Source organism: Brevundimonas sp. (assembly GCF_003248455.1).
GTDB lineage: Bacteria > Pseudomonadota > Alphaproteobacteria > Caulobacterales > Caulobacteraceae > Brevundimonas.
Genome location: NZ_QFNM01000017.1, coordinates 1 through 55,252, shown reverse-complemented (window position 1 = coordinate 55,252; position 55,252 = coordinate 1). Strand labels below are relative to the sequence as shown.

Here is a 55,252-nt window from a genome sequence, read left to right as displayed (position 1 = left end):
CGGACCAGGGCGCGGGCGATGGCCAGACGCTGGCGCTGGCCGCCCGACAGGCTCTTGCCGCGTTCGCCAAGCGGGGTGTCGAAGCCTTCCGGCAGGGCGTCGATGAAGCCCAGGGCCTGAGCCTTCTCGGCCACGGCGCGGGCCTCTTCCAGGGTGGCGTCCTCGCGGCCGAAACGGATATTCTCCAGCGCCGAGCCGGAAAACAGGGGCGTCTCCTGCGAGACCCAGGCGAAACGCGCGCGCACGGCGACGGGATCGGCCTGGCGCACGTCGACCCCATCGACCGAGACCATGCCGCTCTGCGGGTCGTAGAACCGCAGCAACAGACGAAAGACGGTGGACTTGCCCGCGCCCGACGGGCCGACTAGGGCCACGGTCTCGCCCGGCCGGACGGTCAGGCTGAACCCCTTCAGGGCCGGCAGATCGGGACGCCCCGGATAGGCGAAGCCGACGGCGGACATCGACAGCTCTCCACGCGGCGGCTGGGGCAGGATCGACGGATGGGCGGGCGGCGCGATGCCGGGGACGGCGCGCATCAATTCCTCGATCCGCTCCATGGCGCCGGCGGCCTTCTGCACGTCGCCCCAGCTTTCGCCCAGCGCGCCCACGGCCCCGGCGGCGAAGACCGACAGCAGGACGAATTGCAGCAGGGCGCCAGGCGTCATGACGCCGGCGACCACGTCCTGCGCGCCCAGCCACAGCACCAGGGTCACGCCGCCGAACATGACGACGATGATCAGGGCCGTCATCCAGGCGCGGGCCTGCATCCGGGTGAGCGAGGCGGAAAAGGCGTCCTCGACCGCCGCGCCGAAGCGGGCGATGGCGCTTTGCTCGCGGCCGAAGGCCTGGACCGTCTCGATGGCGTCGACGCTTTCGCCCGCGAAGCCGACGGCGTTGGCAAAGCGATCCTGGGACGCCACGGTCAGTTTGCGGACCCGACGGCCGAAGATGAAGATCGGCCCCAAGAGGAAGGGCACGATCAAAAGCACGAATCCGGTCAGCTTGGGACTGACGAAGAACAACAGGATCACCCCGCCGATCAAGGTCAGGAAGTTCCTGAGCGCATAGGAGATCGAGGTGGTCATCAGCGTCTCGACCAGGGCGATGTCGGTGGTCAGCCGCGACAGCACCTCGCCCGTGCGCATATGGGCGTAGAAGGACGGGTCCAGCGTCAGGATGCGGCCGAACAGGCCCTTGCGGACATCGGCGATGACGCGCTCGCCCGTGCGGGTGACGAAATAGTAGCGGGCGGCCGTGGCCAGCCCCAGGAAAAGGGCGTTGGCGCCCAGCAGGACGAACCACAGGTTCAGGTGCGCGCCGCCCGCCTCGAACCCGTGGTCGATGGCGCCGCGCGCCAGGCCGGTCAGCCCCAGGGAGGCGGCGGTGGACAAGAGCAGCCAGAAGACCGCCATCAGGGCATGGCCCTTGTGCCGCATGGCGAAGGGGATCAAACGGGCCAGCGGACGGATGTCGCGGCGCTTGGCGCGCTTGGCCCCCGCCTCGGCCATCTGGTCGGCCAGCAGGGCGCCGGCGCTCGGCCGTCCCTCGACGGAGGCCAGACCGGAAGCGCGGTTGGCGGAGGGGGCGGAGGCGGTCTGATCGGTCATGGCGCCCGCCTCTTGCCCCGGAACGCCCCTCAGTGTAAACGCCGCGCTCTTTCCCGCTGGATCTTTCGGCGGGATTCTCAATTTCACGCGCACCGACGGTCGGCATCGTCATCGCGCCAGAGACCGGACGACGACCATGAAAGCGGATACCCATCCCGACTATCACTTCATCACCGTGGTGATGACCGACGGCACCTCCTACCAGACCCGTTCGACCTACGGTAAGGAAGGCGACACGCTGAACCTGGACATCGATCCGACGACGCACCCGGCCTGGACCGGCGGCAACGCCCAGCTGATGGACCGCGGCGGCCGCGTTTCGCGCTTCAACAACAAGTTCGCCGGCTTCATCAAGAAGTAGGACCTTGTCGGCTGCGACATGTTGCAGCAAACAGGTCTCGAAGAGCGTCGGTCGCAAGACCGGCGCTTTTTGTTTGCCCGGAACACCGATAATGTAGGGACGTTCGGGTACCAGGGGCGTCGGCCAAGCTGGCCGAAGCGATCGAAGAAGCGGACAGGATATGAATAGACGGCAACTGGGTCTGGGCGTCGCGACGGCGGCCATGGCCCTCGGCTCCGCGGCGCGCGCGCAACAGGTGTTCGTGCAGCGCGGCCCGGAAGCGACCGCCTTCTACAACAGCTTCAACGATCAGATTTCGCGCCTGCCCGAAACCCAGCAGGCCGACGTCCGCGCCTTTTACGAGTTGAACAACTGGCGGCCGGTGTGGAACGCCGAGCGGGTTCGCGCCCTGAACGCCGCCGCCGCGCGCGCGGACCGGCATGGCCTGGCGACGGCGGATTATTTCGACTTCGTGGGTCTGGCGGCCGACCCGGCCAGCGCCGACCTGCGCACGACGGCGGCGGCCCTGGCCTACGCCCGCGTCCTGGCCGAGGGCAAGGTGCGGCCCGAAACGGTCGAGGACCTGTGGGAGATGCAGAAGAACCGCGTGGACCTGCCGCGCGGCCTGACCGACGCCCTGAACCGAAACGTCCTGCCCAACTGGTTCGACGGCCTGGCGCCGACCGACATCGGCTATCAGAACCTGTCGGCGGGCTATGTGCGCTATCGCCGCCTGGCGGCCCAGGGCGGCTGGCCCCGGTTCGCGCAAGGCGCGACCATCGAACCGGGAAACAGCGACCGCCGCATCCCCGCCCTGATCGACCGTCTGACGGCCGAAGGCGACCTGTCGGCCGCCGACGGCGCGCGCCTGAAGGCGCAGGGCCTGACCTATGGCGCCGAACTGCAACGCGCGGTGCAAAGCTTCCAGAATCGGCACGGCCTGGGCGCCGACGGCCGGATCGGCGCGGGAACGCAGCGTTCGCTGTCCGCCTCGGCCGAGGATCGGGCGCGCCAGATCGCCCTGAACCTGGAGCGCCGCCGCTGGCTAAAGCGTGACCTGGCCCCCGAGCGGATCGAGGTCAACACCGCCGCGGCCATCATGGTCTATTGGAAGGACGGCAAGCCCGTTCACTCCAATCGCGTCGTGGTCGGCTCGGCCGAGAACCAGACCCCCAGCCTGGAAAAGCCCTTCGCCTCGGTCGTCGCCAATCCGCCCTGGTATGTGCCGGCCGGCATCGCGCGCCGCGAAATCCTGCCCAAGGGCCCGGGGTATCTGGCCGCCAACGACATGTATGTGAAGGACGGCATGGTCATCCAGCGCGCCGGCCCCCGCTCGGCCCTGGGCTATGTGAAGTTCGAACTGCGCGACAGCTACGCCATCTTCCTGCACGACACGCCGTCGAAGGCCGCGTTCAACCTTTCGATGCGCCAGCGCAGCCACGGCTGCGTGCGGGTGCAGAACGCGGTGGAGTTCGCGCGCCTGCTGCTGTCGCCCGATCCGGCCAAACTGGCCCAATTCGACACGGCTCAGGACACGCGCGAGACGACCCGCGTCACCACCGGCCGTGAAATCTCGGTGCGTCTGCTGTACTGGACCGCCTTCGTGGACGGTCAGGGCCGCGTGGCGTTCCGCGAAGACGGCTATGGCCGCGACGACAAGCTGGCCCAGGCCCTGGGCATCGGCGTCAACCTGCCCAAGCCCATCGACGACGGCCGGTCCGACGCCAACGACGTCGGACCGTAGTCCGGGGATCAGCCTCGGAAGGCGGCTTCCAGCAATCCCAACTGGCTGAGCACGGGATTCGCCGGAGCCTGGTCCCGGTCGTCCAGATACATGCGGCGATCCAGATAAAGGGTGCGTTCGAACAGCTTTTCGGAGCGCACCAGATATTCCACCAGGGCGATCGGCAGTTCGGCGTGGCTGGGCTCGCTCTCTATGCGCCGGTCGTTCAGGCGGTAACGCGGCTCGCACGCCGTTTCGGGCGTCATGTCGTCCTCGCGCACGGCCCGCTGGACCAGCAGCCACGAGGCGATCTGCATCAGCCGCGTGGTCAGCTTCATGCTCTCGGCCGCATAGGCCAGGGCGGCGGCGCGCGACAGCATCTTGGATTCGCGCCGTCCCTCGCCGTCCAGATAGGCGGCGGTCTCCTCCACAAGCTCCATCCCTTCGCGGAAGGTGCGGTCGAACAGTTCCGAACGGGCGAAGTCGCGCACGGTGCGGCTGCGGTCGGCGGAGGTGGGGACGGAGGCGAGGGTCATTTCAGCTTCGATCATCGGGTCTGCGGCGCCGTCCTGCAATCGGCCCCGACGGAGCCGTTCGCCACGACGATGCAACGCTCATGCCATGGCGGGACCGCTTGGGCGATCACGATCCGAAGTTGAACAGGGCGTCGGCGGCGTTTTTCTTGGAGCGTTTCGTGTCGATGGCCGCGCGGGCGCGGGCGATCTCGTCCTCCAGCGCCTGGATGCGCTCCTGCAGGTCCTCCACGGAATAGACGTCCAGGTCTTCGCGCGACAGCGCGCGCAGGGGTTCGCCGCGCTGGGGTCGGGGTTCGGGATCGTCGAACATCGTCTGCGCCCTTCGTTCCGGTGTTGGCCAAGGCGGGCCGGGGCGCCTATCTGAACGCCCTGACACGGACGAAAGCAAGGCGGCGGATACGATGCGGGTCATTGAGATCGAAGGCGGTTCCGGGCCGGCCGAAGCGCTGAGGGGCGCCGAACGCCCCGATCCCGTCGCGGGAGCGGGCCAGGTGGTCATCCGGGTGCGCGCGGCGGGGGTGAACCGGCCGGACCTGCTGCAACGCCTGGGCGCCTATCCGCCCCCGCCCGGCGCCTCGGACATCCTGGGCCTGGAGGTCGCCGGAGAGATCGCCCAGGTCGGCGCGGGCGTGACGCGCTGGCGGGTCGGCGACCGGGTCTGCGCTCTTCTGGGCGGGGGCGGCTACGCCGAACAGGCGTTGGTGGACGCCCGCCATGTCGTGCCGATCCCGGAGGGGCTGGATTTCGTCCAGGCGGCGGCCCTGCCGGAGACCGTCTTCACCGTCTTCGCCAATGTGTTCGAAGGCGGGGCGCTGAAGGCGGGCGAGACCCTTCTGATCCACGGCGCGACCAGCGGCATCGGCGTCATGGCCATCCAGATGGCCAAGGCGGCCGGCGCGACCGTGATCGCCACATCGCGCGGCGCGGACAAGGCCAGGGCGGCCGCCGGGCTGGGCGCGGACGTCAGCCTGGACGCCAAGGCGGACGACCTGGAGGCGCGGATCAAGGCGGCGGGCGGCGCCGACGTGGTTCTGGACATGGTCGGAAAGGACTACGCCGCCCTGAATCTGCACAGCCTGAAGGCCGGCGGGCGCTGGGTGGTGATCGCCTCCCTGACCGGCGCCAAGGTCGAGATGAACCTGCAGCGGATCATGCTGAAGCGGCTGACGCTGACCGGATCGACGCTGCGAAGCCGGTCCGCCGACGAGAAGGCGCGGCTGACCGCGGCTGTGGAGGCGACGGCCTGGCCCTGGATCGTGTCGGGCGCGGTCAGGCCGCCGATCCACGCCGTCTATCCGCTGGCGCAAGCCGCCGACGCGCACGCCGCGCTGGAGGCCGGCGCGCACGTCGGCAAGATCATGCTCGAGGTCTAACGGTTCGGCCGTCGGCCGCCGGACACCGGACGCACGGAGGAAATGCTATCGTTGAAGCCGCCGCTGAGATTGCGGACATTCCCCTCGACCACGCGGCAGCGGCCGCGGAACTCGGCGTCGGTGCAGACCTCCCAGCGCCCCTGCACGCGCATGGAGCTGATGCGGTCGTTGAACGGCGTGCGTCCCAGGTTGCGATCCTCGCTGGTGAACTCGCGCGAGGCGCCCCGGAAGTTGGCGTTTTCATAGACGGTGATGGAGGAGCGGCCCCAGCCGCCGCCACCGTTACCCGGTCCCCAGCCGCCGTCGCCGCCGCCCGGCCGTCCCGGCCGACCGCCCTCGTAATCGCCTCTGAAGCGCCCGCAGACCAGAAGTCCGTTGTTGTTGACGATCTCTTCGTTGCCGCAGCGGACCAGTTCGATCGAGGTGCCGCGCATCTGGCCGCGCTCGTCGCGACAGTCGGCATACAGCCGGCCCTGGTTGACGTAGGCCTCGGTGCAGGTCTGGGCGTAGCTGCCGCGCGGGGCGACGCGCAACTGTTGCGGCTCCACAGGGGGCGACATGGCGGCGGCCAAGGCGGCCGCGAACAATAGGGACATTATGGTTCTCCTCTCCGAAAGCTCAAAGCCTTCACTACCGCGAAGGTTGCACCCGGCGGATGAACCGTTGCTGTATTCGATTGTCGGGCGGCGTTTTCTTTTCGCGCGAATAGGCCTATATCGACGTCATAAGCGCCCGGTCGAAAGGCCGGGCGCCGTCGTATCCAACGCCAGCCGAAGCCTCATTCGGCGGCTCCTACAACACCGGGACGAACGCCCCATGAGCGACATTCTGATGCCCAAGGCCACTGCGGTCTGGCTGGTCGACAACACCTCCCTCAGCTTCGAGCAGATCGCGGACTTCTGCGGCCTGCACCCGCTGGAAGTCCGCGGCATCGCCGACGGCGACGTGGCGCGCGACATCCGCGGCGTCGATCCCGTCACGGGCGGCCAGTTGACGCGCGAAGAACTGGACAAGGCGCAAGCCGATGAAAACTATCGCATGAAGGCGATCGTCAGCCGCCACGCCGAACTGCTGAAATCGGCCAAGCCCGCGCCGAAATACACCCCGGTGTCGCGTCGCCAGGACCGCCCGGACGCGATCGCCTGGTTCGTGCGCAATCACCCCGAGGTGACGGACGCCCAGATCGCCAAGATGCTGGGCACGACCAAATCCACCATCGAGAGCGTGCGCAACCGCACGCACTGGAACAGCGCCAACATCAAGCCGGTCGATCCCGTGACCCTGGGGCTGGTCGGGCAGCTGGCCCTGGACGAAGTGGTCAAGAAGGCCGCCGAGAAGAAGGCCAAGGACGATCTGAAGAAGGGCGGCGGCACCCTCCAGCCCGTCGAGGAGGTCGAGGCCGAGCCGGAGTTCGTCCCGGAAGCCCGGCAACGCCCCAGCGCCGAACCGACGGCGGAATCGGTGTTCGGTTCGAAAGGCTGATCCGAAACCCCTTCCGTCACGGCGCGAAAACGCGCCGCGCGCCTCCCCGGGAATGGGGAGGCGGACGGAACAAAAACGGCCCCGGAGAGCGCTCTCCGGGGCCGTCGTCGTTTCGGAGGAATGATGCGTCCCTAGTGGACGCGGGCCTCCAGACTGATGATCTCTTCCTTGAGCCGAAGCTTCTTCTGCTTCAGCTCCCTGACCTGCAGCGTGTCCACGGACGGACGGGTCAGCTCCTTCTGGATGGTCTCATCCAGGGTGCGATGACGATTACCCAGTTCGCGAATACGAGCCTCGATGGTCATGGCTTGCGCCTCCTCAGGTTAGGGACCAGTAGAGTGAGCGCCCGGTTTGACAGGCTGTAGAATCACATTCCGGTGACAGCCCGCCTGGCCGGACCCGATGGAGGCTGACCGCAAATATGGTCGATGATGTGAACGGAGCCATACGGAACCCGCCCGCGCGGATGGTGGTCGGAATCTCGGGGGCTTCCGGCGCGCTCTATGGCGCACGGGTGCTGGACGCCCTGAACGACCTGGGCGTCGAGAGCCACCTGGTCGTGACCAAGGCGGCCCTGCTCACATTGTCGCAGGAGACCGACCTGTCGCCCGACGACCTGACGGCCAAGGCCTCGGCGGTCCACAAGCTGAGCGATGTCGGCGCGACCATCGCCTCAGGCTCGTTTCGCACCCTGGGCATGATCGTCGCGCCCTGTTCGATCAGGACGATGAGCGAGATCGCGACGGGCGCGACCTCCACCCTGCTGACGCGCGCCGCCGACGTAACGCTGAAGGAACGGCGGCCGCTGGTGCTGATGGTGCGCGAAACGCCCTTCCATCTGGGCCACCTGCGCACCATGACGGCCCTGGCCGAGATGGGGGCGGTCATCGCCCCGCCCCTGCCCGCCCTGTACGCCCGCCCCGCGTCGATCCTGGACATGGTCGACCAGTCGGTGGGCCGCGCGCTGGACCTGTTCGGCCTGGACTGGGGCGCGGTGCGGCGTTGGGAAGGCCTGAGCTGATGGGGTTGTGGGACTGGGCGGTCGCCGCCTATTGGGCGCCCGGCGTTTCGCAGGCGTGTCTGGCGCTGCAGGACGATCACGACCAGAATGCGCCGCTGCTGCTTTGGTCGGCCTGGGTCGCCGCGACGGGACGGCGGCCCGATGCGGAGACGCTGGAGGCGGTCTGCGACACCGCGCGCGCCTGGGACGGGGTGGTCGTGGCGCCGCTGCGCGCCATGCGCCGCACGTTGAAGGCGCCCGTGCCCGACATCGACGACGGCCCGCGCGAGACCATCCGAAACCGCGTCAAGGCGCTGGAGCTGGAGGCCGAACGCCATCTGCTGGAGGCGCTGGAGGCGCTGGCGCCGGAGCCGACGGGCGCGCCACGTCCCGCCATCGACGCCCTGGCCGCCACCGCAAGGGTCTGGGCCCCGGTCACGCCGCGCCCGGCGCTGATCCGCCTGGCCGACGCCCTTCCGGCCTGAGACCGGCGTGGCTATAAGCGCCCTGGGGACCAGACGATGAACGACGACCTGCCCGACATCAGCGAAGAGGAAGCGGCGCTGCACGCCCGCGTCAGAATGCTGCGCCAGGAGCACGCCGACCTGGACGCCTCCATCGAGGCCCTGAGCCAGGCCGCCGTGCCGGACCAGTTGATGATCGCCCGGCTGAAGCGCAAGAAGCTGGCCATCAAGGACGAGATCGTGAAGATCGAGGACGTCATCCTGCCCGACATCATCGCCTGAGCGGAGGCCGGCGAGTTCCGCCCTGCGACCATCCGCCGCCCGAACCAGGCCGCAAAGTCGCCCAAGCGTCCGGCCATAAGCCCGCCTCCACGGAGCGACGTGCGGCGTAGGACGCCGCCGCGTTCCCTCATTCCAGAGCGTAGAACGCTGGAGCCGCCGCCGAATGCGACGCCTGCCGACCCACGCGCCGATGGCGCGCTGCAAGACCCTTTTGATCCATTCCAGCCAGACGGCCGCCTTCGCCGCCGTGGCCGTCTTCGCGGCCGCCGCCGCGCCCAATGTCGCGCCTGCGCCCGACCCCGCGCCGACGCCGGTCGCCGCGCCCGTGGCCCCGCCGATCAAGGCCCAGGTGGAAAAGGCCGGGCCGGTGACGCGCCAGATCGTCTTTTCCGCCCCGGTGCGCGGCTATGCGATCAACTCGGCCTTCGGCCTGCGCAAACTGGCCATCGAGGCCAAGGCCCGCGCGCACAAGGGCGTGGACATCGCCGCGCCGAAAGGAACCAGCGTCTTCACCGCCGCCGAGGGCCAGGTGGCGCGAACCGGCCATGACGCCGGCGGCTATGGAAACTTCATCGAGGTGCGCCATCCGAATGGGATGACCACCCTCTATGGCCATCTCAGCCGCATCGACGTGGCCAGCGGCGACAGCCTGACGCCGGGCCAGCGCATCGGCCTGGTCGGCTCCACCGGCTATTCCACCGGCCCGCACCTGCATTTCGAGGTTCGCCGAAACGGCGCCCAGCTCAATCCGACCAAGGTGGTGGACCGCCATTTCGAGATCGCGATCAAGCCGAAGACCTGATCGTCGCCTGCGGTGGAATCGCATTGACGACTGGCGTCGGGGCGGCGACGGCCATAGGCTGACGGCTGGGAACAAGGGGGCGACATGGCGGCGTTGACGCTGGACGGTGTGGGTAAGCGATACGGCGACTTCGAGGCCGTGCGCGATCTGAGCTTTGAGGTTCGAAAGGGGTCGATCTGCGGCTTCCTCGGGCCGAACGGGGCGGGCAAGACCTCGACCCTGCGAATGATCCTGGGGCTGCAGCCGGCGACGGCGGGGCGAATCGACATCCTGGGCGCGCCGGACGGACGGCTGGTGCGCGACCGGATCGGCTTCCTGCCCGAAGAGCGGGGCCTCTACAAGAAGATGACGCCGGTCGAGGCCATCGCCTTCTTCGGCGCGCTGAAGGGCCTGCCCGCCGCCGAGGGCCGCAGGCGGGCCAGGATCATGCTGGAGCAGCAGGGCCTGGGCGCGGCGCAAAAGAAGAAGATGAAGGAGCTGTCCAAGGGCATGGCGCAGAAGGTGCAGCTGATCGCCTCGATCGTGCATCAGCCCGAGTTCGTGATCCTGGACGAGCCCTTCTCCGGCCTGGACCCGGTGAACCAGCAGGGGCTGGAGGCGATGATCCGCGATCTGGCGGCCGGCGGGGCGACCGTGCTGTTCTCGACCCATGTGATGCAGCACGCCGAGCGGCTGTGCGACAAGGTCGTGCTGCTGGCGCGCGGGCGAAAGGCGTTCGAGGGCACGGTCGATCAGGCCAAGGCCACGTCGCCGCGCTTCCTGGAGCTGGACGGCGCGATCGGCGCCGCCGACGCCGCCGCCCTGCCCGGCGTCGCGGATGTGGAGACCCTGTCGGACCAGGACGGCCTGCGCCGCCTGAAGATCGCCCTGTCGCCCGGCGCGGCGGGCCAGGAGACGCTGAAGGCGGCCTTCCTGAACGGTCTGGACGTGCGCGGTTTCGCCCTGAAGGAACCGACGCTGCACGACGCCTTCATCGGCCTGACCGGCGACCACCCCGATCAACCCCTGGCCCGTGCGGAGGCGGTCCAATGAAGCGCACCCTGCTGATCGCGCGCCGCGAATATGTCGCCTACGCCAAGACCGTGGGCTTTTGGCTGTCGTTGCTGGCCTTTCCGCTGTTCGCGGTGCTGGGCGGCGGCATTCCGCTGCTGATCCGCTCGGCCGAGCCGATCAAACAGGTGGCGCTGATCGAACAGGGGCCGCAGGCGACGGGCCTGGCCGCCGCCGTCCGCGCCTCGCTGCAGGCCGACCGGGATCGCCAGAACGACCGGATTCGCCAGGCCGCCGAAAAGGGCCAGTCCGGCGCCGGACGCGCGGTCGCCTCGATAAGCGGCCCCAAGATCGAGCTCGTCGCCGCGCCGCCGGCCATCGCGAACGCCGCCGGCGCGGCGCGCGACGCCGCGATCAAGACCGCGCTGGACAAGCAGACGCCCAAGGATCGTCGCCTGGACGCCGTGGTGTTCCTGGACCGGATAGACGGCAAGCCCGCCGCCCAGGTCTGGACCGGCCGGGCGAACGACAACGAGGTCTCAGGCTTCGTGCGGAACGCCCTGCGCGATGCGCGACGGACCGAGCTGCTGGCCGCCGCCGGCGTGCCGCCCGCGGTGGCGGACGAGGTCCAGACCTTCCGGCCCGAGGTCAAGGCCTTCTCGCCGAACGCCGCCAGCGGGGGCGAGGTGTCGATGCGCGACCGCATCCCGTCCTTCGTGGGCCTGGGCGCCGGCTTCCTGCTGTGGTCGCTGGTCATCACCGGCGCCTCCATCCTGTTGAACAGCGTGATGGAGGAGAAGTCGAACAAGATCCTGGAGGTGCTGCTCTCGTCGGCCTCGGCGACCGAAATCCTGACCGGCAAGGTGCTGGGGGTGGCCCTGTTGACCCTGACCGTCATGGCGGTGTGGGGCGGGATCGGGGCGTCGACGCTTCTATCCGCATCGCCCCAGGCGGCGGCCAGCATCGGCCAGGCGCTGATGCACGACGGCCTGATCTTCTATTTCGTCGCCTATATGGTCGGCGGCTATCTGATGTATGCGGTGCTGTTCGCGGCCATCGGGGCCTTCTGCGAGACGCCGCGCGACGCCCAGACCCTGATGGGACCGATCATGATGATCCTGGTCGTGCCGATCCTGGTCATGCAGATGGCCCTGACCAGCCCCGATGCGCCGGTGGTGAAGGCGCTGTCGTGGATTCCCTTCTTCACCCCCTTCCTGATGAGCGCGCGGGTGCCCAGCGACCCCCCGTTGATCGAGGTGGTGCTGACCCTGATCGGCATGTTCGCGACCGCCGCCTTCATGGTCTGGATCGCCGGCCGGGCCTTCCGCGCAGGGGCATTGTCGGACGTGAAGCTGAGCTGGAAGACCTTCGGTCGGGCGATCACCGGGCGGGCGTAACCAGCGCGGCGTCTCCTCCCTGTCGCGTAGCGATGGGGAGGTGGCGCGGCGCTTCTTCAGCGCCGTGACGGAGGGGTTCTGTCCCGCCTCACCAGCGCCTGTGGGACTTCAAAAGCCCCCTCCACCACGCTACGCGCGGTCCCCTCCCCGCTCCGCAGGGTGGAGACAAGAAAAAGGCCGCTTCCCGGAGGAAGCGGCCTTTGATCTTGCGGCTTTCGCCCGGGTCTTAACGACCGCCGGGAACGCGCGGCTTCGGCGCGGGCAGCAGGCCCTCGCGTTGAGCGCGCTTGCGGGCCAGCTTGCGGGCGCGACGGACGGCTTCGGCCTTTTGACGGGCGCGCTTTTCCGACGGCTTTTCGTAGTGCACGTGGCGCTTCATTTCACGGAAGCTGCCTTCGCGCTGCATCTTCTTCTTCAGGGCCTTCAGCGCCTGATCGACGTTGTTGTCGCGGACGAAAATCTGAACCAGGTTGAACTCTCCTTTGGCCGCCCGCCGCGTCCTGTGAGGGAGACGGGCGAACAAAATAAAATCGTCTTCCGAAGGCCGAGCCGTCGGATGAAGGCGCGCTGATACACGAGCCGCCCCTTCCTGTCCAGATCGTCGCGACCATTCTTCATGGCTCGAAACGCACGACCGAGCGGCGTATGATCGTCCTCATGACCGAAACGATGGATTGGGCCGAGCGGACCGAACAAGGGGTGCTGGACGCCGCCATCGGCCGTGCGCCCGCCCTGGGCTGGAACGCGCGTCTGGTGCGCGAGGCGTGCGAAGCGTGCGGCCTGTCGGCGGGCGACGAGGAATTGCTGCTGCCGAACGGGGCGCGCGATCTGGCCGCCCTGCTGTCGCGCCGCCACGATTCGCGCGCGCTGGAGGCTCTGTCCGCCATCGAGGCCAAGTCGCTGAAGATTCGCGAGCGAATCGCCCGCGCCGTGTCCGAACGGATGGAGGCGGGCGCCGCCGATCTGGAGGCCACGCGTCGCTGCGCCGCCTTCCTGGCCCTGCCGGTCAACGCCGACCTGGGGCTGAAGCTGGCCTGGGAGAGCGCCGACCATCTGTGGCGCTGGGCCGGGGACGAGGCGACCGACTGGAACCACTATTCGAAGCGGACGATCCTGTCGGGCATTCTGATTCCGGCCCTGACGATGCGCTGGTTCGACGGGCGCGAGGCGGCGGAAGGCTTCGTCGCGCGGCGGATCGACAACGTCATGGCCTTCGAGAAGTGGAAGGCCGGCAAGGACTTCGACGCGCCGTTCAAGAAGGTCAGCGAGGCGCTGAGCCGGCTGCGATACGGGGCGAAAGCTTAAAACGCTCTTCTTTCGTCATCCTCCGGCAAACCGCTTGCGGCGCAAACCGGGGGACCAGCGCCGCCGAAGGCGATATTGTCCGCCGCACGACTGAAAGACCGAGACGGAAAGACCGAGATGGCGACAGGTTCGCGCTCGCGCGCGCCGCTGGGTCCCCCGATCTCGCTCCGCTCGTCGGAGGATGACGAACGTGAGAACGCTAGACGGCCCCCAGCACCTTGTTCACATGCGCCATCTTGCGGCCGGGGCGGGCCTCGGCCTTGCCGTAGAGGTGCAGGCGTTCGTCGGCCTTGGCCGAGAGGGCGCGCCACTGTTCGACCTCGTCGCCCAGCAGATTGGTCATTTCGATGCGGGCGTGGGCGGTGGTGGGGCCGAGCGGCCAGCCGGCGACGGCGCGGATGTGCTGTTCGAACTGGTCGCAGACGCAGCCGTCCTGGGTCCAGTGGCCGGTGTTGTGGACGCGCGGGGCGATCTCGTTGACCAGCAAGACATCGTTTCCGAGGTCGAACAGCTCGACGCCCAGGACGCCGACGTAGTCCAGCCCGTCCAGGATCGCCTCGGCGATGGCGCGGGCGCGAACTGGCGTCTTCTCGTCCACGGCGGCGGGGGCCAGGGTGGTGCGCAGGACGCCGCCCTCGTGCCGGTTCTCGCCCAGGGGATAGACCGCCATATGGCCGTCCCAGTCGCGGGCGGCGATGACCGACAGTTCGCGCACGAAGGTCGCCCTGGCCTCCAGGATGGCCGGACGGCCGCCCAGGCTTTCCAGGGCGGCGGGCGCATCCTCGACGGCGTGAATCCAGACCTGGCCCTTGCCGTCATAGCCTTCGCGACGGGTCTTCAGCAGGGCGGGCAGGCCCAGTTCGGCCAAACCGACGATCAGGTCGTCCAGCGTATCGACGACCGCGAAGGCGACCGTCGGCGCGCCGACGGCGTTCAGGAAGGTCTTTTCGTCCACCCGGTCCTGGGAGACGCGCAGCGCCGTCGGCCCTGGCGCGACCAGGGCGCCCGCCTCGGCCAGACGTTCGATGGATTCGGCGGGGACGTTCTCGAACTCGAAGGTGACGATGTCGGCGGCGCGGCCCAGGGCCGTCAGGGCGTGGGGATCGTCATAGGCGGCGACGATCTGATGCGCCGAGACGCGGCCGGCCGGGCTGTCGGCCTCGGGGTCCAGGATGACGACATCGAACCCCAGGCGCGACGCCGCCTGGCTCAGCATCCGGCCCAGTTGGCCGCCGCCGATGACGCCGAGGGTGGAACCGGGGGGAAGCGGCAGATCGGGCACTCAGTCCTCGACGGTTTCGGCGACGGCGTCGGTCTGGGCGGCGCGGAAGGCGGCCAGCCGTTCGGCCAGGGCTTCGTCAGACAGGGCGAGTATCTGGGCGGCCAGGATGCCGGCGTTGGCGGCGCCCGCCTCGCCGATGGCCAGGGCGGCTACGGGCACGCCGGCCGGCATCTGGACGATGGACAACAGGCTGTCCATGCCCTTCAGCGCCTTGGACTGGACCGGCACGCCCAGCACAGGCAGTTCGGTCATGGAGGCGGCCATGCCCGGCAGATGGGCGGCGCCCCCGGCCCCGGCGATGACGACCTTGAACCCTGCGGCCTTGGCGCCGGTGGCGAAGGCGACCAGTCGTTCGGGCGTGCGGTGGGCGCTGACGACCTTGGCCTGCCAGGCGACGCCCAGCTGATCCAGCTTGTCGGCGGCCAGTTTCATCGTCGGCCAGTCCGAACGGCTGCCCATGATGATCGCCACCGGGGTTTCGGAAGTCGCCATGTCTGCAAGGCCCCTCGCGGAAAGGCGCCCGTTACAGCACCGACGGGACGGCCGCAACCGCAAGCCGGCGGTTTCCGACGCGCGGCGGCTTCAATGTCGCGGAATCACGCTCTACCATCGGCCGACCCTGCGCGACCTCTTATGAGTCGCGCGATCGGAGCCCATCCTGCGCCGTGACCGACGTGGCCGAACACGACCTGACCGCCGAGATCGCGCGCCTGCGTCTCGAGCTGGAAGCCTGGAAGTCGCGCGCCGCCGCCGCCGAGGCCGCCGCCGACCACGATGTGCTTACCCCCGCCCTGAACCGGCGGGGCTTCATGGCGGCGCTGCAGCGGACCATGGCCTATTGCCAGCGGCACGGGGTGCCGGCCGTGCTGCTGTATCTGGACATGGACGGGTTCAAGGGCGTCAACGACCGGCTGGGCCATGCGGCCGGCGACGCCGCCCTGGTCGCGGTCGCGCGGCTGTTCCTGGCCAATCTGCGCGAATCGGACGCCGTCGGCCGGATGGGCGGAGACGAATTCGCCCTGCTGATGCTGCACGCCGGACTGGACGAGGGCCGGGCCAAGGCGCGCCAGCTGGCCGAGGCCCTGCGCACCGAAGGCTTCGTCTGGGATGGGCGCAAGACCGAACTTGGCGGATCGTTCGGCGTGCGGGCCTGGGACGGTCACACCGACGCCGAAGCCTGGCTGGCCGAGGCCGACGCCGCCATGTGGGTACGCAAGAAGGGGCGCTGACAGCGCCCCTCCCCGCCCCGCCGTCTACAGCGGCAGTTTCAGCTGGACGCCGCCCATGTGGCTGTCGGCGTGGTCGCCGAAGCGGCCGCGATAGCCGACCGTCACCTTGACCGGCCCCACCGCCCCCTCGAACCCGGCCGAGGCCAGGAACTGACCGCCGAAGGGATCGTCGATTTCGCGCGACAGGACCTGGGCCGGATTGTTGTAGATCCCCACCCGCACCGGGTCCGAACTGTCGTCCAGCGCATCGCGATAGCCGCCCTCGGCGAACAGGCCGAACCGTCCCATCTCGGCCTCGGCGCGCAGCGAGACCTCGCCGGTCAGGGCCTTCACCGTACGGTCGCCATATTGATACTGGGCCGCGACGCCCTGTTCGTAATAGCCGTCAACGTCGCTGGAGACATAGGCCAGGGCCGCGCGGGGCGACAGGGCGACGCCGCCCATGTCGAACCACCTCCCGCCCTGAAGTCGGGCGCCGCTGCTGAGCGCCCGCGTCTCGGCCGTGTGGACGATGGGGGCCAGGCTGGTGGTGCGCTCGATGTCGTCGATGTTGTCGCGCGCCACCCCGACCGCCGCATTGACGAACACATCGCCCGAACGCCAGCCGCCATACAGGTCCAGGCCGAAGCTTTCGACGTTGAAGCGCAGAGCCTGGCTGTCGACATCGGTCTTGCGCGCCGATCCGGCCAGACCGAAACGCCAGTCGGCCGAGGGGCCAGCCTCAAGCGCGATACGGGCGCCCCAGCCGTCGCTGGTCGCGCTTTTGACCGGTCCGCGCGCGTCGGTGTCGACGCTGTCGATCAGGGCCGAAGTGGTGACGGCGACGCCCGCTTCCCACGGCTGGCGGCCCGACAAGGCGTCGCTGGCGCTGTCCAGAGCATCCTCGCGGTGGCGATAGGCCGTCTCGCCCTGCAGGGTCGATTGGGCGCCGATGTCGCCATAGTAGAGATAGTCGGTCGCCAACTGGGCGATGATCCGATGCCCCGCCGCCGTCGGGTGGACGCCGTCGAAGTAGAAATAGCTGTCGGGGTTCGAACAGACGGTCACGCCGTTGAAGCAGGTCTGGGCGATGTTGGCGATGCCGAAGGCGCCGGGGTCGGCGGCAAGGGTGTCGCCGACCTTGAACAGGTCCATCATGACGATGTTGCCGCCCGGACGGGCGGCGGCCGTGGCGGTCAGATTGGCCTGAAGCGCGGCGTTGAAGGTGGTCACGGCGTAGTCGGCCAGGGGCGCCGCCGTCGTGCCCCGGAACTGCGGCGTCAGGCTGAGCTTGGGCAGGTTCGTGACAAGGATGGTCCCCGCGCCGGCGCCGGCGATGCTGTTCACCAGGCTGTCGATATTGGCCGCCGCCGCCGTCGCGACAGGCGTGATGGCCGCGACCGGGCTGGCCGAGGCGCCGGCGATCGGCAGTCCCTGGAAGATGTCGTTGGCGCCGCCCAGCACGCTGACCAGATCGGTCGAGCTGAAACGCCCGCCCGCAGCGGTGTAGCGCGACAGCTGGTTCAGCATGCCGAACGGCACGCCGGCCGAGGCGTCGGTGCGCGATCCGCCGAAGGCGTAGTTGATGCTGCCCGTCACCGAGCCGTTGAAGTTGGCGGCGTTGAAGCCGAGCAGTTCGACGAAGGTCGGGCCGTTCGAGAACCGGCGGGCGTAGGGCGGCGACGGCGGCTGGGTCCCGCCCGAGATCAGATAGAGATTGCCGTTGTCGCTGAGACTGTCGCCGAAGACGACCAGGCGATTGTAGGTCTGAGCCGAGGCCGAGCCCGCGAAGGCGCAGGCCGCGACCGCCAAGGCGGCGACGGCGCCGCCGGTGATATAGCGTGACATGTGAATCCTCCCCGGCCGTCATGGATCGCGGCCGTTGCCAGGCAGGATGCGCCCGTCAGCGCAGATGGCAAGATGTCGTTACGTCAGTCCTCGGAAGATTTTCCTGCGCATCCTAATGCAGGGTGCGGAACTTCAGCGTGCCGGGCACGGTCTTGAGCGCGCGCAGGGCCTCGGGGTCGTAGTCGCGATCGACGTCGGTGATGACATAGCCGGTCCGCTCGTCCGTCTTCAGATGCTGGCCCAGGATGTTCAGGCCCGCCGCCGCAAGGGCCCGGTTCAGCTCAGCCAGCACGCCCGGCTGGTTGCGGTGGATGTGCAGGATTCGGTGCGCGCCCGAGACTTCGGCCAGTTGCACGTTCGGCAGGTTGACGCTGAAGGTGGTGTCGCCCCGGTTCAGATAGCCCAGCAGCCGTTCGGCGGCGAACTCGGCGATGGCCTCCTGCGCCTCTTCGGTCGAGCCGCCGACGTGGGGGGTCAGGATCATGTTCTTCAATCCCTGGAGCGGGCTTTGGAACGGGTCCGAATTCGTGCGCGGCTCCTCGGGGAAGACGTCCACGGCGGCGCCCGCGATCCGGCCCGATCCCATGGCCTGGGACAGGGCGCCGACATCGACGACGTGACCGCGCGACAGGTTCAGGAACAGGGCCCCTTCCTTCATCTGGGCGAACTGCGCCGCGCCGAAGATGGCGCTGTTTTCCTTGCGGCCGTCGACGTGCAGCGTGACCACGTCGCTTTCGGCCAGGAGGGCGTCCAGCGATCGCATCCGCCGGGCGTTGCCCAGCGCCAGCCGTTCGGACAGGTCGTAGAACAGAACCCGCATCCCCAGGTTTTCGGCCAGAACCGACAGCTGGCTGCCGATGGCGCCGTAACCGACGATCCCCAGGGTCTTGCCGCGCAGTTCCTTGGATCCGGTCGCGGACTTGTTCCACTTTCCGACATGCATGGCGGCCGACTTGTCGACCACGTCGCGCATCAGGACGATCATCAGGCCGATGGCCAGCTCCACCACCGAACGGGTGTTGGAGTATGGCGCGTTGAACACCGCGACGCCGTGGTCGGAGGCCGCGTCCAGGTCGATCTGGTTCACGCCGATGCAGAAGGCGGCGACGGCCATCAGCTTGTCGGCCTCCTCCAGCACCCGGCGCGACACCGTGGTCTTGGAGCGGATGCCCAGCACATGCACGCCCTTGACGGCGGCGATCAGGTCGTCCTCGTCCAGGGCGCCCTTGACCGTATCGACCGAATAGCCCGCCTCTTCCAGCCGTTCGACGGCGGCGGGGTGGATGTTCTCCAGCAGCAGCATCTTCATGCGGCTGCGCGGAAAGGACCAGCGGCCGACCAGGCCCTCGGCGTGAAGAACCTCGTCCAGAGAGGCGGCCTCCATGTCGGCGGCTTCGACCACCCGCGCACGGCGGACGACCTCGGTGAAGGCGTAGAAGGCGTCGGCGGCCCCCGCGATCTTGACCTCGGCGTCGTTCCAGCCGTCGCCGATCATGACCACGCGGCCCGACAGGTTCAGGGCGTGGATGGCGGCCGGCTTGCCGTTCGCGTGCGACAGGGGATTGGCCTCGTCCACGCCCGTCACGCGCCCGTCGGCGTCATAGATCAGGTCGTTGCACAGGATGCGGTCGGGCGGGACGCCCAGCGCCTGGGCGACCGGGGCGATCACCTCGCGAAAGCCCCCGGAGATGACGATGATCTTGCCGGGGTTCTGACGGAAGAAGTCGAGGTTGCGCCGAACCGACGCCGTCAGCCGATCCGGCGCAGACGCGGCCAGGATCTGGACGTGATCGCGGTTCAGGGGCAGCAGCGCCAGGCGTTGGCGCAAGGCCTGGCCGAAATCCAGTTCGCCGCCCATGGCCCTGTCGGTCAGAGAGGCGATCTGGGACCGTATCGCCTCGGCGTCCGGCGCGCCGGCCAGGGCGATGTCAGCCAAGAGTTCGAGGGTCTCGAAATCGACCAGGGTCGAATCGAAGTCGAAGATCAGGGTGGGGCGGGCGCTCATGCACGGCGTCTTAGCGGCCTTCGCGGCCGCAGCATAGCCAAGCCTGCTGAAGGCGGCGCAAAGCTGCGCTTAAACCGTGCCGCCCGATGCGGTTTCCCGCACCGGGCGGCAAGACCCTGTCAGAAACGCACGATCCGGCGCACGCGGCTGTCCGGGCGACGACTTTCCAGCACGGCGGCGCCGACGGCCGCGGCGATGGTCGCGACCGCCAGCAGCGCCCCGCCCTCGCGCACATGGTCGCGGGCGTAGACGCCGGCGTCGTCGGCGTAGCGGCGAGCGGTCTTTCCGTGCTTCTTCAACGCCTTCTTCGATCCCTTGCGGGCTGACCGGAACCAATCGTCGGCCCGGTCGCGCGCGTCGTAGGCGGCGTCGGCCGCGCGGTGACGGGCGGCTCGCGACAGATCGCCGGCGTGTTCGCCGACCTCTTCGGCGCGATGTCGGAAAGCGTCGACGGCGTCGTGGAAACGATCGCGCAGTTCGGCGGCATCGACCCATCCGCGCGGGTCCATACGGGTCTTGATGCGCTGATAACGGGTCGGGCCGGTGCGCTGGGTCAGATAGAGAATCGCCGCCGCGCCGAGCGCCAGGGCGGCCAGGCTGCCGGCCGTGACGCCGGGATGTTTGCGAATTTCTTGAATCGGATCGATGTCGCGGATCATCGGCGGACCTTTTCGTCGGAATGGCTGTCAGGCGAAGCGACGGCTCCGCTTGTCGGAAAAGAGCGAACGGGGCCGCAAAGGGTTCCGTCGCAGGCGGCCCACGGCGCGCGACGCCGCACGGGATTAGCCCTTATCAACAGCGCGTCGGGCGCCTACATAGCCCCGATCCCGAAATGATGTCGCCAAAGGACCCGCCGTGACCGATCACGCGCCCCACACTCCCATTTCCGACGATCTGGCGGCCGCCTTCCAGATCGAGGGCTGGCCCGTGCGCGGTCGTCTGGTCCGCCTGGGCGCCGCCATCGACAAGATCCTGGCCGCTCACGCCTACCCTGAGCCCGTCGCCGCCCTGCTGGGCGAGGCCTGCGCCCTGGCGGCCCTGATCGGCTCCAGCCTGAAGTTCGACGGCCGGCTGCTGGTCCAGGCGCAAGGCGACGGACCCGTGCGCTATGTGGTCGCCGACTATGGCACAGACGGCTCGCTGCGCGGTTACTGCCGCTATGACGAGGCGGAGGTCGCGGCGGCGTCCACCGGCTTCGCCCGCCCCGGCGCCAAATCGCTGCTGGGCGAAGGCGTCTTCGTCATGACCCTGGATCGCGGCCCCGATTTCGAACGCACCCAGGGCATCACCCCCATCGAGGGCGAGAGCCTGTCGTTGGCGGCCGAACACTATTTCCAGCAGTCCGAACAGGTGCCGACAAAGGTGCGTCTGGCGGTCGGGGCGGTGGCGACCGAGGCCGGTTCGCAGTGGCGCGCCGGCGGGGCGATGATCCAGATCATCGCCGGCGACGAGACGCGCGGCTCGACCGAGGAGGTGTGGGACCGCACCCGCGCCCTGTTCGGCACCCTGGCCGACGACGAACTGATCGACCCGACGACATCGCCGGAAACCCTGCTGTTCCGCCTGTTCCACGAGGATGGGGTGCGGCTGGAGGGCGCGCGCGAACTGACCGCCGTGTGCCGCTGCTCGCGCGACCGGATCGCCTCGGTCCTGGCCTCGTTCGATCCGAGCGAGCGCTCAGAAATGCTGGAGCCGGACGGCAAGATTCGCGTCACCTGCGAATACTGCGCCACCGTCTATGCCCTGGAGCCGGACGAAGTGGTCGCGGCGCAAATCTGAATCGAGAGGGCGGCCTGATGGCCCGTCCTTTTTTCTCTCAGCCTTCCAGGTCCAGCGAATAGCCGGCCGAGCGGACAGTGCGGATCGGGTTGGCGCTGTCGTCGCCGATGGACAGGGCCTTGCGCAGGCGGCCGACATGGACGTCCACGGTGCGGGCCTCGACATAGACGTCCGACCCCCAGACCGCGTCCAGCAGCTGCTCGCGGCTGAACACCCGTCCGGGATGCTGCATGAAATGGTCCAGCAGGCGGAATTCGGTCGGCCCCAGGTGAACCTCCTTGCCGTCGCGCTTCACCCGGTGCGAGACGCGGTCGATGATGATGTCGCCGTGGTTCAGCCGGTCGTCGGCCAGACCGGGCCGGATGCGGCGCAGCACCGCGCGGATGCGGGCGATCAGTTCGACCATCGAGAAGGGCTTGGTCAGATAGTCGTCGGCGCCGGTGTCCAGACCGCGCACGCGGTCGCTTTCCTCGCCACGCGCGGTCAGCATGATGATCGGCAGGTTGCGCGTCTCGGCCTTGCCCCGGATGCGCCGGCAGACCTCGATGCCCGACAGCTTGGGCAGCATCCAATCCAGCAGCACCAGATCGGGCAGCCGCTCGTCGATCTGCAGCATCCCCTCCTCGCCGTCGGCGGCGACGGTGACGTCGTAGCCTTCCTTTTCCAGATTGTATTGAAGCAGGGTCGCCAGCGCGTCCTCGTCTTCCATCACAAGGATATAGGGCTGCACGTCGGGTCTCCGGGCTCGGGTCAGTGCGTGGAAAGGTTGGGCGTCGGATCGGAGTCCTCGGCCGTCGGCTGGGCGCGCGGGCGCTCGCCCAGGATTTCCTCGCCGGTGATCTCGTAATGGACGGTCTCGGCGATATTGGTCGCGTGATCCCCGATCCGCTCCAGGTTCTTGGCCATGAACAGCAGGTGGGTGCAGGCGCCGATCGTGCGCGGATCGCCCATCATGTAGGTCAGAAGCTCGCGGAACAGGGCGTTGTAGTGCTCGTCCACCTCGTCGTCGGTCTGCCAGACGGCGACGGCGCGATCCAGTTCGGAGGCCGTATAGGCGTCCAGCACGTCGCGCAGGCGGGTGGAGACCAGCCGCCCCATTCGTTCGATGGAGCGGGTCAGGGGCTGCATCGGCGCGCCCTCGGCCAGGATCAGGGCGCGCTTGGCGATGTTCTTGGCCAGATCGCCGGTGCGCTCCAGGTCGGTGGCGATCTTCATGGCGCCCAGGGTGCGACGTAGGTCGCTGGCGACCGGCTGGCGCAGGGCGATCAGGCGGATGGCCTTCTTCTCGATGTCGCGATGAAGCGCATCCAACTTCAGGTCGCGCTCGACCACCGCGCGGGCGAGGGCGATGTCGCGCCGGGCGACGGAATCGATGGCGTCCGCGACCTGGGCCTCGGCCAGGCCGCCCATGCGGGCGACCTCGGCCGTGATCTGGTTCAGTTCGTCGCCATAGGCTTTGACGGTGTGCTGGTTCATCGGATTAGCCGAAGCGTCCCGTGATGTAGTCGAGGGTGCGCCGTTCGCGCGGGTTCTGGAAGATGTCTTCCGTGTCGCCCGTCTCGACCAGACGGCCCATATGGAAGAAGGCGGTGCGTTGCGACACCCGCGCGGCCTGGGCCATCGAGTGGGTGACGATGACGATGCAGAACCGCTCGCGCAGTTCGTCGATCAGCTCCTCGATCCGCGCCGTGGCGATGGGGTCCAGGGCCGAGCAGGGCTCGTCCATCAGGATGACCTCGGGGTTCACCGCGATGGCGCGGGCGATGACCAGACGCTGCTGCTGACCGCCCGACAGGCCCATGGCCGACGATTGCAGACGGTCCGCGACCTCCTCCCACAGGCCCGCGCGCTTCAGGGCGCTTTCGACCACGCCGTCCATCTCGGACTTGGACGAGACCAGGCCGTGGATTTTCGGGCCGTAGGCGACGTTTTCGTAGATCGACTTGGGGAAGGGGTTCGGACGCTGGAACACCATGCCGACGCGGGCGCGCAGCAGCACCGGGTCGATGGAGCGGTCGTTGATGTCCTCGTCGTCCATCGCGATGCGGCCGGTGACGCGCGCTCCGGCGATGGTGTCGTTCATGCGGTTCATGGTCCGCAGGAAGGTCGACTTGCCGCAGCCAGACGGGCCGATCAGGGCCGTGACCGTCTTGTCCGGGATGTCCAGCGAGACGTCGTAAAGCGCCTGCTTGCCTTCGTAGAAGACCGAGACGTCGCGTGCGGCGATCTTGATCGGTCCGGTCGGCGGGGTGTCGACGACGGTCGGCGCGGCGACGGGGGTCGCGTCTTCCACGCGCGGTTCGGCGGGCGCGGCGTCGGACGCGGGCGCGACCTCGGGCAGGACCTGGCCGCCCATGCGCGGCGTCTGGGTGGGATCGGCCGGCCCGGCGCCCGTCTGGTCCTCGGCGGAGCGGAAAATACGGAATTTCATTCTCTTACCACCGACGCTCGAAGCGCCGCCTCAGGATGATGGCCGCCGCGTTCATGATGATCATGAAGACCAGCAGGACGATGATCGCCGCGGCGGTGCGTTCGTGGAAGGCCCGCTCCGAGGCGTTCTCCCAGATGTAGATCAGCGACGGCAGCGCCCCGACCGGCTGGTCGATGGCGTGCGGCACGCCCGGCACGAAGCTGACCATGCCGATCAGCAGAAGGGGCGCGGTCTCGCCCAGGGCGTGGGCCATGGAGATGATGGCGCCGGTCATGACGCCGGGCATGGCCAGCGGCAGGACATGGCTGAACACCGTCTGGGTCTTCGAGGCGCCCATGGCCAGCGCCGCCTCGCGGATCGACGGCGGCACCGCCTTCAGCGCCGAACGGGTGGCGATGACCAGGGTCGGCAGGGCCATCAAGGCCAGGACCAGGCCGCCGACGATTGGGCTGGCGCGCGGCAGATGCATCCAGTTGATGAACAGGGCCAAACCCAGCAAGCCGTAGACGATCGACGGCACGGCCGCGAGGTTGTTGATGTTGACCTCGATGATGTCCGTCAGCTTGTTCTTGGGCGCGAACTCTTCCAGCCAGATGGCCGCGCCGACGCCCAGAGGAATGGCGATCAGGGCCGTGACCATCAGCATCAGGGCCGAACCGACGACGGCGCCCAGCACTCCGGCCATCTCGGGCTGGGTGGAATCGCCATTGGTGAACAAAGCGGTGTTGAAGTGGGCGCCGACGACTCCGTCGGCCTTCATCTTGTCCAGCCAGGCGATCTGCTGGTCGGTCAGGCGGCGCTGGTCTTCCGGCGTGTCGCTGGAGATTTCGCCCTTCAGATACAGGTCGGCGTCGTCCGAAAGCGGCGCGGCCAGGGGCACGGTCTCGCCGATGACCTCGCCCCGCTTGGCGACCAGGTCGGCGGCGACGAACTTCAGCTCCGACGAGAACAGCCGCTTCATCTGGGCGGCGTTGGTTCCGAGGGCGTCGTCGACGACGCCCATGCGCTGCAACTGCTGCTCGGCGGCCATCTGCTCGAAGTTGGAGCCTTGCGGATAGGCGCGGTCGATGCGGGCGGGGTCCATATAGACCGGCACCGTCACCGTGTGGGTGTAGAAGGCCGTGTGCCCCTGTTCGACGATGCGGACCAACAGGACCGCCAGGAACAGCATGGCGGCGGCGATGGCCAGGCGGCCATACCATTTGAAGCGCGTTTCCTTGGCGTGACGACGCTTCAGGCCCGCGCGCAGCCGCTCCAGCCGCCCGTTGGCGGATGCGCCGTCGATCCGATCGGGGGTCGCGTCAGTCATATTGTTCCCGATAGGTCTGGACGATCCGATGGGCGACGATGTTCAGCGCCAGCGTCACCAGGAACAGGGTCAGGCCCAGGCCGAAGGCCGACAGGGTCTTGGCGCTGTTGAACTCCTGATCGCCGGTCAGAAGGGTCACGATCTGAACCGTGACGGTCGTCACCGTGTCCAGCGGATTGAAGGTCAGGTTGGCGGCCAGGCCCGCGGCCATGGTCACGATCATGGTTTCGCCGATGGCGCGCGACACGGCCAGCAGCAGGGCGCCGGCGATGCCCGGCAGGGCGGCGGGCAGCAGCACGCGCTTGACCGTCTCGGACTTGGTGGCGCCCATGGCGAAGGAGCCGTCGCGCAAGCTCTGCGGCACGGCGTTCAGGATGTCGTCGGACAGGGACGACACGAAGGGGATCAGCATGATGCCCATGACGGCGCCGGCGGTCAGCGCCATCTGGTTCTGAACCAGGGCCAGATACTGACCCAGTCCGTCCAGAGGACCGCCGATCAGGAACAGGCCGATCTCGTTGAAGAACACCCGCAGGATCGGCCCGACCGTCAGGGCGGCGAAGAAGCCGTAGACCACCGTCGGCACCCCGGCCAGAATCTCCAGCAGCGGCTTGATGACGGCCCGCGTCGTGCGGCTGGCGTATTCCGACAGATAGACCGCCGACAGCAGGCCGATGGGCGCCGCCACGCACATGGCGATGACCATGATCAGCAGGGTGCCGGCGAACAGGGGCACGGCCCCGAAGGCGCCGGACGACCCCACCTGGTCGGCGCGGATCGCGATCTGGGGACTCCACTGTGTTCCGAACAGGAAGTCGAGGATCGGCACCTTCTGGAAGAAGCGGAAACTGTCGAAGGCCAGGGAGGCGATGATGCCCAGGGTGGTCAGGATGGCGATGGCCGAACAGACGAACAGGGCGCCGTAGATCCAGCCCTCGACCCGGTTGCGGGCGCGCGTCCCGGGCTTGATCTGGGTCAGGGCGAACAGACCGCCCAGGATGGCGGCCAGGATGGCGGCCGAGCCTCCGCCCCACGCCAGCAGGCGTTCGATGCGGACCATGCGGCGCGCCTCGACCGGCAATTGTTCGGCCAGGGGCCGCTCCCAGATCTGCAAGGCCGGCTCGCCACGCCCGACCCGGTGGGCGTCGGCGAAGAAGGCGTCGCGGCGGAAGGGCTCCAGCGCGGCGACAGCCTCCGGCGCGCCCGAAGCCGTCAGTTGGCGTTGCAGCGGGGCGGAGAAGACCGAGGCCAGGATCAACACCAGAAGGGCGGGCGCCGCGACCCAGATCAGGGCGTAGGCGCCGTGCTGGCCGGGGCGGGAATGGGGCTTGGCGCCGACCGACCGGCGGCGCGCCAGCTCGCGACCGCCGAAGAAGGCGGCCGCGCTCAGCGCCATGAGGATCAGCAGATAAATCCAGATCATTCGAAGTCCGAAGCGACGCGCGCGAATCGGCGTGCGGCCCCGAACACCGGGACCGACGCGGCGCGACTACTGCCCGCGAATGGTCAGCGGATTAAGACGGGTCCGTGACAGTTGGGTGACAGCGACGATCCGACGGCTTCGCCCGGCTCCGGCCTATCGCCGCTCGGGTTGAGGGAACCAGGCGGTGAAGGCCGCGCCCATGCCCGGCGCGCTTTCCACGACCAGACCGCCCTGGTGGCGGTTCATGATGTGTTTCACGATGGCCAGGCCCAGGCCCGTGCCCTGACGCTCGCCGCTCTTCTGGCCCTCGACGCGGTAGAAGCGCTCGGTCAGGCGCGGCAGGTGCTCGCGCGCCATGCCGGGGCCATGATCGCGTACGGTGACGGCCGCATAGAGCACGCCGGCCGTCCGGTCCGGCGTGACCAGCGGAAGGCGCGTCGCGCCCGGCATCCGCGAGGCCCAGGCCTCGTCGAACGACAGGTCGGACCGGACGGAAATCTCCACCGCGCCGTTGCGCGACGAATATTTGACCGCATTGTCGAGCAGGTTCTGCACGACCTGCAGGATTTCGTCGCGATCTCCGTTGACCGAAGCCCTCGCCTCCCCCCGATCCAGGACGACGGCGATCTCCTTTTCGCGCGTCAGCACGCTGACGGCGTCGACCACGTCCGAGGCGGCGCGGTCCAGATCGACCCGACCCGAAGGCGGAATATGCTCGTTCAATTCAATGCGGCTCAGCGACAGCAGGTCCGCGACCAGCCGCCCCATCCGATCCGCCTGGGCCGACATGATGTCCAGGAAACGGTCGCGCGCCGCCACATCGTCGCGAGCGTGCCCCTTCAGGGTTTCGATGAAGCCGCTCAGCGAGGCCAGGGGCGTTCGAAGCTCGTGGCTGGCGTTGGCGAGGAAGTCGACCCGCATCATCTCGATGCGTCGCGCGTCGGTCTCGTCGCGCAGGACCAGCAGCGCCATGGATGCGCCCGGCGCCGCGGTGTCATGAACCGCCAGGGGGCGGGTCCAGGCCCGCCAGCGGCGATCCCTCTGGCCGCCGGTGGCGTAGTCGGTGGTGCGGGACGCGCCGCCGAACAAGGCCTCGTCCACCGCCTCCAGCACGCCGGGTTCGCGGATGACCTGGACCAGCAGGGCGCCCTGGCGCTGGATGCGCAACAGTTCGCGCGCCGCGCCGTTGGCCATCACGATCCGCCGGCCGGCGATGTCGTCGGGCTCTCCGCCGCTGACGACCAGGACCGGATCGTCCAAGGCCTCGAATACCCGGTCCAGCAGGTCCCCGGCGGCCGGATCGTTCGGCGCGTCGGCGGCCACGCCGTCCGTCGCCGCCGGCGCGGCGTCGGCCGCGCCCGGCATGTTCAAAAGCCAGGCCGACGCCGCCACGATCAGCGCGCCGCCGAGCAGCCAACCCGCAAGTTCGGGGTGCAGGATCGCCAGCACCACCAGGATCAGGATGGCGATGCCGATGCTGGCCCCCACCGTCCACAGTCGCGAAGAGGACATCGGCGCGACGGGCGAAGGCGAAACTTCGTAGGGCATGGACGGGCGGCGACCTTGAAATGCACGGCGATATCCGATCCTTGCACGGATTTTGTGACGGCGCTTCGACAGGCTGATGCGTTCCGGGAGCTTCGCCGCACGGTTTCTTTAGACATTTCAGCCAGAGTGCCTGCAAGGGGAGGCCTCGTGGACCGCATCATCTACTGTATTGCGCGCGATCACGACTGGCGGATCACACTGTTGGCTGCGCTGATCTGCATGGTCGGTCTTGGCGTTTCGATCCGCTTCATGGAGCGGGTGCGTCCGCGCGACCGCGCGGCAAGACGCCGCGCGGCGGTCATCGCCGCCGTCGTGGGCGGCCTTTCGATCTGGGCGACCCATTTCGTGGCGATGCAGGGCTATATCGCCGGCGTGCCTGTCCGCTACGACCCATGGCTGACGCTGGCGTCGCTGGCGGTGATCCTGGCCATGAGCGGCCTGACCTTCGCCTGCATCCAACGGGGCAAGGGGCGGGCGTGGCGGATGATGGCCGCGGCGATCGCGGTCGCCGGAGTCGGCGCCATGCACTATCTCGGCATGGCCGCCATCGAGGGTCCGGCCCACATATACTGGGACGCCGGCCTCGTCGCGGCATCCCTGGGCGGGGCCATGGTTGTGGGCGGCCTGACCGCCTTCTTCTATCGGCGCGGCGGCCCGGCGAACCTGGCTCTGACCGCGACAGGCCTGTCGCTGATGGTGCTGGTTCTGCATTTCGTGGGCATGGCGGCCATCGCCATTGTCCCCGATCCGTTCGTGCTTCACGACCACGGCCTGTCGCCCGCCGCCATGCGCCTGCTGGTGGGCGTGGTGTTGCTGCTGGTCTGCGGCGTCGGCGGGGTGCTGGCCGTCATGGCCTATGTCTCGCGCTCGACCGATCTGCGCCGCATTCGCGAGGCGGTGGACGCCATGCCGGACGGGCTGGGCTTCTACGACAGCAAGGACCGGCTGGTGCTGTGGAACGCCCGCTACGCCGAGGTGAACCCGGAGCTGGAGCCGCATCTGGCGGTCGGCCTGACGTTCCGGGAGGCGCTGCGCATCGGCATCGACGAAGGCCGCTATCAGGAAGCGGCCGGGCGCGAAGAGGAATGGCTCAGCGAACGTATGACCGCGCGACGCCAGCTGTCCTCCAGCAGCGAGCAGCGGGTGGCCGGCGGCCGCTGGCTGCGCATCCAGGATCGCCGGACGTCCGAAGGCGGCACCGTCACGGTCTGCAACGACATCACCGACCTGAAGCGCGACGCCCAGGCCCTGGCCGAGGCCCGCGACGCGGCCGAGGCGGCCAATGTCGCCAAAAGCCAGTTCCTGGCCAATATGAGCCACGAGATCCGCACCCCGCTGAACGGGGTGATCGGCCTGTCCCAGGCCCTGGCCAAGACCGACCTGACCGCCGAACAGCGCGAGATGCTGGATCTGATGCAGGCGTCGGGCAAGACGCTGCAAACCCTGCTCAGCGACATCCTGGACCTGGCTCGCGTCGAATCGGGCAAGCTGGAACTGACCGAGGACGCCTTCGAACTGGCCGCCGTGGTGCGGGAGGCGGCGCAACTCTACGCCGAGAACGCCCGCCAGAAGCACCTGGACTTCCATGTCGACATCGACCTGGAGGACGGCCTCTGGGTGGTGGGCGACGCGGTGCGCGTCAAACAGGTGCTGACCAATCTGATCTCCAATGCGGTGAAGTTCACCAGCCAGGGCTTCGTCGGCCTGATCGTCCAGCGCGGTCAGGATCGCGAGGGCCGGCCAGTGCTGCGCTTCACGGTCGAGGACAGCGGCATCGGCTTCGACGCCGCGACGCGCAGCCGTCTGTTCAGCCGATTCGAACAGGCCGATGGCGGCATCACGCGCCGGTTCGGCGGGTCGGGCCTGGGCCTGTCGATCTGCCGCCAGCTGGCCGACATGATGGGCGGCGACCTGGATTGCGAAAGCGAGCCAGGGGGCGGCGCCGCCTTCATACTGACGCTTCCGCTCAGGCCGTGCGCGGCCCCTCAACCGCAGAAAGCGGACGCCGGCGCGCCAGAACCCGCCGACGGCGCGCGGTCGACGCGCGTCCTGGTGGCGGACGACCATCCGACCAACCGGCGCGTCATCGAATTGATTCTTGCGCAGACGCCCGCGCAGATCGTCATGGTGGAGGACGGCGCCCAGGCGTTGGAGGCCTTCCGCGCCGGCGCCTTCGACCTGGTGCTTATGGACATGCAGATGCCGGTGATGGACGGACTGACGGCGACCCAGGAAATCCGCCTGCACGAGGCGGCCATGGGCCTGGCGCGCACCCCCGTCGTCATGCTGACCGCCAACGCCATGCCCGAACACGTCGCCGCCGGGCGTGCGGCGGGCGCCGACCATCACCTGGCCAAACCCTTCAACGCCGCCGAACTGCTGGCCCTGGTGGCCGCGCCGGCGACCGTGCTCAAGGATCGCGCCGAGGCGGCCTGAGGGCGCCTTTCACAGTTGCGCCGCCGGTTCGATGCGTGTAATAGCCCGCGCTCTTGAATTCGAGGGTTCATGACCCCGCCGCGCGGGCCCAGGGTTGGCGCGGCGTTTCTGTTGTTGTTGAGGCGAGCCACATGGCCGAGATCATTCTGAACGTGGACGTCCGCGATGGCGTCGGCACCGGCAGCGCCCGCGCTGCGCGTCGCGACGGTTTCGTGCCGGGCGTCCTGTACGGCGGCGAAAAGGCCCCTGTCGCCATTTCGGTGAACGAGAAGGACTTCCGCAAGTCCCTCTACACCGGCAAGCTGCTGGGCCACCTGGTGACGCTGAAGTACGGCGAAGAGACCCAGCCGGTCATCGCCAAGGACGTTCAGTTCGACCCGGTGTCGGATCGTCCGCTGCACTTCGACCTGATGCGCGTGGATGAGAAGGCCCCGGTCAAGATCGAGGTTCCGGTTCGCTTCCTGAACGCCGACGAGGCGCCCTTCGCCCGTCAAGGCGGCTCGCTGGAAGTCGTTCGTCACGCCGTCGAAATCCTGGTCCGCGCCGACCAGATCCCGGAAGAACTGGTCGTCGACCTGGCCAAGGCGCAGATGGGCGACACCCTCCGCATCTCGGACATCGCCCTGCCCAAGGGCGCGGAAGCGACCATCAGCGACCGCGACTTCGTGATCGCCACGATCAAGGTCTCCTCGGCCGCCCTGTCGGCCGCCGCCGACGAAGCCGCGGAAGCCGAGGCCGCCCCGGCCGAGAAGACCGAAGGCTAAGCCTTCCGTCGCTCCGACGAGATCGCGCCCCGCCCGGCTCGCCGCGGCGGGGCTTTTCTTTGGGCGACACGCGCGGCATGAGAGCCCCATGATCATCATCGCCGGCCTGGGCAATCCGGGCGCAAAATACGAGAAGAACCGACACAACATCGGCTTCATGGCGGCCGACGAGATTTCGCGCCGCTGGCGGTTCGGGCCCGAGCGCGCCAAGTTCCAGTCGATCGTCGCCGAGGGCGAGGTCGAGGGACAACGCGTCCTGCTGATGAAGCCCCAGACCTATATGAACGAAAGCGGCCGGGCCGTCGGCGAGGCGGCGCGCTTCTACAAGGTCAAGCCCGGCGAAATCATCGTCTTCCACGACGAGATCGACCTGGCCCCCGGCCGCTTCCGCATGAAGACCGGCGGCGGGGCGGCGGGCCAGAACGGCGTCCGCTCGCTGATCAGCCACCTCGGCGCCGACTTCCGCCGCGCGCGCATGGGCATCGGCCATCCGGGCGAGAAGGACCTGGTCATGCCGCACGTGCTGGGCGACTTCCACAAGGCGGAACAGCCCTGGCTGAACGCCCTGCTGCAGGCCTGCGCCGACGCCCTGCCCTTCGCGGTCGCCGGCGACGACGAACGCTATCAGGGCGAGGTCATGCGCCTGGCTCCCGCGCCCAAGTTCAGCCCGCGCCAGGCGGCGCGCGGCGCGCTTTAGGACAAGACGCCGCCTTTCGCAGAGGATCGAAACGCCCTACAGGCGAACCGTGACCCGATCCCAGGCCGACAACTGGTCGACATCGAAATCGCTGGCCTTCCTGGCGGCGGTGTTCGCGCTCGTGATCGGCGCGCTTCTGCCGTTCGCGGCGCTGGCGGCGGTCCAGCCGGGTCATCCGCTGGTCATCTGCACCGCCGAGGGGCCGCAGACGATCCAGTCGGGCGGGGTGGACGGGCCGGCGAACAAACATGTGGGGGCCAAATGCGCCGCCTGCGTCACGCCTGCGCCCGCCGCCCTGCCCGCCCCCCCGTCGCCCGAACCGGCCCAGATACTTAGCACCTATAGCGCCGTCGTCTATGCGCCTTTCGGCGTCAGCCCGCCGCCGCCCGCCCGCGCCCCGCCGCGACCGCCTTCCACCGCTCCGCCCCACGCCTGAAACCAGACCGATCCGCGACCGGCCCGCGTCGGACGGCCCGATTCTCTGATTTCAGGACCCTCAATGTCTCTCAAGACCTCCGCGGCGCCGTGCGCGCTGCTTCTGGCCGCCCTGGCCGCGCCCGCCTGGGCGCAGACCGCCGCCCCGACCCAGATCGACAGCGTCATCGTCACGGCGCGGCGCAACGCCTACGACCCGCCGGTCGTCGCCGAAGCGCGCGCCAGGCTGAGCCGCACGCCAGGCGCCGTCGCCGTGATCTCGGCCGAATCCTACGCCGACCGCTATGCGCCCAACCTGGCCGACGTCCTGCGCGACGCGCCCGGCGTCTATGCCCAGAAGAAATGGGGCGGCGACATCCGACTTTCGATCCGGGGATCGGGCATCGGCAACGCCAGCCACAATCGCGGCGTCCTGCTGGCCCAGGACGGCGTGCCGTTCAACGAAGCCGACGGCTTTGGCGACTTTCAACTGATCGACCCGCTGATCGCCCGCTACACCGAGGTCTACAAGGGCGGCAACGCCCTGCGGTTCGGCGGTTCCTTGCTGGGCGGTGCGGTCAATCTGGTCACGCCCACCGGGCGCACGGCGGGCGCAAACCTGGGCCTGCGGCTGGATGGAGGTGCGTATGGGACGGCGCGCCTGCATGGGGAGATCGCCGGCCAGAGCGGGAACTGGGACGGTTTCGCCGCCCTGACAGGCCAGACCGCCGACGGCTGGCGCGATCAGAGCGAGGGCAAGTCCCTGCATCTGTCCGCCAATCTGGGCCGCGCCTTCGGTCAGGATCGGGAGGTGCGGCTGTTGGTGTCGGGCGGCGACATCCACCAGCAGATTCCCGGCAGCCTGACGCTGGATCAGTTGAAGACCGACCCGACCCAGGCGGCGGCCTCCAGCACGGCGTTGAACTATCAGCGCAACATGACATCGCTGCGCGCGACGCTGCAGACGCGATGGCGCTTGGACGAGGCGACCGTGTTCGAAGGCGCCGTCTATGGGACATGGAAGGATCTGGACCACCCGATCTTTCAGGTCATCGACCAGCAGAGCCGCAATCAAGGCCTGTTCGGACGGTTCGACTGGCGGGGCCGCCTGGCCGGCCTGCGCGCCGACGCCTTCTACGGCGCCTGGTATCGCCAAGGCGATCTGGACGCCAAACAATGGGTCAATCTGGCCGGCTCGCACGGGGGCTTGCGCGCCCGCAGCTTCCAGAACGCCAGGGGACTGGACGTCTTCGCCGAAGGACGACTGTTCGTGGCCGAACGGATAGCCCTGGTCGGCGGCGGAACCTGGGGCCGGGCCGAACGCGACTATCGCGGCTACGCCGTGCCGGGCGTCAGCGGGACCTTCGACCTGACGACCGAGCGGACCTACGACTGGTTCGCGCCCCGTGTCGGCCTGCTATGGGAGGCGGACGACGGCGCCCAGGTCTTCGCCAATGTGACCCGTTCGGTCGAACCGCCCAACTTCTCGTCCCTGTCTCCCACGGCCGAAGGCTTCCAGCCGCTGGTCCCGCAGAAGGCGGTGACGGCCGAGGTCGGCGCGCGCGGCCGTCGCGGGGCCTTCACCTGGGACCTGACCGCCTATCGCGCCGAACTGAAGCACGAACTGCTGAATTTCATACCGAATGCGGCCCTGGGCGTTCCGGCGGCCACCTTCAACGCCGGCCCGACGACGCATCAGGGGATCGAGGCCGGGCTGGACTGGCGGATCGCGCCGCAATGGCGTCTGCGCCAGACCTATTGCTGGTCGGATTTCCGCTTCGACGGCGACAGGGTCTATGGCGACGCCCGCCTGCCGGTGGTGCCGCCCCACCTGTACCGAGCCGAGCTGCGCTACGATCATCCATCCGGCTGGTTCGCCGCGCCATCGGTGGAATGGTCCTTCGCCGACGCCTGGGTCGATTATCGCAATACGCTGAAGTCGCCGTCCTACGCCGTGGCCAATCTGAACCTGGGATGGACGGTCCGGCCGGGCGTCGCGGTCTTCGCCGACGCCCGCAACCTGTTCGATACGACCTATGTGTCGAACTTCGGCGCCGTGACCGACGCCCGCGCCGCCTCGACCGCCGTCTTCTTCCCGGGCGAAGGACGATCCCTGTTCGCCGGCCTGCGCCTGACCTATTGAAGGACTATGATGATGATCCCGCACATCGCCCGTCCCGCCCTGCTTATCGCCGCCCTGACAGGGCTGGCCGCCTGCAGCCCCGCATCGCAGCCGCAGAACGACGCCGACGCGGCCCCGGCCGTCGCAGCCGCCGACGCCTGGTGCCGACCGTCGCCGAACGGCGCCAGGGCGGGGGCCTGCTATGTCGTCCTGACCGCCGCGACGGACGACCGGCTGACGGGCGGCTCCACCCCCCGCGCCGGAACGCTCCAGGTTCATGAAATGAAGACCGAGAACGGCATGATGACCATGCGGGAAATGGCTCAGGGCTTGCCCCTGCCTGCGGGCGAGCCCGTGGCCCTGGCGCCGGGCGGAGCGCATCTGATGCTGATGGACCTGACCGCCCCGCTGATCGCCGGAGAGACCCTGCCCCTGACGCTGGACTTCGCCGACGCGGCGCCGGTCACGGTCCAGGCCAAGGTGCGCCAGCCGGCGATGGCGGGCGTGGACCAGGGGGCGCATTGAGCCCTTTTGAAGCGCGAGCCTGACAAACCGGTTCGAACCGGCTAAAGGCTCGCGCCTTCTCCCGAGGAACACCATGGCTCTTAAAGTCGCGATCGTCGGCCTGCCCAATGTCGGCAAGTCCACCCTGTTCAACGCCCTGACCAAGACGGCGGCGGCCCAGGCGGCCAACTATCCGTTCTGCACCATCGAGCCGAACACCGGCGATGTGGCGGTGCCGGAGCCGCGCCTGAACGCCCTGGCCGAGATCGCCGGCTCCAAGGAGATAATTCCCGCCCGCATCACCTTTGTCGACGTCGCCGGCCTGGTGCGCGGCGCGTCCAAGGGCGAGGGGCTGGGCAACCAGTTCCTGGCCAATATCCGCGACTGCGACGCCGTGGCCTTCGTGGCGCGCTGTTTCGTCGACGACGACATCACCCACGTCGAGGACCGCATCGACCCGATCGCCGATCTGGAGATCATCGAGACGGAACTGATGCTGGCCGACATGGAGAGCCTTGAACGCCGCCGGCCCCAGTTGGAGAAGCGCGCCAAGGGCGGCGACAAGGAATCGGCCCTGACGCTGAAACTGGTCGATCTGGCCCTGGCCCAGTTGCACGCCGGCAAGCCCGCCCGCACCGCCGAAGTGTCCAAGGAAGACGCCAAGGCCTGGCACATGCTGCAACTGCTGACCGCCCTGCCCGCCCTCTATGTCGCCAATGTGGAAGAGGCCGCGGCCGACAAGGGCAACGAACTGTCCGACAAGGTCGCGGCGCGCGCGGCCAAGGACAACGCCAACGCCGTCGTCATCTCGGCCCAGATCGAATCCGAGATCGCCGTGCTGGACGACGAGGAGCAGCGCGAATTTCTGGAGACTTTGGGTCTGGAGGAACCCGGCCTGAACCGCCTGATCCGCGAAGCCTACAAGCTCTTGGGCCTGCAGACCTATTTCACGGTCGGGCCGAAGGAGGCGCGCGCCTGGACGATCAATGTCGGCGACACCGCGCCCCAGGCGGCGGGGGTGATCCACACCGACTTCGAAAAGGGGTTCATCCGCGCCGAGACCATCGCCTTCGACGATTTCGTGGCCCTGCGGGGCGAGGCCAAGGCGCGCGAGGCGGGCAAGCTGCGCGCCGAAGGCAAGTCCTATGTCGTCAAGGACGGCGACGTGATGAACTTCCTGTTCAACTAGGCGGAGCAGCGGGCGGGGCGTCCCCTGCCTCCTTCTTCATCATCTTCTCGAGCGGATTGGCGGGATCGGGCGCGCGTGGCGAACCGGGGCAACGCGCCAGCTTGGTCGTCAGCCTGTCTCTATCCATATAGGTCAGGGTCAGGACATCGCCCGTCGTGCCCATGTGAACACGCTCGTTCACCGGCTTGCCCTGAACCATGCAGGACAGGGCCGCGAAATAGCCTGAGCCCGCCTCGTCGATGCGGGCGATGTCGCAGTTGCGGCCATAGGCGTCGAACCGCATCGGCGTGAGGGTGATCGGACTGTTCGCCCCTCTCGGATTGACGCACCATTGCGGATTCGCCGCCCATACCCCCACGAAACTGCGCGGGCCGCGCCCCGCCAAGGACGACGGTCCCGCAGGCTCCACGGGCTGCATGGCGTCCGGGGTGCGCAACGGCGCGGCGGGTTCGCTGGGCGGATTGACCTGCCGTTCGTCGCATGCGGACAGAAGGGCGCAGGCGGCCAGCGCCGGTAACAGGACCGTTCTCATGGCGTTTGAACGCAACGGCCAAGGCTCAGGTTCAAGACCTCACAGTTATTGCGGTTGATTCTAATAATCGTTCGCAGTCACACGCCCGCCAATCCTATAAAGCGGGGCCATTGATGCGCACTCTCCTTCTTCTCTCCACCGCCGCGGCGGCCGTCGGCTCGGCCCTGCTCGTCCAGCCCGCACGCGCCGAGGCCCCAGCGGCGGCTGCGGCGCCGGCCGTCGCCACCGACGTCGATCCCGTCGTCGTGATCGGCACCCGATCCAAGCGCCTGGCCTCCAATATTCCCGGCACGGTCAGCGTGATCGACGCCGAGCAGATCGAGACCATGCTGGCCACGGACATCAAGGACCTGATCCGGTTCGAGCCGGGCGTCAGCGTCCCCACCTCCCCCTCGCGGTTCAGCCTGGCGCTGTCCGGCGCCGGTCGCGACGGCGATTCAGGCTTCACCATTCGCGGCATGGGCGGCGACCGGGTGCTGATCGTCAACGACGGCGTGCGCCTGCCCGCAGGCTTCAGCTTCGGCGCCCAGGCGGTCGGCCGCGGCGGCTACAACGACCTGGACCTGATCAAGTCGGTCGAAATCCTGCGCGGCCCGGCCTCGGCCCTCTACGGCTCGGACGGCGTCGCGGGCGCCGTGGCCTTCACCACCAAGGATCCATCGGACTTCCTGATCGGCGATCAGACCTTCGGCGCGCGTGGGCGCGTGGCCTACAACTCCGCCGATGAGGGCTGGACCGAAGGCGTCGCCTTCGCCGGACGTTCGGGCGCCCTGTCGGGCCTGCTCGCCTATACCCGCCGCGACTATCAGGAGACCGAGAACAAGGGATCGGTCGGCGGCGTCGGCGCGACCCGCACCCAGCCCAATCCGCAGGACTTCACCTCCAACGCCTATCTGGGCAAGCTGGTGTGGGACATCGCGCCCAACCACGCGCTGCGACTGACCTACGATCACCTGGATTCGGAGATGGACGGCGATGCCCTGAGCAGCCGTTCGGCCACCGTCCTGGCCGTCACCGCCCATGACGAGACGCAGCGCGACCGCGTCAGCGGCGAATGGCGCTTCAGCGATTTCGCCGGGCTCAACGACGGATCGGTGTCGCTGTACTGGCAGGACGCCACCACTCGCCAATACACTTTCGAGGATCGCACCCCGGCCGTCGACCGCGCCCGCGACGTCACCTTCGACAACGCCGTCTATGGCCTGGCCGCGCAGGGATCGCGCGTCTTCGGCGAGGGCGCAGCCGTGCAGCACCGCGTCACCTTCGGCGGCGACTGGTCGATGACGACGCAGGAAGGCGTCCGCGACGGGACCACCCCGCCGGTCGGCGAAACCTTCCCCGTCCGCGCCTTCCCCAAGACAGAGTTCCAGTTGGCCGGCCTGTTCGTGCAGGACGAGATCGAACTGCTGGACGGCGCCCTCAGCATCATTCCGGCCGTCCGTTACGACTGGTATGATCTGTCGCCCAAGGTCGACGCCCAGTTCCCCGCCCCGGCCTCGGGCCAGAGCGACGACCATATCTCGCCCAAGCTGGGCGTCGTCTATTGGACCGGCGCGCATTTGGGCGTCTTCGCCAACTACGCCCTGGGCTTCCGGGCGCCGTCGCCGATGCAGGTGAACAACTTCTTCGAGAACCCCGTCTACGGCTATCGCTCGATCCCGAACCCGAACCTGTCGCCCGAGACCAGCGAAAGCCTCGAGGCCGGTTTCCGCCTGCGCGACATCGATATGGCGGGCGGCAAGATGCGGCTGAACACCACCGCCTTCGCCACCCACTACGACGATTTCATCGACCAGGTGGTGGTGTCCGGCACGGGCGTTCCCGGCGTCGATCCGCTGGTCTATCAATACGTCAACTTGACCGAGGTCGATATTCGCGGCCTGGAGGCGCGCGCCGACATCTATTGGGACAACGGCTTCAGCCTGATCGGTTCGGCCGCCTATGCCGAGGGCGAACAGACCACCGAAGGCCGCCGCACCGAACTGGCCAGCGTCGATCCGGTGAAGGTGGTCGCCGGCCTGAACTATGCGGCCCCCTCCGGCGTCTGGGGCGGGTCGGCCACCGTCACCTGGTCGGGCAAGAAGGACGACGCGACCTATGGCGGCCTGGGCTGCGGCTCGGCCTGCTATCTGGGCGACAGCTTCACCCTGCTGGACCTGACGGCCTATTGGAACGTGACGGAGCGGGCGACGCTGCGCGCCGGCGCCTTCAACGTCTTCGACGAGACCTATGGCTGGTGGAGCGACGTGCGCGGCCTGGGCGCGACTTCGACCGTCAAGGACGCCTACACCCAGCCGGGGCGCAACTTCGGCGTCTCCCTGACGCTGCGTCTGTGAGCAGCATGTCTTCTCACACTGCAAGGAAACGCCCCATGCGCGCCATCCTCATCGCCGCCGCCCTGCTGACGACCACCGCGCCTGCGGCCCTGGCGCAGCAGGCGACCGCCCCGACGGCTGCGGCGGCCATGCCCGCCAACGCCTTCGAACGGGATCGCCAGTCGATCCTGGCCCAGGCGGGGCAGTACCGCGTCCATTTCGACATGCGCGAGAACGTCAGCTTCCGGGCCGACTACGATCCGCTGGAGGAAAAGCTGTCAGGCGGCAGCGAGATCGTGCGCGTCGTCTATGACAAGGGCGACAAGATCAGCCTGCAGCACATCCTGGTCATGGAGCACGACGGCCAGACCATCGTCGTCAAACACTGGCGTCAGGACTGGGTCTATCAGCCGGAAACCGTCCTGACCTACGCCGGGCCGAACCAGTGGACCCTGACCCCGGTGCCGGAGGCCGAGCGCGCCGGCGCCTGGTCCCAGACCGTGTGGCAAACCGACGATTCGCCTCGTTACGGCGGCGTGGGTCGCTGGACCTACGACAACGGCCTGTCGGCCTGGACTTCGGACGCGACCTGGCGCCCGCTGGCGCGTCGCGACGCGGTTCGAAACCCGGTCTATGACCGCTATCTCGGCACGAACCGCCACATCCTGAAGCCCGACGGCTGGGTCCACATCCAGGACAATATGAAGATGTCCGGCAGGAACGGCGGCGAACCCATCGCCATCGTCCAGGAAGACGTCATCAACACCTACGACCGCTCCACCGGCTATTCGCCGCAGGCCGGCGACGACTACTGGGCCAAGACGCAAGGCTTCTGGGCCGCCGTTCGCGACGCCTGGGACGCCGCCATCGCCGCCCATGACGGCGTTCACCTTCAGGAAGAAGGCGAGACCGGATCGGTCACGGGCGCCCCCTTGATGGACCTGGCCCAGGCGGTGGCGGACGGAAAGACCGCCGAGGCCGAGGCCATCGCCCAAGCGCGCACCCTGATTTCCGAGGCTACGACCCCGCGCTGACGATCCCCCGGCGCGGGTTCCTGCAGCGGCGGCCGGGCGACCGGCCGCCGTTTTCGCCGTCAGTTCAGGACGACCCGCCCGTCGACCAGGCGGAAGGCGACGCCCGTGCGCTGGAACAGGCGTGCGATGACGGCGGACGGATCGGCCGCCCCCTGATCCAGCAACCGCTCCACATCGCCCCGCAGCGACGGATCGCGCGACACGCGCGTAAGGCCGCTCAGCCATTCCTCACGGCTCAGAACCCCGTCCGGCTGGCGCAACAGGGGCTTCAGGAAGTCGAACCAGTCGCCGCCCGTGCGCTGACGCTGCGCCCCCTCGGCGGCCAGGGCGAAGACGGCGCCGCAGGCGTAATAGGCCCTGTGCTCGCCGCGTGCGCCTGCCTGGGCCACCGGCCGTTTGGCCAGATCGGCGCAGTCGTCCACCTCAGACTGCAGTTCATTTCGGGCGTCATAGGCCGGGTCCAACGCCTTCAGCGCCCGCACCGCCATCAGATCGGCCCCGCCCTCGGTGATCCAGGCCTCGTCCGCGAACTGATACCGCACGGTCTGGCCCAGCCAGAAATGCGCGCCCTCGTGGCCGATGAACCAGCGCGACCGTTCGCGGATTTCGGCCTGGGGCGTCGTCACGCCGCGTCCCTCGAAGGACATGACGATCAGGCCGGGCAGGACGCTGCCGCCCATGCTGGTCATCCGCTCCGTCGGGCCGTTCCAGGCCACCATGACGATGGGCGTATCCCCGCCCGCGCCCGGCGCGCCCAGGCGGTCGCGGTAGTATTGGCCGACGTGCGGGGCGAAGTCGCGAATCTCCTCGCCGATCCAGGGCGGCAGGTTCGGGTCGATCACCGTGGACAGGCCTTGTCCCGGCGTCACCGTCGCCTCGCCCAACAGGACGTAGCTGCGCTCGTCGGTCGTGGTCAGGGCGTCGCGGCGACGCCCGTTGAACAGCACGGGGCCGCTGTCGTCGCGCCAAGTCACGCGCGACGGACCGCCATCCAGCTTCACCCGGTTCAGATCGTCCGGCACCACTTCCGCCGCCTGGACCGAATCCAAGGCGAAGACATCCAGTTGGCGGGTCGGCAGGGCGACCGCGCCGTTCGAGAACAGCAGGGTCGGATATTCCGCCTCCAGGTCCATCGCCTTGGGCGTGACCCGGAAACGCACCTCGCGCGGCACGGGGCCGCCGTCGGCGCTGCGGACGATGTCGTAATGGCCGCGGCGCTCCATGACCACGCCGGGGGTCTCCACCGTCCACTGGCGCGGCCGCCAGGGCTGGCGCGTGTCGGTTTCGAGCGCCGAATCCATGAAGGCCCAGACCGGCGCGTCGCGACCGAAGCGATAATCGACGACGAGGCGATCGCCCGTCCGCGTCACCGTGACCTGAGGCCCGCTTTCGTCCAGAACCGCCGGCCGGTGCGGCGCCGGTCCCGCCGCACAGGCCCCTCCGATCAGGACGACGGCGGCGAGCGCGGAGGACGAGGTGAGGGCGTGAAGGCGCAAAGGGCGGTCTCCTGGGTACGATCGGCGCAAAGCCTAGCCGCCCGGAACGTTCGCAGTCAGCTTACGGTTTCGTCAGGCTGAAGCCGGATCCAGGGCGCGCCCCGCCGCCGCCAGTTCCTCGGCCATGACCGCTTTCAACCTCCCCGGCGCCAGGATCGACGCCTGCTCGCCCCAGGTGAACAGGTGCCAGGCCAGTTCGCGCATCCCCGAGGCGCGGAACCGCACGATCACCCCGCCGTCCGCCTGATCCTCGAACGCCTGAGTGGGATGCCAGCGCCAGCTCCTGGCCTCGGCCGCGCCTTCGGGCGCAATGCGGATGGCCACGTCCTCGATCTCGTCCTGATAGATGCCGAACGACTGGCTGGCGAAGGCGGCCAGGTCGAAATCGGCGGGCGGGACGGCCAGGCCGTCCTGCGGGGCGACATGGCTCATCCGATCCAGGCGGAAGGTCTGAATGCGGCCGGTCTCTCGGTCGGCCGCGACCAGATAGTTGGCCCGCCCGAACATGACGCCGCAGGGCGCCACGCTGCGTCGGCGCGGCTCTGCGCCCGGCCGGGAATAGGTGAAGCCCAGCGGCTGTTGCGCCAGCACCGCGCCGCGAATGGCCGTCAGCATCGCCTCGTCCGCCGACGGGCGCGGGCCCGCCTGGACCGCGATGGTCTCGGCCCGCACCAGGGCCTCCAGGTCCGGCGCCATTCGGTTCAAGGTCGTGGACCGCATCGCCGCCTTCAGTTTGCGCTCCAAAGCCTCCAGCGCCGCCGCCCGCGCCGGTTCGCCCGCCGCGCGCAGCCCTGCGGCCGCCTTGGCCAGTTCCAGCATCTCGGTCGCCGTGGGCGCCTGTTCGAACGCCGACAGGCCGCCGCGAATACGCCAGCGTTTGGTCGGCGGGTCCGACACCTCCTCGGCCTGCGGAAACAGCATCAGAACCGCGTCGCGCATCCGCTCGGCGGTGCGGCGGCCGACCCGCATGTCGCGCGCGATCTCGTCCAGCGTCAGGCCCTCGGCGCTGGCCGCCATGCGCCGCGCGAGGTCGATCACCATCGCCGCCTTGTCGTGCCTCAACCGCCGCCCCCGATTGCTACGTCCGTTTCTGACGCAACAGTGGAGCAAAACACCATCATCGACAAGAGGCCCATCGCTTCCAGGAGATCGTCACATGGCCCGCTTCCAACCGACTTCCGCCGTCAACGCCAGCCGCTACATCATCGTGCCCTGCGAAGCGGACGGCGCGTCCGACCTGGCGGTGATCTGGGACCGCCTGGAGGAGCAGGTGGTCGACGTCATCTCGGCCGCCGCCAGCCGTCGCTATTCCGACGAGGATCTGCTTTGGGACGAGGGTCGCGCAGCCGAGTCGGCGCCGGAATGGCGAATGGCCGCCTGAATAGACAAGCTTCGATCCGCGTGGGACAGTGAGACGGTCCCACGTTCGTCGGCCGATGATCGGAGCTTTCAGATGTCTTCTTCGCCGCTTGATATCCTGGCCCACCGTTTTCTGAACGCCGCCTGGTGGGCGGTGCTGATCCGGGGCGTCGCCGCCGTCATATTCGGCGTGCTGGTCTTCGCCTGGCCGGGCATCAGCCTGTTGTCCCTGATCATCGTCTATGGCGCCTACGCCGTGGTCGATGGGGTATTCGCCCTTGTTTCCGCCTTCCAGAGCAAGGGATCGGGCGTCTGGTCGCTGGTTCTGGTGGGGATCGTCAGCGTGGCCGCCGGCCTGATCGCCCTGGTCTGGCCCGGCGTGACGGCCCTGATCCTGGTGTTGATCATCGGCTGGGCCGCCGTATTCCGGGGGGTGTTCGAAATCGTCGCCGCCATTCGCCTGCGCAAGCGCCTGCCCAATGAATGGCTGCTGATCCTGGCGGGCGTAATCAGCATCCTGTTCGGCGCGGTCCTGATCGCGGCGCCCGGTCCGGGGGCGCTGGCCCTGCTGTGGCTGATCGCGACCTGGGCGGTCATCTTCGGCGTCGCCCTAATCGTCCTGGCGTTCCGGTTGAAAAAAGCGGCGGGCCGCTGACGGTCAGGCAGACCTGGGCTTGGTCCAGCGGTCGATCATACGCTGGGCCGGCTGTTCGACCAGCCGGTGCGCGACCACCGCGACCGCGACGATCAGCCCGAACATGGCGACGGCGAACAGGTCGTTCAGCCATACCGAGCCGAAGTCGATGCGCCGTCCGTTCGGCAGCCAGTCCAGCTTTCGCCCGATGATCAGCATGACCGTCAGGATGAACATATGAACCATGTAGATGGCGAAGGACCACCGGCCCAGCGTCACCAGCGCCGGCCTGTCCAAAAGGCGTGACAAGGCGCCCTCCTCTCCCGCGAACACCCAGACCAGGCCCACGAAGACCAGAGTGACCGCCACCGTGATCGGTCCCGTCGCCCAGCCGACGAAGAGACAGGCCGCGACGACGGCGGCGACCTCCAGCCCTGTCGCCGCCGCCCCCTTCAGGCGCGGGACGCGGGTCCACAGCCCCTGCAACAGGCATCCCAGAAAGAAGCCGTAGACGGCGCGGGGCACGGCGAGATCGAACGTCGTGTTCATCCAGCGCCGGGCGTAGGCCAGAACGAGCGCACCGCCCACGACCGCCAGGACCAGGCCGATCCAGCGGAACCGCCTGGGCGCGATCAACACCAGACCGGCGAAGATCAGATAGCAGGCCCACTCTGCGCTCAGCGTCCACGCCGGCCCGTTCCAGGTCAGATAAGGGTGGACCCGCCAGGCCTGCACCAGCAGCAGATTGGAGAAGATCGCCTCGACCGACCGATCGCGCGTGAACGGAACGGCCCCGTCGAAGTGGAAGATCAGCCGCGCCAGTTCCAGCAAGACGAAGGCGCCCAGCATCAGCAGATGCAGCGGCCAGATCCGGCCGAACCGCCGCACCATGAACCGCCCCGCGTCCCGCCCCGACTTCAGCCGGTTCGCATAGGCATGGGCGATGACGAAACCCGAAAGGACGAAGAAGTAGTCGACGAACAGATAGGCGTGCTGGACAAGCCCCCAGTCCCGCCAATGGCTGGCCACCGGCATGTGGAACATCACCACCAGAACGGCGCAGACCCCGCGCAGGGAGTCCAAGGCTTCAAATCGCTGATGTCCGGCTGTCTTCACGGGCGCGTGATAGCCCCGGTGAAGGTTGCGCGATAGAGGCTTTGGCGGACTTAGCCGGAATGGCGGCTTCGCATCGCGAGGACGGATCGGTCGCACAGGTCGCGCAGGACCTCGCCGTCGATCCGATCCAGACGTGCGACATAGAGGCAACCGACGCCGGTCTTCACCTTGCCGAGCCTGCCAACCAGTCCTTCCCGCTCGGGAAATCCGCCAGCGATATAGAGCACCAGGTTTGCCTTACGCGGCGAGAAGCCGATCAGCGGCCAGTCCCCCGTCGGCCCGCCGGTGTTCCCGAAGCCGACGATGGACGTCCCCCACATGACCGCCGGCTCTCCGCTGATCTCGGTCATCAGGTCGCGGACGGCTTCGGCGTCGGCCCGGCGGCGCGGGTCCTCGACGGCGGCGAGGAAATCGTCGACCGAGGCGTCTGTCGGACGGGTCTTGGGCGCGCTGACCATGGTCCCTTAGAGCCCCTTCACGATCCCCTCGACCATCTTCTTGGCGTCGGCGAACAGCATCATGGTGTTGTCGCGGAAGAACAGCTCGTTCTCGACCCCGGCATAGCCCGAGCCCATGCCGCGCTTGATGAACAGCACCGTGCCCGCCTTCTCGACGTCCAGGATCGGCATGCCGTAGATCGGCGACTGGGGATCGGTCTTGGCGGCGGGGTTGGTCACGTCGTTGGCGCCGATGACGAAGGCCACGTCGGCGGTGGCGAACTCGGCGTTGATGTCCTCCAATTCGAACACCTCGTCATAGGGGACGTTCGCTTCCGCAAGCAGGACGTTCATATGGCCCGGCATCCGGCCTGCGACGGGGTGGATGGCGTATTTCACCTCGACCCCTTCCTCCTTCAGCTTGTCGGCCATTTCGCGAAGGGCGTGCTGGGCCTGGGCCACCGCCATGCCGTAGCCGGGCACGATGATGACCTTGGAGGCGTTCTTCAGAATGAAGGCGGCGTCCTCGGCCGAGCCCTGTTTGACCGGCCGCGTCTCCTGAACGCCGCCAGCGCCCGCCGCGCCCGTCTCGCCGCCAAAGCCGCCCAGTATGACGCTGACGAAGCTGCGGTTCATGCCCTTGCACATGATGTAGCTGAGGATCGCGCCCGAGGATCCGACCAGGGCGCCGGTGATGATCAGGGCGATGTTCTCCAGCGTGAAGCCCAGGGCTGCCGCCGCCCAGCCGGAATAGGAGTTCAGCATCGACACGACGACGGGCATGTCGGCGCCGCCGATGGGGATGATCAGGGTCGCGCCCAGGACCAGGCTGAGCACGAACACGCCCCAGAAGGCCCAGGTCGCTTGGCCGCCCGATCCGACCATGATGCCGATCAGCAGGACCAGAACCAGCCCCAGGCCCACATTGATAAGGTGCCGCCCCGGCAGCAGGATGGGCGCCCCGCTCATGTTGCCGTTCAGCTTGGCGAAGGCGATGACCGAGCCGGTGAAGGTGATGGCCCCGATGGCCACGCCCAGAGACAGTTCGATCACCGACTGGACCTTGATCCCGCCCGCCCCGTCCGAAATGCCGAAGGCTGCGGGGGCGTAGACGGCGCCCACCGCGACCAGACAGGCGCTGAGGCCGACAAGGCTGTGAAAGGCGGCGACCAGTTGCGGCATGTCGGTCATGGCGACGCGCTTGGCGATCAGGGCGCCGGCCCCGCCGCCCACGATGACGCCGCCCGCGATCAGGGCCAGGGTCAGCGGGTCCAGAGCGCCGGTGGTCCCCAGTGTCAACAGGGTCACGCCAATGGCCAGGGCCATGCCGATCATGCCGAAGGCGGCGCCCCGGCGGCTGGTCTCGGGGCTGGACAGGCCGCGCAGCGACAAGATGAACAAGACGCCCGACGCCAGATAGGCCAGCGCGGCCAAAGACGCGGTAAGCGATGCGGTCATCGCGCCCCTCCCCTCACGACGTGCGCGCCAGCCGCCACAGGGCGGCGGCGATGAACAGCGGGCCGATGAAGAACAGGGCCCATTCGAAGACGCCCAGCGGCCGGTCCTGCGTCACCACCCGGACCAGGATGGCCGAGAAGACCAGGGCGATGCCGCAGTCGTGCAGCCGCTGGCGCTTGATCGGAACCCGGGTTCCGAACCAGCCATACAGCCACAGGCCGAACCCGACGCCGGTGGCGACCCAGGAGCCGACGATGGCGATCTGCGCGGCGTCGGTCACGAAGACACCTTTGGAGCGACGGGCCGCTCCTTCTTCTTGTACATGGCCAGCATCCGCCGCGTGACCATGAAGCCGCCGAAGATGTTGACGCTGGCCAGGGTGACGGCCGCCACGCCCGCCCCCTTGGCGACCCAGGCGCCGGGACCGGCCGCATTCCCTGACACGGCCGCCGCCGCGATCAGGCCGCCGACGATGATGACGCTGGAAATGGCGTTGGTCACGGCCATCAGCGGCGTGTGCAGCGCCGGCGTCACGCTCCAGACGACATAATAGCCGACGAAGATCGCCAGCACGAAGATGGCCAGGCGGAAGACGGTGGGATCGACGTGTTCCATCAGCTTGCTCCCTTGATCCCTTCATGCACCACGGCCCCGCCGTCGGTGACGACCGCCGCCTTCAGGATCTCGTCCTCAAGATCGACCGTCAGCGCGCCGTCCTTGACCATCAGCCCGACGAAGGCCGTCAGGTTGCGGGCGTAGAGGGCGCTGGCGTCGGCGGCGATACGGCCGGGCAGATTGGCCCAGCCGACGATGGTGACGCCATTGGCCGTGGTCACGACCTCGTTCAGCTTCGAACCCTCGACGTTTCCGCCCGCCTCGACCGCCAGATCGACGATGACAGAGCCTGGCTTCATCGAGGCGACGTGGTCGGCGGTCAGCAGGATCGGGGCGGCGCGGCCGGGGATCAGGGCGGTGGTGATGACGACGTCCTGCTTGACCACATGGGTCGCGGTCAGTTCGGCCTGTTTGGCCTGATATTCGGCGGACATCGGCTTGGCGTAGCCGCCGGCGGTCTGGGCGTTCCTGAACTCCTCGTCCTCGACGGCCAGGAATTTGGCGCCCAGGCTTTCGACCTGTTCCTTGGTGGCGGGGCGGACGTCTGTCGCGGTGACGACGGCGCCTAGGCGCCTTGCGGTGGCGATGGCCTGAAGCCCGGCGACCCCGACGCCCATGACGAAACATTTGGCGGCCGCGACCGTGCCCGCCGCCGTCATCATCATCGGGAAGCCCTTGCCATAGGCGTAGGCCGCCTCGATCACCGCGCGGTATCCGGCCAGGTTGGCCTGAGACGACAGGACGTCCATGACCTGGGCGCGGGTGATGCGGGGCACGAACTCCATCGCGAAGGCGGTGGCGTTGGCCCCGGCCAGGGCGTCGACGGTGGCCTTGTCGCGATAGGCGTCCAGCATGGCGATGACGATGGCGCCGGGTTTCAGGGCGCTGGTCTCCTGGGCCGTGGGGCCGCGCACCTTCAGCACGATGTCGGCGCCGTCCAGAACGGCGCGCGTGTCCGGCCTCACCACCGCCCCGGCGGCGGCGTAGTCGGCGTCGGGAATGGAGGAGCCCAGGCCCGTCCCAGCCTCGACCGCGACAGTCGCGCCCAGAGCGATCAGCTTCTTCACCGTTTCGGGCGTCACGGCGCAGCGCGTCTCGCCTTCGCGGCGTTCCCGGGTGACGGCGACTGAGACGGTCAAGCGAATCCCCTCGTTCTCGTGATTGAACGAAGGTTAGGCCGTTCCGGCGCAAGCCGTCAAAGCACGGTTACGCCAAGGCTTGGAGAGAGGCGGCGATCGATCCTAGTGCGCGGCGCCGCGCTTGGGCCTCAGGGCCACGAAGCCCACGCCGCCCAGAACGACCGCCCCCAGCAACGCGACCATGAAGCTGCCGCCGGGATGGAACCAGAGCGTCAGGAAGACGACCAGCACGGAGACGGCCAGCCCGCCCCATTTGGCCAGGTTCAGGAACAGGCGATAGGTGGAGATCTGCTCGCGCACCTCCATATGACCGCGCATATAGCTTTGCGCATCGGCGTCAGCCGGACCTGTGGCGGCATTGTCGTGGTCGGCCATGGCGTCGTCCCCTCGTCTTTTCCTCGCCCCGACTATAGCGAGGCGTCCTCGCGGCTCAAGTCCGGCGCGTTCAGCCCAGGGCCTCGAACTGATCGACCAGCCGCTCCAGACGCTGGCAGCCGACGCTCCAGAAGGCCGGATCGCGCGGGTTCAGGCCGAACGGCTTCAAGGCCTCGACATAGGTCCGCGTCCCGCCTCCGGCCAGCAGATCGCGATACAGGGGCGTGAACCCCGCCGGATCGGCGCGCCGCGCCTCCATCAGGGCCGCCACCAACAGGTCGCCGAAGGCGTAGGCGTAGACGTAGAAGGGCGAATGGACGAAGTGGCTGACATAGGCCCACCAGTGCTCATAGCCGGGGTTCAGCTTGACCGCCGGCCCCAGCGAGGCGCCCATTTCCTCCAGCCACAGCTGATTGATCCGCGGCTGGGACACCTCGCCCCGCAGCCGCTCGTCGTGGAAACGGGTCTCGAACCGGTGGAAAGCGATCTGGCGGACGACGGTGTTCAGTCCGTCCTCGATCCGTCCGGCCAGCAGGCCCCGCTGCTGGGCCTTGGGCGCGGTGGCCAGCAAACGGTCGAAGGTCAGGCCCTCGGCGAAGATGGAGGCGGTCTCGGCCAGGGTCAGGGGGGTGTCGGCCAACAGCGTGCCCTGGTCCGCCGCCAGGGTCTGGTGGACGCCGTGCCCCAGTTCATGGGCCAGGGTCAGGACGTCGCGCCGCTCGCCCATCCAGTTCAGGAAGACATAGGGATGGCGGTCGGCGGTCACGGGGTGGGCGTAGGCGCCCGACTGTTTGCCCGGCCGCGCGCGGCCGTCGATCCACGGCTTGTCGAAGAAGGCGCCGGCCCGATCGGCGAAGTCGCCGCCCAGGTCCGAGAAACTGTCCAGCACGATCTCTCGTCCCTGGCTCCAGGTGAAGGCGCGCGGGGCGGTGGTTTCGATGGGGGCGTTGCGATCCCAGTGATCCAGCCGCGACTTGCCCATCGCCTTGGCCTTCAGCGCATAATAGCGGTGCGACAGGCGTGGATAGGCGGCGGCCACCGCCTCGGCCATCGCATCCACCGCCTCGCCATCGACCTCATTGGCCAGGTGGCGGCTGTCGGCGGGGCGTTTGAAGCCGCGCCAGCGATCCTCCATCGCCTTGTCGGCGGCGACGGTGTTCAGCACCAGGGCCAGGGTCGGGGCGCGGGCGGCCAGCGCTTCGGACAGGCCCTCGGCGGCGGCCTTGCGACGCGCGGGCTTGACGTCCGACAGACGGTTCAGGGCCTCGGCCAGGGTCAGGTCTTCGCCGCCGGCCTTGGCCCGCAAGGCAGCCAGTTGCTCGTCGAACAGGCGCGGCCACTGGGCCGTTATCGGGCCGCGTTCGGCGATGAAGGTTTCCAGCTCGGTCGAAAGTTCGTGCGGCTTCATCGCCCGCACCCGTCGCAGCCACGGCCGCCAGCGCGCCGCGCCTTCATGAGCGTCCAGCGCCGCCTCCAGCGCCGCATCGTCGATCCGGTTGATCTCCAGCGTCAGCCAGACGGTCGGGGTGGCGATGGCGGTGATCTTCTCGCGCACGTCCGCCTCGAACCCCTGGGCGGCCGCATCGTCGCGCGCGGTCGAGGCCGACAGGAAGGCGTAGGCCCCCAGGGCGCCCAGCACGTCCGACGTCTGTTCATACAGGCCGATGGCCTGATCCAGCACGGCGCCCAGTTGTCGCGGGTCCCGATCCGCCGCCTCTGTCTCCGCCGCCAGCCGTCCCCGAAGGGCGTTCAAGGCGTCGACCAGCGCCCTGGCCTTGTCCAGATCGGCGGCGAGCCGAGCATCCTCGCGCGAGGCGTAGAGGTCGGTCAGGTCCCACAAGGGGGCTTCGGCGCTGGGCGTCTTGAAGGGAGCGTTCATGGCCCTGTTCTGGGGACGCCCGCCGCGAGGCGCAACCTTTGACGCCGTTAACCCGCCGCTCACCACGCCGCACAACGCGATTTTCACCTCATCGGCGCTAGAACCGTCCCGAAACAGGCCACCTGCGTCAAGGCGGCCGAGACGAAGAGGCGGCTCCCCATGGCCAAGACCATCCTGGTCGTCGACGACGATCCGACCCAGCGCCGCCTGATCCAGGCCGTGCTGGAGCGCGACGGCTATGCGGTCGTCCATGCGGCCGGCGGCGGCGAGGCCATCGACCGGATGACGCGGGGCGGCGGGGCGGACCTGATCCTGCTGGACATGGTGATGCCCGAGATGTCGGGCCTGGAATGCCTGGCCGAACTGCGCAGCGCCGGCGTCGCCGAGCCGGTCATCGTGCTGACGGCCAACGGCGGCATCGACATGGTGGTCAAGGCCATGCAGGCCGGGGCCCAGGACTTCTTCGTCAAGCCGGTGGGGCCGGAACGGCTGCTGGTCGGGGTGCGCAACGCGCTTCAGATGAAGCGGCTGACGGCAGAGGTCGGACGCCTGACCAAGCGCGCCCAGGGCCGCGCCAGTTTCGACGACATCGTGGGCGACAGCCCGGCGATGCGGATGGTCAAGGCGCTGGGCGTGCGCGCCGCCAAATCCTCCATCCCCGTCCTGATCACCGGCGAGAGCGGCGTCGGCAAGGAGGTGATCGCCCGCGCCCTGCACGGCGCCAGCGACCGGGCCGGCAAACCCTTCGTCGCCGTCAACTGCGGCGCCCTGCCCGCCAATCTGATCGAATCCATCCTGTTCGGCCACGAGAAGGGCGCCTTCACCGGGGCGGTCGACAAGACGCTGGGCAAGTTCCGCGAGGCGGACGGCGGCACCCTGTTCCTGGACGAGATCAGCGAGCTGCCGCTAGACATGCAGGTCAAGCTGCTGCGCGCCCTGCAGGAGGGCGAGATCGACCCGGTCGGCGGCAAGCGCCCCGTCAAGATCGACGTCCGCATCGTCTCGGCCACCAACCGCGATCCGGCGCAGCAGGTGCGCGACGGCGCCTTTCGCGAAGACCTGTTCTACCGGTTGAACGTCTTTCCGATCGAGGCCCCGTCCCTGCGGGATCGGCGCGAGGACATCCCCGCCCTGGTCGAGCATTTCATCGCCCGTTTCAACGCCGAGGAGGGCAAGCGGATCGCCGGCTGCGCGCCCGAGACCCTGGCCCTGCTGCAAAGGTTCGACTGGCCCGGCAATGTCCGCCAGCTGGAGAATGCGGTGTTCCGCGCCATCGTCCTGGCCGACGCCCCTTTCCTGCAGCCGCACGATTTCCCGGCCATCTCCGGCGTCGCCGCCCTCCTGCCCGACGCCGCCCCGCTCCAGGCCGCGACGGCCGCCAGCGTTCAGACGAAGGCCGCCGTCGGCGCCGAACCGCCGATCCGCATCCTGGACGAACGCGGCCATCTGCGCACGCTGGAAGACATCGAACGCGACCTGATCCAGCACGCCATCGAGGTTTACGCCGGCCACATGAGCGAGATCGCGCGGCGCCTGGGGATCGGCCGTTCCACCCTGTATCGCAAGGTCCGCGAACAGGGGTTGGAGGGTCAGTTGAAAGAGGCGGGGTGAGGTTGAAGCTCTTTTCCTCCCTGCTTCGCGGGGAGGTGGCGCGGCGCGTCTTCCGCGCCGTGACGGAGGGGCTTCTCACCGCATCATAGGCGCCTTTTCAGGCTTCAAGAGCCCCTCCACCGCTTCGCGGTCCCCCTCCCCATGAAATGGGGAGGAGACAGTCATTCCTGCCTCTTGCGCCCCCACCGCGGTTTCGGCGCCTCGCCCTTCGCCTTGGCGGCGATCTCTTTCAGCTTGCGGCCCTGCATGGCCGACAGGGCCTGGCCGGGGGCGCCCTTTTCGGGGTCGGCGAAGGCGCGGCCGTGGGTCTTGACGCGGTCGCTGACGGAATCGAGGAATTCGCCCTCCCATTCGGACAGGGAGACGCCCGCCTTCTCGGCCGAGCGGCGGGCGCGTCTCAGGGCGTTCAAGGCGGCGCGCTGGGCCGCCTTGCGCTGGGCCTCGAAGGGGCTGTCGGAAGGCGGTTTGCGCTTCAGCCCCCAGCATGGCCTCTTCCTCCTGGCGCTTGGCCTTGTCCTGCTTCCTGATGCGGATGACCTTGCGCAGGACCTTGACGTCGTAGCCTTCGCCCTTGGCCTCGGCGAAAACCTCCTTCATGTCGGTCATGACGGCCTGCTTGTCCTCTTCGAGGCGTTCCAGCCGCTCGATGATGGTGCGCAGGCGCCCTTGCGCCGTCGAGGTGAGAACGTCGGGACCGCCGTCGAAGGAGGCGTCGTCAGCCATTGGGGAATACTCCAGAAATCAGGCGCGGACGCTAACCATGCCGCCGGGCGCGCGACAACCGCGAACACGAAAAAGGCCGCGGACGAAGGCCCGCAGCCTGTGGATCGTAGACTTTCCTGCCGCGCCCTCGACCTTCGGCCGACCTGAGCGCGACGCCCCTGAACGGGGCGCAGGAAGTCCTTAGCCCTGCTTGGCCTTGAAGCGCGGGTCGGTCTTGTTGATGACGAAGACGACGCCCTTGCGACGCACGATCTTGCAATCGCGGTGGCGGGTCTTCAGGGACTTGAGCGAGCTACGGACCTTCATGGTCGGACGTCCTGAGAGAAACCAATAAGAAAGCCGCTGACCCGGTCGGATCGCGGCGGAGGCGGTCGTATAGAGAGCGGGGTCGCGAAGGTCAAGCCGCCAAGGGCCGAAACCGCTCGCAACGCTGGCCCGGCCTGCTCCAGACCCCTGCTCAAAACTGTGCTCAAGCAGCCCAAAGGGCGATGGCACGATCAAAAAGAGCTGGAGGCCTGACCTCCGAGTCGAACGGAGGGTTTTCGGGTTTGCACGCCCGCCGCGTCGCCACTCCGCCATCAGGCCGTCACAGGACAGGTGCGGTCATACGCCGCAGCGGTTAAGGCGTCGACGAAAATCAGGGTTAACGCTCCTGACAGACGCAGGCCCCGCAACGGATTCGCGCCGCAGGCGATTTAGGATCGGAAGACAGCCCTTCGCGCGGATGTCATTTCACCTGTCGGGTCGGGGGCTTTAGTCTGAATCGCATGCGTTTTTCCTATCGTCTTCTCCTGATCTTCAGCGTTTCGGCCTGCGCGCCCATGTTGCCCGAACCGCCGGCCCGACCCCCCAGCCCCCAACCGGAGGCGCCGGCCGGACAGCCCGCCGCGACGCCGGCCCCCGCGCCGCAACCGCCGCTGGCCGCCTACGACCAACAGGGGTTCGAGGGCTGGAAGCAGGGCTTCCTGGCCAGGAAGGGCGGCGCGCGACGGGCCGAATACGCCCGCGAGCTGGAGGGGCTGACGCCCGACCCGACGGTGGTGCGGCTGGACCGGAACCAGCCGGAGTTCTCCAAGCCCGCCGGCGCCTATGTCCAGAACGCCGTGACCTCGGTGCGGATCGCCCAGGCCAAGCAGCGGATCGACCGCGTGCCGTGGCCGGTGGTCCAGCGATTCGGCGTGCCTAGCGAGATCCTGGTCGGGGTCTGGGCCCAGGAAAGCGCCTTCGGCCAGGTCCAGGGCGACTATGACGTGATCCGCTCCCTGGCGACCCTGGCTTATGACGGCCGCCGCCGCGACTGGGCCGAGGGCCAGCTGAAGGACGCGCTGGACATCGTGGTGGACGGGCGTCGAGAGCGGGCGGGCCTGAAGGGCAGCTGGGCCGGGGCCATGGGCCAGACCCAGTTCATGCCCGACAACTATCTGCGCCTGGGCGTGGATCAGGACGGCGACGGCAAGGTGGACATCTGGGACGACGACGCCGACGCCCTGGCTTCCGCCGCCAATCTGCTGGCCCAGGCCGGATGGAAACGCGGCCAGGGCTGGGGCTATGAAGTCGTCCTGCCCCCCGGCTTCGACTACGCCGAGGCGGAAGGGCCCAAGCACGACTGGGCCTATTGGGCGGCCAAGGGGGTGCGGCTGGCGCAGGGCGGCACGCCGAACGGCGCCGAGGCGCTGGAAGCGGCGACCATCCTGTTGCCGCAAGGGGCGAACGGGCCGGCCTTCCTGGCCCTGCCGAACCACTACGTCATCCGCCGCTACAACAACTCGGTCAGCTACGCCCTGGCCATCGGCCTGACGGCGGACGGGATCATGGGCAAGCCGCCCCTGACCAAGGCCTGGCCCAACGACCCATCCATGTCGCGCGACCAGCGGATCGGGGCGCAGCGGGCGCTGACGCGGCTGGGCTACGACACCCGCGGGGTGGACGGGGTGATCGGATCGAACACCCGCGCGGCCCTGCGCCGCTGGCAGATCGCCACGGGCCGGATCGCCGACGGCTATCTGACGCCGGCCCTGGCCGACGAACTGATCCGCCGGGCGGGCTGAGGACGAAAATTCGGGCATGGTTCGACGCTCCTGCCGTCGCGGGCGGAGGTGTTGGAGGGCTGGGCGGAGCGCCGGGCCTTCGCCCGGAGTATGAGTTTGTAAGTACCGTTTCGACGAAGTTCGACGCTCCGCGCGGTTGGTTGGCCTGCAAGCTCGGGGCGTCGAGCGGTGGCGGTCTTATCGCCTAACCCCATAAGCCTGCGACGGGTCGGCGGGGTCTG

56 protein-coding genes, 1 tRNA gene and 2 pseudogenes (1 of these 59 cut by a window edge) are annotated in these 55,252 nt (G+C 68.5%); 26 read left to right on the top strand and 33 right to left on the bottom strand.

Annotated features, from left to right (window positions below; genetic code table 11):
* Nucleotides 1-1,607, bottom strand: partial view of an ABC transporter transmembrane domain-containing protein gene (locus DI624_RS08215; protein WP_291537299.1) — the 5' portion only. 262 nt of this gene lie to the left of the window's left edge; 1,607 of the gene's 1,869 nt are visible here — the first part of the coding sequence; the start codon lies at nt 1,605-1,607; the stop codon falls past the left edge of the window.
* 136 nt (nt 1,608-1,743) lie between these two features.
* Here DI624_RS08215 and rpmE point away from each other — a divergent pair, with 136 nt between their 5' ends.
* Together rpmE and DI624_RS08205 are read left to right on the top strand one after the other, a co-directional pair.
* Nucleotides 1,744-1,968 carry a 50S ribosomal protein L31 gene (rpmE, locus tag DI624_RS08210; protein ID WP_087119900.1) on the top strand — a complete coding sequence of 75 codons (225 nt, stop codon included), beginning with the start codon at nt 1,744-1,746 and terminating at the stop codon, nt 1,966-1,968.
* 160 nt (nt 1,969-2,128) lie between these two features.
* Nucleotides 2,129-3,691, top strand: coding sequence for a L,D-transpeptidase family protein (locus tag DI624_RS08205; RefSeq protein ID WP_291537298.1), 1,563 nt, complete (start codon nt 2,129-2,131; stop codon nt 3,689-3,691).
* 8 nt (nt 3,692-3,699) lie between these two features.
* Here DI624_RS08205 and DI624_RS08200 read toward each other — a convergent pair whose 3' ends face one another.
* Nucleotides 3,700-4,206 (bottom strand): DUF1465 family protein, encoded by a 507-nt coding sequence (locus tag DI624_RS08200; protein WP_291537297.1) that lies wholly within the window; start codon nt 4,204-4,206, stop codon nt 3,700-3,702.
* A 106-nt stretch (nt 4,207-4,312) separates the two neighbouring features.
* Complete coding sequence (locus DI624_RS08195) at nt 4,313-4,516, bottom strand: DUF1192 domain-containing protein (protein WP_291537296.1); 204 nt, start codon at nt 4,514-4,516, stop codon at nt 4,313-4,315.
* 91 nt (nt 4,517-4,607) lie between these two features.
* On the opposite strand from DI624_RS08195, the gene DI624_RS08190 reads away from it, so the two are divergent.
* Entirely contained in the window at nt 4,608-5,579 is a 972-nt protein-coding gene (locus DI624_RS08190; RefSeq protein ID WP_291537295.1) for an NAD(P)H-quinone oxidoreductase, read from the top strand.
* On the opposite strand, the gene DI624_RS08185 is transcribed toward DI624_RS08190, so the two are convergent.
* On the bottom strand, nt 5,576-6,175 hold the full coding sequence (locus DI624_RS08185) for a beta/gamma crystallin-related protein (protein ID WP_291537294.1): 600 nt from the start codon (nt 6,173-6,175) through the stop codon (nt 5,576-5,578). The two genes, DI624_RS08190 and DI624_RS08185, sit on opposite strands and share 4 nt — an antisense overlap.
* Nucleotides 6,176-6,395: 220 nt before the next feature.
* Between DI624_RS08185 and DI624_RS08180 the strand changes: the two genes are divergently transcribed.
* Complete coding sequence (locus DI624_RS08180) at nt 6,396-7,061, top strand: DUF1013 domain-containing protein (protein WP_291537293.1); 666 nt, start codon at nt 6,396-6,398, stop codon at nt 7,059-7,061.
* A 131-nt stretch (nt 7,062-7,192) separates the two neighbouring features.
* Here the strand turns inward: DI624_RS08180 and DI624_RS08175 are convergent, their stop codons facing one another.
* Entirely contained in the window at nt 7,193-7,366 is a 174-nt protein-coding gene (locus DI624_RS08175; protein WP_291537292.1) for a DUF465 domain-containing protein, read from the bottom strand.
* A gap of 116 nt (nt 7,367-7,482) precedes the next feature.
* Here DI624_RS08175 and DI624_RS08170 point away from each other — a divergent pair, with 116 nt between their 5' ends.
* The 6 genes from DI624_RS08170 to DI624_RS08145 all read left to right on the top strand — a co-directional run bounded on the left by DI624_RS08170 (nt 7,483) and on the right by DI624_RS08145 (nt 11,996).
* Nucleotides 7,483-8,082 carry a UbiX family flavin prenyltransferase gene (locus tag DI624_RS08170; RefSeq protein ID WP_291537291.1) on the top strand — a complete coding sequence of 200 codons (600 nt, stop codon included), beginning with the start codon at nt 7,483-7,485 and terminating at the stop codon, nt 8,080-8,082.
* Nucleotides 8,082-8,546 (top strand): TIGR02444 family protein, encoded by a 465-nt coding sequence (locus DI624_RS08165; protein ID WP_291537290.1) that lies wholly within the window; start codon nt 8,082-8,084, stop codon nt 8,544-8,546. The genes DI624_RS08170 and DI624_RS08165 overlap by 1 nt, the downstream gene beginning before the upstream one ends.
* 36 nt (nt 8,547-8,582) lie before the next feature.
* Entirely contained in the window at nt 8,583-8,807 is a 225-nt protein-coding gene (locus DI624_RS08160) for a DUF465 domain-containing protein (protein ID WP_291537289.1), read from the top strand.
* A 163-nt stretch (nt 8,808-8,970) separates the two neighbouring features.
* On the top strand, nt 8,971-9,609 hold the full coding sequence (locus DI624_RS08155) for a M23 family metallopeptidase (RefSeq protein ID WP_291537288.1): 639 nt from the start codon (nt 8,971-8,973) through the stop codon (nt 9,607-9,609).
* An 84-nt stretch (nt 9,610-9,693) separates the two neighbouring features.
* Nucleotides 9,694-10,641, top strand: coding sequence for an ABC transporter ATP-binding protein (locus DI624_RS08150; RefSeq protein WP_291537287.1), 948 nt, complete (start codon nt 9,694-9,696; stop codon nt 10,639-10,641).
* Entirely contained in the window at nt 10,638-11,996 is a 1,359-nt protein-coding gene (locus DI624_RS08145) for an ABC transporter permease (RefSeq protein WP_291537286.1), read from the top strand. The genes DI624_RS08150 and DI624_RS08145 overlap by 4 nt, the downstream gene beginning before the upstream one ends.
* 226 nt (nt 11,997-12,222) lie before the next feature.
* Here the strand turns inward: DI624_RS08145 and rpsU are convergent, their stop codons facing one another.
* Nucleotides 12,223-12,465, bottom strand: coding sequence for a 30S ribosomal protein S21 (gene rpsU / locus DI624_RS08140; RefSeq protein WP_087120183.1), 243 nt, complete (start codon nt 12,463-12,465; stop codon nt 12,223-12,225).
* A gap of 188 nt (nt 12,466-12,653) precedes the next feature.
* On the opposite strand from rpsU, the gene DI624_RS08135 reads away from it, so the two are divergent.
* Nucleotides 12,654-13,301, top strand: coding sequence for a COQ9 family protein (locus DI624_RS08135; RefSeq protein ID WP_291537285.1), 648 nt, complete (start codon nt 12,654-12,656; stop codon nt 13,299-13,301).
* A gap of 199 nt (nt 13,302-13,500) precedes the next feature.
* Here the strand turns inward: DI624_RS08135 and DI624_RS08130 are convergent, their stop codons facing one another.
* Nucleotides 13,501-14,583, bottom strand: coding sequence for a 5-(carboxyamino)imidazole ribonucleotide synthase (locus tag DI624_RS08130; protein ID WP_291537284.1), 1,083 nt, complete (start codon nt 14,581-14,583; stop codon nt 13,501-13,503).
* Nucleotides 14,584-15,075, bottom strand: coding sequence for a 5-(carboxyamino)imidazole ribonucleotide mutase (purE, locus tag DI624_RS08125; RefSeq protein WP_291537283.1), 492 nt, complete (start codon nt 15,073-15,075; stop codon nt 14,584-14,586).
* 173 nt (nt 15,076-15,248) lie between these two features.
* On the opposite strand from purE, the gene DI624_RS08120 reads away from it, so the two are divergent.
* Nucleotides 15,249-15,812: a GGDEF domain-containing protein gene (locus tag DI624_RS08120; RefSeq protein WP_291537282.1), complete on the top strand. Its 564-nt coding sequence runs from the start codon at nt 15,249-15,251 to the stop codon at nt 15,810-15,812.
* A gap of 24 nt (nt 15,813-15,836) precedes the next feature.
* On the opposite strand, the gene DI624_RS08115 is transcribed toward DI624_RS08120, so the two are convergent.
* The 4 genes and pseudogenes from DI624_RS08115 to DI624_RS08105 form a co-directional block, all read right to left on the bottom strand.
* Nucleotides 15,837-17,639 (bottom strand): autotransporter domain-containing protein, encoded by a 1,803-nt coding sequence (locus DI624_RS08115; protein WP_291537281.1) that lies wholly within the window; start codon nt 17,637-17,639, stop codon nt 15,837-15,839.
* Nucleotides 17,640-17,751: 112 nt separating this feature from the next.
* Entirely contained in the window at nt 17,752-19,023 is a 1,272-nt protein-coding gene (gene serA / locus DI624_RS08110) for a phosphoglycerate dehydrogenase (RefSeq protein WP_367142100.1), read from the bottom strand.
* 93 nt (nt 19,024-19,116) lie between these two features.
* A pseudogene (locus DI624_RS16125) lies at nt 19,117-19,644 on the bottom strand (HAD-IB family phosphatase); the annotation flags it as partial.
* A 119-nt stretch (nt 19,645-19,763) separates the two neighbouring features.
* Nucleotides 19,764-20,303 carry a hypothetical protein gene (locus DI624_RS08105; protein ID WP_291537279.1) on the bottom strand — a complete coding sequence of 180 codons (540 nt, stop codon included), beginning with the start codon at nt 20,301-20,303 and terminating at the stop codon, nt 19,764-19,766.
* 196 nt (nt 20,304-20,499) lie between these two features.
* Between DI624_RS08105 and DI624_RS08100 the strand changes: the two genes are divergently transcribed.
* Nucleotides 20,500-21,423: an Hsp33 family molecular chaperone gene (locus DI624_RS08100; protein WP_291537278.1), complete on the top strand. Its 924-nt coding sequence runs from the start codon at nt 20,500-20,502 to the stop codon at nt 21,421-21,423.
* A gap of 37 nt (nt 21,424-21,460) precedes the next feature.
* Here DI624_RS08100 and phoB read toward each other — a convergent pair whose 3' ends face one another.
* The 6 genes from phoB to DI624_RS08070 all read right to left on the bottom strand — a co-directional run bounded on the left by phoB (nt 21,461) and on the right by DI624_RS08070 (nt 28,134).
* Nucleotides 21,461-22,153, bottom strand: coding sequence for a phosphate regulon transcriptional regulator PhoB (gene phoB, locus DI624_RS08095; RefSeq protein WP_291537277.1), 693 nt, complete (start codon nt 22,151-22,153; stop codon nt 21,461-21,463).
* Between the two features lie 20 nt (nt 22,154-22,173).
* A complete protein-coding gene (phoU, locus tag DI624_RS08090) occupies nt 22,174-22,899 on the bottom strand; it encodes a phosphate signaling complex protein PhoU (protein ID WP_291537276.1) in 726 nt (241 codons plus the stop codon).
* A 4-nt stretch (nt 22,900-22,903) separates the two neighbouring features.
* Entirely contained in the window at nt 22,904-23,854 is a 951-nt protein-coding gene (gene pstB, locus DI624_RS08085) for a phosphate ABC transporter ATP-binding protein PstB (RefSeq protein ID WP_291537275.1), read from the bottom strand.
* A 4-nt stretch (nt 23,855-23,858) separates the two neighbouring features.
* Nucleotides 23,859-25,163 carry a phosphate ABC transporter permease PstA gene (pstA, locus tag DI624_RS08080; RefSeq protein WP_291537274.1) on the bottom strand — a complete coding sequence of 435 codons (1,305 nt, stop codon included), beginning with the start codon at nt 25,161-25,163 and terminating at the stop codon, nt 23,859-23,861.
* Complete coding sequence (pstC, locus tag DI624_RS08075) at nt 25,156-26,586, bottom strand: phosphate ABC transporter permease subunit PstC (protein ID WP_291537273.1); 1,431 nt, start codon at nt 26,584-26,586, stop codon at nt 25,156-25,158. Before pstC ends, pstA begins: the two co-directional genes overlap by 8 nt.
* Before the next feature lie 153 nt (nt 26,587-26,739).
* Nucleotides 26,740-28,134 (bottom strand): ATP-binding protein, encoded by a 1,395-nt coding sequence (locus tag DI624_RS08070; protein WP_291537272.1) that lies wholly within the window; start codon nt 28,132-28,134, stop codon nt 26,740-26,742.
* Nucleotides 28,135-28,281: 147 nt separating this feature from the next.
* On the opposite strand from DI624_RS08070, the gene DI624_RS08065 reads away from it, so the two are divergent.
* From DI624_RS08065 to ychF, 7 genes are all read left to right on the top strand, one after another.
* Complete coding sequence (locus DI624_RS08065) at nt 28,282-30,570, top strand: ATP-binding protein (RefSeq protein ID WP_291537271.1); 2,289 nt, start codon at nt 28,282-28,284, stop codon at nt 30,568-30,570.
* Between the two features lie 131 nt (nt 30,571-30,701).
* Nucleotides 30,702-31,334 carry a 50S ribosomal protein L25/general stress protein Ctc gene (locus tag DI624_RS08060; protein ID WP_291537270.1) on the top strand — a complete coding sequence of 211 codons (633 nt, stop codon included), beginning with the start codon at nt 30,702-30,704 and terminating at the stop codon, nt 31,332-31,334.
* 88 nt (nt 31,335-31,422) lie between these two features.
* Nucleotides 31,423-32,031 (top strand): aminoacyl-tRNA hydrolase, encoded by a 609-nt coding sequence (gene pth / locus DI624_RS08055; RefSeq protein ID WP_291537269.1) that lies wholly within the window; start codon nt 31,423-31,425, stop codon nt 32,029-32,031.
* 49 nt (nt 32,032-32,080) lie between these two features.
* A complete protein-coding gene (locus tag DI624_RS08050) occupies nt 32,081-32,467 on the top strand; it encodes a hypothetical protein (RefSeq protein WP_291537268.1) in 387 nt (128 codons plus the stop codon).
* Nucleotides 32,468-32,530: 63 nt separating this feature from the next.
* The gene (locus DI624_RS08045; protein WP_291537267.1) at nt 32,531-34,588 is read left to right on the top strand and encodes a TonB-dependent receptor; all 2,058 of its coding nucleotides are present in this window, start codon (nt 32,531-32,533) and stop codon (nt 34,586-34,588) included.
* A 12-nt stretch (nt 34,589-34,600) separates the two neighbouring features.
* Complete coding sequence (locus DI624_RS08040) at nt 34,601-35,092, top strand: copper chaperone PCu(A)C (RefSeq protein ID WP_291537266.1); 492 nt, start codon at nt 34,601-34,603, stop codon at nt 35,090-35,092.
* A gap of 73 nt (nt 35,093-35,165) precedes the next feature.
* Nucleotides 35,166-36,260, top strand: coding sequence for a redox-regulated ATPase YchF (ychF, locus tag DI624_RS08035; protein ID WP_291537265.1), 1,095 nt, complete (start codon nt 35,166-35,168; stop codon nt 36,258-36,260).
* Here ychF and DI624_RS08030 read toward each other — a convergent pair.
* Nucleotides 36,253-36,792 (bottom strand): hypothetical protein, encoded by a 540-nt coding sequence (locus DI624_RS08030; RefSeq protein WP_291537264.1) that lies wholly within the window; start codon nt 36,790-36,792, stop codon nt 36,253-36,255. The genes ychF and DI624_RS08030 overlap by 8 nt on opposite strands.
* Before the next feature lie 113 nt (nt 36,793-36,905).
* Here DI624_RS08030 and DI624_RS08025 point away from each other — a divergent pair, with 113 nt between their 5' ends.
* Together DI624_RS08025 and DI624_RS08020 are read left to right on the top strand one after the other, a co-directional pair.
* Nucleotides 36,906-39,128 (top strand): TonB-dependent hemoglobin/transferrin/lactoferrin family receptor, encoded by a 2,223-nt coding sequence (locus DI624_RS08025; RefSeq protein ID WP_291537263.1) that lies wholly within the window; start codon nt 36,906-36,908, stop codon nt 39,126-39,128.
* A gap of 35 nt (nt 39,129-39,163) precedes the next feature.
* On the top strand, nt 39,164-40,141 hold the full coding sequence (locus DI624_RS08020) for a DUF6607 family protein (protein ID WP_291537262.1): 978 nt from the start codon (nt 39,164-39,166) through the stop codon (nt 40,139-40,141).
* A 59-nt stretch (nt 40,142-40,200) separates the two neighbouring features.
* Here the strand turns inward: DI624_RS08020 and DI624_RS08015 are convergent, their stop codons facing one another.
* Both DI624_RS08015 and DI624_RS08010 read right to left on the bottom strand, forming a co-directional pair.
* Nucleotides 40,201-41,637: a hypothetical protein gene (locus DI624_RS08015; protein WP_291537261.1), complete on the bottom strand. Its 1,437-nt coding sequence runs from the start codon at nt 41,635-41,637 to the stop codon at nt 40,201-40,203.
* A 72-nt stretch (nt 41,638-41,709) separates the two neighbouring features.
* A complete protein-coding gene (locus DI624_RS08010) occupies nt 41,710-42,678 on the bottom strand; it encodes a WYL domain-containing protein (RefSeq protein WP_291537260.1) in 969 nt (322 codons plus the stop codon).
* A gap of 115 nt (nt 42,679-42,793) precedes the next feature.
* Here DI624_RS08010 and DI624_RS08005 point away from each other — a divergent pair, with 115 nt between their 5' ends.
* Nucleotides 42,794-43,018, top strand: a complete 225-nt coding sequence (locus DI624_RS08005) for a hypothetical protein (RefSeq protein ID WP_291537259.1) — start codon at nt 42,794-42,796, stop codon at nt 43,016-43,018.
* 72 nt (nt 43,019-43,090) lie between these two features.
* On the top strand, nt 43,091-43,651 hold the full coding sequence (locus DI624_RS08000; protein WP_291537258.1) for an HdeD family acid-resistance protein: 561 nt from the start codon (nt 43,091-43,093) through the stop codon (nt 43,649-43,651).
* 3 nt (nt 43,652-43,654) lie between these two features.
* Here DI624_RS08000 and DI624_RS07995 read toward each other — a convergent pair whose 3' ends face one another.
* From DI624_RS07995 to DI624_RS07960, 8 genes are all read right to left on the bottom strand, one after another.
* Nucleotides 43,655-44,713 (bottom strand): acyltransferase, encoded by a 1,059-nt coding sequence (locus DI624_RS07995; protein WP_291537257.1) that lies wholly within the window; start codon nt 44,711-44,713, stop codon nt 43,655-43,657.
* An 83-nt stretch (nt 44,714-44,796) separates the two neighbouring features.
* Nucleotides 44,797-45,204, bottom strand: coding sequence for a DUF1801 domain-containing protein (locus DI624_RS07990; RefSeq protein WP_291537256.1), 408 nt, complete (start codon nt 45,202-45,204; stop codon nt 44,797-44,799).
* A gap of 6 nt (nt 45,205-45,210) precedes the next feature.
* Entirely contained in the window at nt 45,211-46,641 is a 1,431-nt protein-coding gene (locus DI624_RS07985) for an NAD(P)(+) transhydrogenase (Re/Si-specific) subunit beta (protein ID WP_291537255.1), read from the bottom strand.
* Between the two features lie 13 nt (nt 46,642-46,654).
* Complete coding sequence (locus DI624_RS07980) at nt 46,655-46,921, bottom strand: hypothetical protein (protein ID WP_291537254.1); 267 nt, start codon at nt 46,919-46,921, stop codon at nt 46,655-46,657.
* On the bottom strand, nt 46,918-47,256 hold the full coding sequence (locus DI624_RS07975; RefSeq protein ID WP_291537253.1) for an NAD(P) transhydrogenase subunit alpha: 339 nt from the start codon (nt 47,254-47,256) through the stop codon (nt 46,918-46,920). The genes DI624_RS07980 and DI624_RS07975 overlap by 4 nt, the downstream gene beginning before the upstream one ends.
* Nucleotides 47,256-48,395, bottom strand: coding sequence for a Re/Si-specific NAD(P)(+) transhydrogenase subunit alpha (locus DI624_RS07970; RefSeq protein ID WP_291537252.1), 1,140 nt, complete (start codon nt 48,393-48,395; stop codon nt 47,256-47,258). Before DI624_RS07970 ends, DI624_RS07975 begins: the two co-directional genes overlap by 1 nt.
* 102 nt (nt 48,396-48,497) lie before the next feature.
* Entirely contained in the window at nt 48,498-48,770 is a 273-nt protein-coding gene (locus tag DI624_RS07965) for an aa3-type cytochrome c oxidase subunit IV (protein WP_291537251.1), read from the bottom strand.
* Between the two features lie 70 nt (nt 48,771-48,840).
* Complete coding sequence (locus DI624_RS07960; RefSeq protein ID WP_291537250.1) at nt 48,841-50,649, bottom strand: M3 family oligoendopeptidase; 1,809 nt, start codon at nt 50,647-50,649, stop codon at nt 48,841-48,843.
* 159 nt (nt 50,650-50,808) lie between these two features.
* Between DI624_RS07960 and DI624_RS07955 the strand changes: the two genes are divergently transcribed.
* Entirely contained in the window at nt 50,809-52,260 is a 1,452-nt protein-coding gene (locus DI624_RS07955; RefSeq protein ID WP_291537249.1) for a sigma-54 dependent transcriptional regulator, read from the top strand.
* A 161-nt stretch (nt 52,261-52,421) separates the two neighbouring features.
* On the opposite strand, the gene DI624_RS07950 is transcribed toward DI624_RS07955, so the two are convergent.
* The 4 genes and pseudogenes from DI624_RS07950 to DI624_RS07935 form a co-directional block, all read right to left on the bottom strand.
* On the bottom strand, nt 52,422-52,736 hold the full coding sequence (locus tag DI624_RS07950) for a hypothetical protein (RefSeq protein ID WP_291537302.1): 315 nt from the start codon (nt 52,734-52,736) through the stop codon (nt 52,422-52,424).
* Nucleotides 52,737-52,740: 4 nt separating this feature from the next.
* Nucleotides 52,741-52,983 (bottom strand): annotated as a pseudogene (locus tag DI624_RS07945) (DUF2312 domain-containing protein); the annotation flags it as partial.
* A 180-nt stretch (nt 52,984-53,163) separates the two neighbouring features.
* A complete protein-coding gene (ykgO, locus tag DI624_RS07940; RefSeq protein ID WP_131254103.1) occupies nt 53,164-53,289 on the bottom strand; it encodes a type B 50S ribosomal protein L36 in 126 nt (41 codons plus the stop codon).
* A 202-nt stretch (nt 53,290-53,491) separates the two neighbouring features.
* Nucleotides 53,492-53,568: transfer RNA gene (locus DI624_RS07935), tRNA-OTHER, on the bottom strand.
* A gap of 182 nt (nt 53,569-53,750) precedes the next feature.
* Here DI624_RS07935 and DI624_RS07930 point away from each other — a divergent pair.
* On the top strand, nt 53,751-55,031 hold the full coding sequence (locus DI624_RS07930) for a lytic murein transglycosylase (RefSeq protein WP_291537248.1): 1,281 nt from the start codon (nt 53,751-53,753) through the stop codon (nt 55,029-55,031).
* The last annotated feature ends 221 nt before the right edge of the window (nt 55,032-55,252 follow it).

Coding starts and splice junctions, on each gene's coding strand:
- rpmE (WP_087119900.1), top strand. CDS start 1,744: ATGAAAGCGGATACCCATCCCGACTATCACTTCATCACCGTGGTGATG.
- DI624_RS08205 (WP_291537298.1), top strand. CDS start 2,129: ATGAATAGACGGCAACTGGGTCTGGGCGTCGCGACGGCGGCCATGGCC.
- DI624_RS08200 (WP_291537297.1), bottom strand. CDS start 4,206: ATGACCCTCGCCTCCGTCCCCACCTCCGCCGACCGCAGCCGCACCGTG.
- DI624_RS08195 (WP_291537296.1), bottom strand. CDS start 4,516: ATGTTCGACGATCCCGAACCCCGACCCCAGCGCGGCGAACCCCTGCGC.
- DI624_RS08190 (WP_291537295.1), top strand. CDS start 4,608: ATGCGGGTCATTGAGATCGAAGGCGGTTCCGGGCCGGCCGAAGCGCTG.
- DI624_RS08185 (WP_291537294.1), bottom strand. CDS start 6,175: ATGTCCCTATTGTTCGCGGCCGCCTTGGCCGCCGCCATGTCGCCCCCT.
- DI624_RS08180 (WP_291537293.1), top strand. CDS start 6,396: ATGAGCGACATTCTGATGCCCAAGGCCACTGCGGTCTGGCTGGTCGAC.
- DI624_RS08175 (WP_291537292.1), bottom strand. CDS start 7,366: ATGACCATCGAGGCTCGTATTCGCGAACTGGGTAATCGTCATCGCACC.
- DI624_RS08170 (WP_291537291.1), top strand. CDS start 7,483: ATGGTCGATGATGTGAACGGAGCCATACGGAACCCGCCCGCGCGGATG.
- DI624_RS08165 (WP_291537290.1), top strand. CDS start 8,082: ATGGGGTTGTGGGACTGGGCGGTCGCCGCCTATTGGGCGCCCGGCGTT.
- DI624_RS08160 (WP_291537289.1), top strand. CDS start 8,583: ATGAACGACGACCTGCCCGACATCAGCGAAGAGGAAGCGGCGCTGCAC.
- DI624_RS08155 (WP_291537288.1), top strand. CDS start 8,971: ATGCGACGCCTGCCGACCCACGCGCCGATGGCGCGCTGCAAGACCCTT.
- DI624_RS08150 (WP_291537287.1), top strand. CDS start 9,694: ATGGCGGCGTTGACGCTGGACGGTGTGGGTAAGCGATACGGCGACTTC.
- DI624_RS08145 (WP_291537286.1), top strand. CDS start 10,638: ATGAAGCGCACCCTGCTGATCGCGCGCCGCGAATATGTCGCCTACGCC.
- DI624_RS08135 (WP_291537285.1), top strand. CDS start 12,654: ATGACCGAAACGATGGATTGGGCCGAGCGGACCGAACAAGGGGTGCTG.
- purE (WP_291537283.1), bottom strand. CDS start 15,075: ATGGCGACTTCCGAAACCCCGGTGGCGATCATCATGGGCAGCCGTTCG.
- DI624_RS08115 (WP_291537281.1), bottom strand. CDS start 17,639: ATGTCACGCTATATCACCGGCGGCGCCGTCGCCGCCTTGGCGGTCGCG.
- serA (WP_367142100.1), bottom strand. CDS start 19,023: ATGGAGGCCGCCTCTCTGGACGAGGTTCTTCACGCCGAGGGCCTGGTC.
- DI624_RS08105 (WP_291537279.1), bottom strand. CDS start 20,303: ATGATCCGCGACATCGATCCGATTCAAGAAATTCGCAAACATCCCGGC.
- phoU (WP_291537276.1), bottom strand. CDS start 22,899: ATGAACCAGCACACCGTCAAAGCCTATGGCGACGAACTGAACCAGATC.
- pstB (WP_291537275.1), bottom strand. CDS start 23,854: ATGAAATTCCGTATTTTCCGCTCCGCCGAGGACCAGACGGGCGCCGGG.
- pstA (WP_291537274.1), bottom strand. CDS start 25,163: ATGACTGACGCGACCCCCGATCGGATCGACGGCGCATCCGCCAACGGG.
- pstC (WP_291537273.1), bottom strand. CDS start 26,586: ATGATCTGGATTTATCTGCTGATCCTCATGGCGCTGAGCGCGGCCGCC.
- DI624_RS08070 (WP_291537272.1), bottom strand. CDS start 28,134: ATGCCCTACGAAGTTTCGCCTTCGCCCGTCGCGCCGATGTCCTCTTCG.
- DI624_RS08060 (WP_291537270.1), top strand. CDS start 30,702: ATGGCCGAGATCATTCTGAACGTGGACGTCCGCGATGGCGTCGGCACC.
- pth (WP_291537269.1), top strand. CDS start 31,423: ATGATCATCATCGCCGGCCTGGGCAATCCGGGCGCAAAATACGAGAAG.
- DI624_RS08045 (WP_291537267.1), top strand. CDS start 32,531: ATGTCTCTCAAGACCTCCGCGGCGCCGTGCGCGCTGCTTCTGGCCGCC.
- DI624_RS08040 (WP_291537266.1), top strand. CDS start 34,601: ATGATCCCGCACATCGCCCGTCCCGCCCTGCTTATCGCCGCCCTGACA.
- ychF (WP_291537265.1), top strand. CDS start 35,166: ATGGCTCTTAAAGTCGCGATCGTCGGCCTGCCCAATGTCGGCAAGTCC.
- DI624_RS08030 (WP_291537264.1), bottom strand. CDS start 36,792: ATGAGAACGGTCCTGTTACCGGCGCTGGCCGCCTGCGCCCTTCTGTCC.
- DI624_RS08025 (WP_291537263.1), top strand. CDS start 36,906: ATGCGCACTCTCCTTCTTCTCTCCACCGCCGCGGCGGCCGTCGGCTCG.
- DI624_RS08020 (WP_291537262.1), top strand. CDS start 39,164: ATGCGCGCCATCCTCATCGCCGCCGCCCTGCTGACGACCACCGCGCCT.
- DI624_RS08010 (WP_291537260.1), bottom strand. CDS start 42,678: ATGGTGATCGACCTCGCGCGGCGCATGGCGGCCAGCGCCGAGGGCCTG.
- DI624_RS08005 (WP_291537259.1), top strand. CDS start 42,794: ATGGCCCGCTTCCAACCGACTTCCGCCGTCAACGCCAGCCGCTACATC.
- DI624_RS08000 (WP_291537258.1), top strand. CDS start 43,091: ATGTCTTCTTCGCCGCTTGATATCCTGGCCCACCGTTTTCTGAACGCC.
- DI624_RS07990 (WP_291537256.1), bottom strand. CDS start 45,204: ATGGTCAGCGCGCCCAAGACCCGTCCGACAGACGCCTCGGTCGACGAT.
- DI624_RS07985 (WP_291537255.1), bottom strand. CDS start 46,641: ATGACCGCATCGCTTACCGCGTCTTTGGCCGCGCTGGCCTATCTGGCG.
- DI624_RS07975 (WP_291537253.1), bottom strand. CDS start 47,256: ATGGAACACGTCGATCCCACCGTCTTCCGCCTGGCCATCTTCGTGCTG.
- DI624_RS07965 (WP_291537251.1), bottom strand. CDS start 48,770: ATGGCCGACCACGACAATGCCGCCACAGGTCCGGCTGACGCCGATGCG.
- DI624_RS07960 (WP_291537250.1), bottom strand. CDS start 50,649: ATGAACGCTCCCTTCAAGACGCCCAGCGCCGAAGCCCCCTTGTGGGAC.
- DI624_RS07955 (WP_291537249.1), top strand. CDS start 50,809: ATGGCCAAGACCATCCTGGTCGTCGACGACGATCCGACCCAGCGCCGC.
- ykgO (WP_131254103.1), bottom strand. CDS start 53,289: ATGAAGGTCCGTAGCTCGCTCAAGTCCCTGAAGACCCGCCACCGCGAT.
- DI624_RS07930 (WP_291537248.1), top strand. CDS start 53,751: ATGCGTTTTTCCTATCGTCTTCTCCTGATCTTCAGCGTTTCGGCCTGC.